The sequence below is a fragment of the Sedimentisphaera salicampi genome (assembly GCF_002117005.1).
Classification (GTDB): domain Bacteria; phylum Planctomycetota; class Phycisphaerae; order Sedimentisphaerales; family Sedimentisphaeraceae; genus Sedimentisphaera; species Sedimentisphaera salicampi.
In genome coordinates this window covers 1,326,442-1,384,112 of record NZ_CP021023.1, presented here as the reverse complement: position 1 = coordinate 1,384,112, position 57,671 = coordinate 1,326,442, and the positions used below count along the sequence as shown (strand labels likewise).

The 57,671-nt window shown below is 46.6% G+C and carries 45 protein-coding genes, 1 rRNA gene and 1 other RNA gene (2 of these 47 only partly in view); 27 read left to right on the top strand and 20 right to left on the bottom strand.

Features of this window, described 5'->3' with window-relative positions:
• The 4 genes from STSP1_RS05220 to STSP1_RS05205 form a co-directional block, all read right to left on the bottom strand.
• On the bottom strand, nucleotides 1-1,685 hold the 5' portion of the coding sequence (locus STSP1_RS05220; RefSeq protein WP_085755337.1) for a hypothetical protein. The gene continues 871 nt to the left of window position 1, outside the view; only the first 1,685 of its 2,556 coding nucleotides appear in the window; it begins with the start codon at nucleotides 1,683-1,685; the stop codon falls past the left edge of the window.
• Nucleotides 1,686-2,069: 384 nt separating this feature from the next.
• Entirely contained in the window at nucleotides 2,070-3,986 is a 1,917-nt protein-coding gene (locus tag STSP1_RS05215; RefSeq protein ID WP_085755336.1) for an NPCBM/NEW2 domain-containing protein, read from the bottom strand.
• Nucleotides 3,987-4,152: 166 nt separating this feature from the next.
• Nucleotides 4,153-5,934, bottom strand: coding sequence for an ATP-binding protein (locus tag STSP1_RS05210; protein WP_085755335.1), 1,782 nt, complete (start codon nucleotides 5,932-5,934; stop codon nucleotides 4,153-4,155).
• Between the two features lie 74 nt (nucleotides 5,935-6,008).
• Entirely contained in the window at nucleotides 6,009-6,704 is a 696-nt protein-coding gene (locus STSP1_RS05205) for a response regulator (protein WP_085755334.1), read from the bottom strand.
• Nucleotides 6,705-6,954: 250 nt separating this feature from the next.
• On the opposite strand from STSP1_RS05205, the gene trxA reads away from it, so the two are divergent.
• Both trxA and STSP1_RS05195 read left to right on the top strand, forming a co-directional pair.
• Nucleotides 6,955-7,281, top strand: a complete 327-nt coding sequence (gene trxA / locus STSP1_RS05200; protein ID WP_085755333.1) for a thioredoxin — start codon at nucleotides 6,955-6,957, stop codon at nucleotides 7,279-7,281.
• Between the two features lie 30 nt (nucleotides 7,282-7,311).
• Nucleotides 7,312-7,806 (top strand): peptidylprolyl isomerase, encoded by a 495-nt coding sequence (locus tag STSP1_RS05195; RefSeq protein WP_085755332.1) that lies wholly within the window; start codon nucleotides 7,312-7,314, stop codon nucleotides 7,804-7,806.
• 27 nt (nucleotides 7,807-7,833) lie between these two features.
• On the opposite strand, the gene STSP1_RS05190 is transcribed toward STSP1_RS05195, so the two are convergent.
• The gene (locus STSP1_RS05190; protein WP_085755331.1) at nucleotides 7,834-8,229 is read right to left on the bottom strand and encodes a hypothetical protein; all 396 of its coding nucleotides are present in this window, start codon (nucleotides 8,227-8,229) and stop codon (nucleotides 7,834-7,836) included.
• A 351-nt stretch (nucleotides 8,230-8,580) separates the two neighbouring features.
• On the opposite strand from STSP1_RS05190, the gene STSP1_RS05185 reads away from it, so the two are divergent.
• The 10 genes from STSP1_RS05185 (at nucleotide 8,581) to STSP1_RS05140 (ending at nucleotide 17,860) form a co-directional block, all read left to right on the top strand.
• A complete protein-coding gene (locus STSP1_RS05185; RefSeq protein ID WP_085755330.1) occupies nucleotides 8,581-9,666 on the top strand; it encodes a peptidyl-prolyl cis-trans isomerase in 1,086 nt (361 codons plus the stop codon).
• Entirely contained in the window at nucleotides 9,663-10,049 is a 387-nt protein-coding gene (gene acpS, locus STSP1_RS05180; protein ID WP_085755329.1) for a holo-ACP synthase, read from the top strand. The genes STSP1_RS05185 and acpS overlap by 4 nt, the downstream gene beginning before the upstream one ends.
• 308 nt (nucleotides 10,050-10,357) lie before the next feature.
• Nucleotides 10,358-11,895 (top strand): 16S ribosomal RNA (locus tag STSP1_RS05175).
• A 269-nt stretch (nucleotides 11,896-12,164) separates the two neighbouring features.
• On the top strand, nucleotides 12,165-12,377 hold the full coding sequence (locus tag STSP1_RS05170) for a DUF4177 domain-containing protein (protein ID WP_085755328.1): 213 nt from the start codon (nucleotides 12,165-12,167) through the stop codon (nucleotides 12,375-12,377).
• A 17-nt stretch (nucleotides 12,378-12,394) separates the two neighbouring features.
• On the top strand, nucleotides 12,395-12,793 hold the full coding sequence (locus STSP1_RS05165) for a TM2 domain-containing protein (protein WP_085755327.1): 399 nt from the start codon (nucleotides 12,395-12,397) through the stop codon (nucleotides 12,791-12,793).
• A 199-nt stretch (nucleotides 12,794-12,992) separates the two neighbouring features.
• Nucleotides 12,993-13,364 (top strand): hypothetical protein, encoded by a 372-nt coding sequence (locus STSP1_RS05160; protein ID WP_204845056.1) that lies wholly within the window; start codon nucleotides 12,993-12,995, stop codon nucleotides 13,362-13,364.
• Between the two features lie 78 nt (nucleotides 13,365-13,442).
• The gene (locus STSP1_RS05155) at nucleotides 13,443-14,564 is read left to right on the top strand and encodes a family 43 glycosylhydrolase (RefSeq protein ID WP_085755326.1); all 1,122 of its coding nucleotides are present in this window, start codon (nucleotides 13,443-13,445) and stop codon (nucleotides 14,562-14,564) included.
• 458 nt (nucleotides 14,565-15,022) lie between these two features.
• Nucleotides 15,023-16,858 carry an ASKHA domain-containing protein gene (locus tag STSP1_RS05150; RefSeq protein WP_085755325.1) on the top strand — a complete coding sequence of 612 codons (1,836 nt, stop codon included), beginning with the start codon at nucleotides 15,023-15,025 and terminating at the stop codon, nucleotides 16,856-16,858.
• 83 nt (nucleotides 16,859-16,941) lie between these two features.
• Entirely contained in the window at nucleotides 16,942-17,463 is a 522-nt protein-coding gene (locus STSP1_RS05145; RefSeq protein WP_085755324.1) for a hypothetical protein, read from the top strand.
• A 25-nt stretch (nucleotides 17,464-17,488) separates the two neighbouring features.
• Nucleotides 17,489-17,860 (top strand): DUF7670 domain-containing protein, encoded by a 372-nt coding sequence (locus STSP1_RS05140; protein WP_085755323.1) that lies wholly within the window; start codon nucleotides 17,489-17,491, stop codon nucleotides 17,858-17,860.
• On the opposite strand, the gene STSP1_RS05135 is transcribed toward STSP1_RS05140, so the two are convergent.
• From STSP1_RS05135 to thyX, 3 genes are read right to left on the bottom strand one after another with little or no spacing between them, the layout of a single operon-like run.
• Complete coding sequence (locus STSP1_RS05135; protein WP_085755322.1) at nucleotides 17,848-18,462, bottom strand: NUDIX hydrolase; 615 nt, start codon at nucleotides 18,460-18,462, stop codon at nucleotides 17,848-17,850. The two genes, STSP1_RS05140 and STSP1_RS05135, sit on opposite strands and share 13 nt — an antisense overlap.
• Complete coding sequence (locus STSP1_RS05130) at nucleotides 18,462-20,279, bottom strand: YgiQ family radical SAM protein (RefSeq protein WP_226997524.1); 1,818 nt, start codon at nucleotides 20,277-20,279, stop codon at nucleotides 18,462-18,464. The genes STSP1_RS05135 and STSP1_RS05130 overlap by 1 nt, the downstream gene beginning before the upstream one ends.
• A gap of 15 nt (nucleotides 20,280-20,294) precedes the next feature.
• A complete protein-coding gene (thyX, locus tag STSP1_RS05125; RefSeq protein WP_204845054.1) occupies nucleotides 20,295-20,891 on the bottom strand; it encodes an FAD-dependent thymidylate synthase in 597 nt (198 codons plus the stop codon).
• Nucleotides 20,892-21,294: 403 nt separating this feature from the next.
• Between thyX and STSP1_RS05120 the strand changes: the two genes are divergently transcribed.
• Nucleotides 21,295-22,230: a PEP-CTERM sorting domain-containing protein gene (locus tag STSP1_RS05120; protein WP_085755319.1), complete on the top strand. Its 936-nt coding sequence runs from the start codon at nucleotides 21,295-21,297 to the stop codon at nucleotides 22,228-22,230.
• Between the two features lie 160 nt (nucleotides 22,231-22,390).
• Nucleotides 22,391-24,025, top strand: a complete 1,635-nt coding sequence (locus tag STSP1_RS05115; protein ID WP_085755318.1) for an arylsulfatase — start codon at nucleotides 22,391-22,393, stop codon at nucleotides 24,023-24,025.
• Nucleotides 24,026-24,141: 116 nt separating this feature from the next.
• Here the strand turns inward: STSP1_RS05115 and STSP1_RS05110 are convergent, their stop codons facing one another.
• The 3 genes from STSP1_RS05110 to STSP1_RS05100 all read right to left on the bottom strand — a co-directional run bounded on the left by STSP1_RS05110 (nucleotide 24,142) and on the right by STSP1_RS05100 (nucleotide 29,077).
• Nucleotides 24,142-26,352 (bottom strand): glycoside hydrolase family 32 protein, encoded by a 2,211-nt coding sequence (locus tag STSP1_RS05110; protein ID WP_085755317.1) that lies wholly within the window; start codon nucleotides 26,350-26,352, stop codon nucleotides 24,142-24,144.
• A gap of 97 nt (nucleotides 26,353-26,449) precedes the next feature.
• Complete coding sequence (locus STSP1_RS05105) at nucleotides 26,450-28,768, bottom strand: GH32 C-terminal domain-containing protein (protein WP_085755316.1); 2,319 nt, start codon at nucleotides 28,766-28,768, stop codon at nucleotides 26,450-26,452.
• Nucleotides 28,769-28,921: 153 nt separating this feature from the next.
• The gene (locus STSP1_RS05100) at nucleotides 28,922-29,077 is read right to left on the bottom strand and encodes a type II secretion system protein (protein ID WP_085755315.1); all 156 of its coding nucleotides are present in this window, start codon (nucleotides 29,075-29,077) and stop codon (nucleotides 28,922-28,924) included.
• Between the two features lie 374 nt (nucleotides 29,078-29,451).
• Between STSP1_RS05100 and STSP1_RS05095 the strand changes: the two genes are divergently transcribed.
• The 4 genes from STSP1_RS05095 (at nucleotide 29,452) to STSP1_RS05080 (ending at nucleotide 34,236) form a co-directional block, all read left to right on the top strand.
• Complete coding sequence (locus tag STSP1_RS05095) at nucleotides 29,452-30,378, top strand: carbohydrate kinase family protein (RefSeq protein WP_085755314.1); 927 nt, start codon at nucleotides 29,452-29,454, stop codon at nucleotides 30,376-30,378.
• 61 nt (nucleotides 30,379-30,439) lie between these two features.
• Nucleotides 30,440-31,801, top strand: coding sequence for a sugar porter family MFS transporter (locus tag STSP1_RS05090; RefSeq protein WP_085755313.1), 1,362 nt, complete (start codon nucleotides 30,440-30,442; stop codon nucleotides 31,799-31,801).
• Between the two features lie 18 nt (nucleotides 31,802-31,819).
• Entirely contained in the window at nucleotides 31,820-32,938 is a 1,119-nt protein-coding gene (locus STSP1_RS05085; RefSeq protein ID WP_085755312.1) for a substrate-binding domain-containing protein, read from the top strand.
• Nucleotides 32,939-33,057: 119 nt separating this feature from the next.
• On the top strand, nucleotides 33,058-34,236 hold the full coding sequence (locus STSP1_RS05080; protein WP_085755311.1) for a hypothetical protein: 1,179 nt from the start codon (nucleotides 33,058-33,060) through the stop codon (nucleotides 34,234-34,236).
• Here the strand turns inward: STSP1_RS05080 and STSP1_RS05075 are convergent, their stop codons facing one another.
• Both STSP1_RS05075 and mnmG read right to left on the bottom strand, forming a co-directional pair.
• Nucleotides 34,237-34,989, bottom strand: coding sequence for an SIR2 family NAD-dependent protein deacylase (locus STSP1_RS05075; RefSeq protein ID WP_085755310.1), 753 nt, complete (start codon nucleotides 34,987-34,989; stop codon nucleotides 34,237-34,239).
• A 33-nt stretch (nucleotides 34,990-35,022) separates the two neighbouring features.
• A complete protein-coding gene (mnmG, locus tag STSP1_RS05070) occupies nucleotides 35,023-36,846 on the bottom strand; it encodes a tRNA uridine-5-carboxymethylaminomethyl(34) synthesis enzyme MnmG (RefSeq protein ID WP_085755309.1) in 1,824 nt (607 codons plus the stop codon).
• Nucleotides 36,847-37,252: 406 nt separating this feature from the next.
• Here mnmG and STSP1_RS05065 point away from each other — a divergent pair, with 406 nt between their 5' ends.
• From STSP1_RS05065 to STSP1_RS05055, 3 genes are all read left to right on the top strand, one after another.
• Entirely contained in the window at nucleotides 37,253-38,905 is a 1,653-nt protein-coding gene (locus tag STSP1_RS05065; protein WP_094759587.1) for a DNA topoisomerase VI subunit B, read from the top strand.
• Between the two features lie 238 nt (nucleotides 38,906-39,143).
• Complete coding sequence (locus STSP1_RS05060) at nucleotides 39,144-40,172, top strand: AI-2E family transporter (protein ID WP_085755308.1); 1,029 nt, start codon at nucleotides 39,144-39,146, stop codon at nucleotides 40,170-40,172.
• A gap of 278 nt (nucleotides 40,173-40,450) precedes the next feature.
• A complete protein-coding gene (locus STSP1_RS05055) occupies nucleotides 40,451-40,702 on the top strand; it encodes a hypothetical protein (protein ID WP_085755307.1) in 252 nt (83 codons plus the stop codon).
• Nucleotides 40,703-40,914: 212 nt separating this feature from the next.
• On the opposite strand, the gene STSP1_RS05050 is transcribed toward STSP1_RS05055, so the two are convergent.
• A complete protein-coding gene (locus tag STSP1_RS05050) occupies nucleotides 40,915-41,844 on the bottom strand; it encodes a dihydroorotate dehydrogenase (protein WP_085755306.1) in 930 nt (309 codons plus the stop codon).
• 23 nt (nucleotides 41,845-41,867) lie between these two features.
• Entirely contained in the window at nucleotides 41,868-42,785 is a 918-nt protein-coding gene (locus STSP1_RS05045) for an iron-sulfur cluster-binding protein (RefSeq protein WP_085755305.1), read from the bottom strand.
• A 234-nt stretch (nucleotides 42,786-43,019) separates the two neighbouring features.
• On the opposite strand from STSP1_RS05045, the gene STSP1_RS05040 reads away from it, so the two are divergent.
• Complete coding sequence (locus STSP1_RS05040; protein WP_085755304.1) at nucleotides 43,020-44,402, top strand: phosphomannomutase/phosphoglucomutase; 1,383 nt, start codon at nucleotides 43,020-43,022, stop codon at nucleotides 44,400-44,402.
• Nucleotides 44,403-44,531: 129 nt separating this feature from the next.
• Here STSP1_RS05040 and STSP1_RS05035 read toward each other — a convergent pair whose 3' ends face one another.
• The 5 genes from STSP1_RS05035 to pgi all read right to left on the bottom strand — a co-directional run bounded on the left by STSP1_RS05035 (nucleotide 44,532) and on the right by pgi (nucleotide 49,745).
• Nucleotides 44,532-46,199 (bottom strand): NPCBM/NEW2 domain-containing protein, encoded by a 1,668-nt coding sequence (locus STSP1_RS05035; RefSeq protein ID WP_085755303.1) that lies wholly within the window; start codon nucleotides 46,197-46,199, stop codon nucleotides 44,532-44,534.
• Nucleotides 46,196-46,717 (bottom strand): sigma-70 family RNA polymerase sigma factor, encoded by a 522-nt coding sequence (locus tag STSP1_RS05030; protein ID WP_085755302.1) that lies wholly within the window; start codon nucleotides 46,715-46,717, stop codon nucleotides 46,196-46,198. Before STSP1_RS05030 ends, STSP1_RS05035 begins: the two co-directional genes overlap by 4 nt.
• A gap of 165 nt (nucleotides 46,718-46,882) precedes the next feature.
• Nucleotides 46,883-47,782: a DNA-methyltransferase gene (locus STSP1_RS05025; RefSeq protein WP_085755301.1), complete on the bottom strand. Its 900-nt coding sequence runs from the start codon at nucleotides 47,780-47,782 to the stop codon at nucleotides 46,883-46,885.
• Nucleotide 47,783: 1 nt separating this feature from the next.
• Nucleotides 47,784-48,035 carry a ThaI family type II restriction endonuclease gene (locus STSP1_RS05020; RefSeq protein ID WP_085755300.1) on the bottom strand — a complete coding sequence of 84 codons (252 nt, stop codon included), beginning with the start codon at nucleotides 48,033-48,035 and terminating at the stop codon, nucleotides 47,784-47,786.
• A gap of 63 nt (nucleotides 48,036-48,098) precedes the next feature.
• A complete protein-coding gene (gene pgi, locus STSP1_RS05015; RefSeq protein ID WP_085755299.1) occupies nucleotides 48,099-49,745 on the bottom strand; it encodes a glucose-6-phosphate isomerase in 1,647 nt (548 codons plus the stop codon).
• Between the two features lie 447 nt (nucleotides 49,746-50,192).
• Here pgi and der point away from each other — a divergent pair, with 447 nt between their 5' ends.
• The 5 genes from der to STSP1_RS04990 all read left to right on the top strand — a co-directional run.
• Nucleotides 50,193-51,563, top strand: coding sequence for a ribosome biogenesis GTPase Der (gene der / locus STSP1_RS05010; protein WP_085755298.1), 1,371 nt, complete (start codon nucleotides 50,193-50,195; stop codon nucleotides 51,561-51,563).
• A gap of 9 nt (nucleotides 51,564-51,572) precedes the next feature.
• Nucleotides 51,573-53,195 (top strand): L-aspartate oxidase, encoded by a 1,623-nt coding sequence (nadB, locus tag STSP1_RS05005; RefSeq protein WP_085755297.1) that lies wholly within the window; start codon nucleotides 51,573-51,575, stop codon nucleotides 53,193-53,195.
• Between the two features lie 37 nt (nucleotides 53,196-53,232).
• Nucleotides 53,233-54,303, top strand: coding sequence for a hypothetical protein (locus STSP1_RS05000; RefSeq protein WP_085755296.1), 1,071 nt, complete (start codon nucleotides 53,233-53,235; stop codon nucleotides 54,301-54,303).
• Nucleotides 54,304-54,317: 14 nt separating this feature from the next.
• Nucleotides 54,318-54,683, top strand: an RNA gene (rnpB, locus tag STSP1_RS04995) — RNase P RNA component class A.
• Nucleotides 54,684-54,777: 94 nt separating this feature from the next.
• Nucleotides 54,778-57,671, top strand: the 5' portion of a protein-coding gene (locus STSP1_RS04990) for a glycoside hydrolase family 2 TIM barrel-domain containing protein (protein ID WP_085755295.1). The gene runs 145 nt beyond the window's last position; only the first 2,894 of its 3,039 coding nucleotides appear in the window; the start codon lies at nucleotides 54,778-54,780; the stop codon falls past the right edge of the window.

Below are 57,671 nucleotides of genomic sequence, written 5' to 3'. Positions count from 1 at the left end.
TCGCAGAGGAATGTTCTTTCATCTCCCAGCGGACGCGGACGCTTGTTTTCTTCTTCTCCCGGCCTTCTTGAGATATACTCAAACTCTCCCAGACTGCGGCGGTCTAAGGCCATATCCCAAAGCACCTCGGGGAGCCTGTAGTCTGAGAGGAGCTGGTTGATTGTGATTATCTCAGCGGTTCCGCCTCCGCCTAAATGATACTGAAGCATAAGATGTGTTGAATCCACTCTCGCATCAAGCTCTGCGTAATCTTTTATCTTTACGCCGCCGCGGTAGCCTGCGATGCAGTCCTGGAGCCAGTCTGCCCAGTACAGATCAAGGAATTTTCCGCAAAGATCTCTGAGCTCTTTGTCTTCGCAGTAGTCGTGAATGTCATATATGTAGTTAATTGTGTATTTGGAGTAGACAGGCGATGCGTTTGCAATGAAAAATCCTTTATCAGCCCTCTCTTTGATGTATTTCTTGAAGAATTCAGCCCACGCATTGTAATGCTCTTCGCTGTTTCCTGTGTTTCTGTCTTTCGGTTCAGCCCTTCCCTCCGGGCCGAAGGTTTTTATGTCGCCGTTCATATGGAACCAGTATCCCGCTCCGCCTCCTTTGCCGGAATCGAAATACTCTTTTGATTCGTATGCCATTCTGTTCTTGAAAATCTGCGAGGAGAGCAGAGCTGCGCTCTTGAAGCATAAATCCAGCGATTCGCTGTTCACGATATCCCAGCTGCTCCTTTCGGCGAGGTTGATATCATTGCGCCGCCTGTTGCGCTCCCAGATCAAATCCAAAAGGGCGTTCTGAGTTTCGCTTGTAAGGCGTTTATATTTGCCGTTGGTGCGGTTGAAAGTGAACCAGAATCTGAAGAGCATTGAATCGAGGTATGGATTCCACGGCTGGTTTATGCCGAACTGCTTTCGTACTGCCGAGTTTTTCGTTGTGAAGATAATATAAAGTTTCTGGTTGATAGATTCGGTTTGCCTGTCGAGATAAAGCTTTGCAAAATAGGCATTGAGTACGGAACTGGGAGATTTAGTTTGCGCTCTTCGCATGGCGGCCTCTATCCTCGCCTCCCTTGTTTGCCCTGCTTCTGCCATCCTTCGGTCGATCGATTTTTCCATAACGCCGAGGGTCTCGCCGTTTTTCTTCTTGAAGTATATATCGTCGAACCAGAGCTTCTTGCCCTGCGGCAGCCTCGCTCTTATCTGGAAAGTCTTGAGCTTTGTTTCATCAAATTTTGTATAGGAGGGCTTAAACTGCCCCGAATTGAACACAACTTCCTTCCAGCTGTTTGTGGTGATTGATTCCATCTCAGAAAGGGCTTTCCCGCCGTTTGTGTCCACGATGCTTACTGCCCATCTTGTAGGCTCGGAGTGGGTGCTTTTCATTGAGATATGCAGCTCCCATTCTGGGCCTGCATCCCAGTAGTCTGAATAAGAGGGAACCATAAAGCCGATTTCCTTTTCCTGAACGCTGTCTGATGTGTAAACAACACTTAAATCGCCGGCTTTTCTGTTCTGATAGTCTATGGAGAAACGCTGCCCTCTGCCTTCTTCTATTATGCTTCCGCTTGCAGAAGACCCGAAAATTTCTGCAGTTTCAAACCAGCAGTCCACGCGTTTATCTTCAGCCTTTACCAAAGGGCAAAAGAAGAAAGCAGCTAAAACGAATACCCAGATTCTTTTAATATATCCCATTGTTCCCGCCTATAGATATTAACCTAACTTGGAAATCCGCAGGAATTATAATATATATCACTATTTCAATAAACCCTAAAACGGCAAACGTAAAATAAAAAGCCGCCGGGGAGGCGGCTTTGGGGAAAGTTTTGGAAATTGTAGTGTTATTTTTTAAGGAGTATGTGATTGAAAATCAAATTATGATTACGAACTTATTCTAACTGCTGACGGATAATTGTCAAGTAAAATTTCTTTATTTTTACTTTTTAACAAAAATATTTTTTTAATGCTGAAGTTCAGTAGGTTTTAAATTTAATTTTGTTCGCGGGATTTCGGTAAACAAAAATGGAGAAGCAAAAGCTGCCTCTCCATTTTCAATCTTAGTTTTAGCGGCTTTCAAGGTTACTTTTCAGTAATTTTCAGCATTCTGCAGCCGTGGGAAGGCAGATTGAATGAGATAACTCCTCTGTATGTACCGAGGTTTTTCTGCCGCCAAAGGTCGCGCACTTCAATCTCGCCTGAGAGTCCTGCCTTTGCAAAATCAAATTCGCACTGCTTCTGCATATAGTCCATATTAACAATTGCAGCGGCGTAATCTCCGCCCTCAAGCTCTCTGAACCATACATCGCATTTATTCTCAGAGCTTACCACTCTTGCCTGCCTGCCGAGCGGGTCCTGATTTACCGCAAGCACCTCTCTGTTGCAGAGCAGGTTGAGCGTGAAATCATCGAGCTTAGTCATATCGCATCCGATAAGCAGTGGTGAATTGAGCATACTCCACATCGTTATATGTGTGTACTGTTCGCTCGGGCTGAGCTTTGATTTATGCAGATTCGGCCCCCAGCCGACCTCGCCGACAACGAGCATATCCGGATCGTTCCAGTGCCCCGGGCCTGAATATTTATAGAGCGGTTTCTGTTTATTGAGTATGTTTGAAACGCTGCCCCAAGTATCTCTGATATCGCCTGTAGTTCGCCAGCAGTTCCCGCCAACTTCAGCTCCCCACTTCCATACATCAGCCATTCCGTACTGGCAGAGGCTGTAAACAATATCTCTGGGCGCCTCATTCAGGCATTCCTGCATAACGATATACGGCTTCTTGTAGTCGTAGAGCTTCTTTTCCTTTGGTGCTACGCTGCCGTACCCGCACCAGTCGTATTTGAGGTAGTCAAAGCCCCATTCAGCAAACTGCATTGCATCCTGCATCTCGTGCTCCCAGCTTCCCTCAAGCTTCTGGCATGTCCAAGGTCCCGGCGAGATATATGTTCCAGCCTTGAGGCCTTTATCGTGTATGTAGTCCACGAGGCCTTTCATATCGGGGAATTTGTCGTTGCAGAGGATGTTTCCTTCCTCATCGCGGGCATTCTCGCCCGGTTCTTTCATCCAGCAGTCATCTATGTTTATATACTGCCAGCCGTATTTGATCAGCCCTGATTCAACCATACTGTCTGCGGCATCCTTGATCTTATCCGCATCTACTGCGCAGCCCCAGCAATTCCAGCTATTCCAGCCGAGCGGGGGCGTAAGGCTGATTGTATTACCAACTTCGAAACGTATTTTGCGGGAATCCCTGCCGAATTTATTCTCAGCAGCAACGGTAAATTCATAAGTCCCTTCTTTTTTGAGAGAGCCGCGAATATCGCCGGTTTTACTGTTTAGTGTTAGGCCTTTGGGGAGTTTGTATGCAGTAAACTTAATGGGCCTTTTTCCTGTTGCAGCAACATGGTACAGCACAGGCGAGCCCGGGCGAACACCGAACACCTTTGGAGAATTGATAAGAGGCCGTTTCGGCGGGGCAGGGGTAAGGATATAGGGCTCTTCTTCAGGCCTGCCGATTGTTTCGGGCTTTTTGCCTGATACCATAAAGTGAGCATCCGCCCAGTCTGCATGGTCGAAGTTCATTGAGCCAGCCGGCTCTACCACCAAAGCCATTTTATCAGCGTCTTTCAGCGATATATCGATCTCCACAGGTTTTTCATTTTCTTTAACTTTCCGGCTTGTAAAAACCTTTTCCCCGTCAACAAGCACAACAAAACGAACTTCAGCGTCGTTCCCTATAACTTCATCATTAATGCCTGCAAGAGCCTTGAATCTTTCCGCTCCGCCCACTTTTATCTCAAGTATGCTGTGGGCATGGGTGCCGAGGCCTTTTTTGTATGTCTTTCCGTTGATTTTGATTGGATTGCCGTTAACAGACTTGTCTTTCATTGGTTCGCCCCAGCCTTGTCTTGTATTCGAAATGTCCAGATCGCTGAGGAAAATCTTTCCTCCAAAACAAACTGCCGCTGAGAGAAGCAGAAACATTAGTGTTTTTTTCATGGTAATAAGCTCCTAAAAACATAAATTAGTAATAGTCATTAAAATTTTGATTCAGAAAAGATGAAGTTAAACTAAATCTCGCAAAATCCAAGCTTAAAAGCTTTAAAAAGCCGAAAACCAAAATATATTCTGCAATTACTTTAGTATATCTTCGGAAGGCTGATTTTTACGTATTTTTTGAATTTTTAGGCAGATGTATGGTGAAAGTGCTTCCCTTGTTGAGCGTGCTTTCGAGAGTAATCCTGCCCCCGTGTACGGTGGAGACGATATGCTTTACGATTGAAAGACCAAGTCCAGTTCCGCCTAATTCTCTGCTTCGCCCTTTATCCACGCGGTAAAAACGTTCGAATAAACGTTCCTGCTCGCTTTTCGGGATTCCGCAGCCGTGGTCTTGTACGGCTATTCTGGTCTCATCACTGTCCTGCACAATTGTTATATGAACCTCTGTATTCTCGCTGCTGTATTTTACTGCATTATCCACCAGATTCATTACAGCCTGCTCCAGAAGGTTTGGATTAACGGGAATATGGATGTCCCCGCTTGATGTCAGTTCTATGGAGATGTTTTTTTGTGATGCCCTTTTTTCGCACAGCTGCATTGCCGAAATCACGATATCCCTAATATCAGCAGGCTCAATATCAACCCTGAGCTGATCACCTTTTTGTTCGAGTTTGGAGATGGAAAGAAGGTCTTCTATTATAGCCTCGAGCCTCTGCGTTTGGCGAGCTATTATGCCTATGAATTTCGCCTGATCCTCGGGGCTGCTTATTCCGCCGTCTTCAAGCATCTCAGCAAAGCCCTTAATTGAGGTTACAGGGGTTTTCAGCTCGTGTGAAACGTTAGCCACAAAATCTTTTCTTATTGCCTCAAGCCTTTTGATTTCTGTTACATCGTTGAGAACGTAGAGAGAACCGATAGTTTCTCCGGAAGGGTTTTTCAGCACAGTTCCCTGAAGGTGGAGTATGAATTCATTGTTGTTTCTCATCAAAACGATTTCTCTTTTCGATGAGCCCTCTTTTGTGGTGTTTTCTATTGCCGTCTGAAAATCTGTGTTACGAATAAGATTGGCATAGTAATTGCCGATATAACCTTCCTGAAGGCCGAAAAGTTCCACAGCAGCCTTGTTGGCCATTATAATATCCTTTTTGTTGCTCAGAGCGACAACCGCCTCAACCATACTTGTAAGAATCGCCTCCTGGCTCGCCTGCTGTTCTGTGATTTGGGCGATCTTTTTGTCGAGCTCTCTTGCCATATTGTTGAGGCTCTTTGCAAGACTTCCCATCTCGTGGGTTTCCGGTATTTCGAGTTTTTTATCGAGCTTGCCCTCGGCAAAATCTATCACGCCTTTTCTCATTTTTATCAGTGGTCTTATTGTTACGTTAGCAAGAAAAGCAGATGAAATTGCTGCTATAAGAAGGGAAACGCCTGATATTTTAAGCATAGCAGAGGCGATAATTGCAGAGTACTGCGAGGAGAGGCTTTGCCTGCGGCAGCATTTTAGTATAAAACTTTCGTTATTCGAGGTCTCAACGGCAGTATAGATGCACATCGGTTCTTCATTTTCGGGTGTGTAAATTTCTTCTTTTTGCTTCCGGTTTTCAATAGCTTGAATAAAATGGGGATTATCTGAATAGTTTTTAAGGCCTGAGGGGGTAGTACTGCTGTCTGCAAGCACGTTTCCCTGACGGTTGATTATTGTAAATCTAAGATCTGTTTTATTGCCTAAGGTTATGCAAATGCTCTCCATTTTTTCATAATCAAGGTTTTCAACTGCGCTTTGGAGAACTTTTTCTGCCAGAGATGCTGCGTTTGAAAGGTTTTTCTTGCTGAATTCTGCTGAAACTTGGCTGACGGATTTTTCAAGGGAAATGAAACAAAATAATAATGATAGAAAAACTACTGCTAAAACAGTGCGGAAGAACCGCCAAAAGATGCTTTTTTTCTTCATAAGCCGCGCCGCCCTTAAGAATCAATTAAAGCTGATAAGGCAAAACTGCTTTTACAGCTCTTTAGATGTTATTTTTATTCTATAAATCTGTATCCAACGCCGCGTACGGTTTCTATATATTTCCCTGCTTCTCCAAGTTTTTTCCTGAGCCCTACTACCTGTACATCAACCGAGCGGTCTGTTACGGGATAGTCTGCCCCGTGTACGGCGTCAACAATCTGGTATCGAGTAAATACCCATCCCGGCCTTGCTGCAAGAAAGCAGAGAAGGCGGAATTCTGTAGAAGTAAGTTTGCAGGGCTTACCTGAAACCGAAACCTGATATTTCCTCGTGTCAATCTCAATCTCATGCACCTTTAAGAGGCCTGAATCCTTTTCCCCGGTTCCAGAGGTTCTCCCCGGCCTTCGAAGTACTGCATTTATCCTCGCTATAAGCACCTTAGGACTGAAGGGCTTTGTTATATAGTCATCAGCCCCGAGCTCCAGCCCGGTAACTATATCTGCCTCGTCGCCTCTTGCTGTGAGCATAATCACCCTGATGCCGGAAGTTTGAGATTCATTCTTGAGTTTGCGGCATACTGAGAAGCCGTCCAGCCCGGGGAGCATTAAATCAAGAAGTACCAAATTCGGCTTCCATTCTTCAATTTTATCCATCGCCAGCCTGCCGTCTCCGCAAGTCTCAACCTCAAATCCGTTTGCCCTGAGATTGTAACAAAGCAGCTCTCTTACATCAGCCTCATCTTCTACTACCAGAATCTTTTGTTTTTCCATATTACGTTTTGAATCCTTCTTAGCATTATCATAATATAACACAATAAAACAAATAATAAAGCGTTAATATTAGCAGTTTGTTAGCAAAAGGTTAGATTATTGCGATTCTCCCGAACATTGGGAGATATAATTTATATATGTATTCAAAGAAGCTAATGAACGTTGTTTGCGTTTGACATTGCGGTTTGTTTAGCTTAAAATTCAGAAAGATGTTTATAAAAACAATAACTCAAATGAATAGAGGTTAAATATGAGCGAAAATACTATTGCGCTTACTGACCAGGAATTTGATGAAGTAGTTAATGGTTCGGATATGCCCGTGCTGGTGGATTTCTGGGCGCCTTGGTGTGGACCCTGTAAAATGCTCGGGCCGATTATTGATGAAATCGCAGAGGAATACAAAGGCAAGGCAAAGGTATGCAAAGTGGATACCGACCAGAGCAGAGAAGCTGCGATGAAATTCAACATCTCTTCTATACCTACTGTCATCCTCTTCAAGGAGGGGCAGGTGCAGAAGCAGTGGGTTGGGCTTGTCTCGAAAGACGATGTAACCGACGTGCTCGATTCGCTCGTCTGAAACGATAAAAATTAAGCTTAGAAAAGTAGTATGAACAAAGATACCGTTTTATTGAAAACCAGTCTTGGTGATATCAAGCTGCGTTTGAACTTTGAGAGTGCACCTGTAACAGCGGGAAATTTCGCCGAGTACGTTGAAGAGGGTTTTTTCGACGGCACAATCTTTCACCGCGTTATTAAGGGCTTTATGGTGCAGGGAGGCGGATTTACGCCGGATATGAAACAGAAACGGGCCAAAGCCCCTATAAAGCTGGAATCAGACAACGGACTGAAGAACAAAAGAGGGGCGGTGTCTATGGCACGCACGTCAGACCCGGACAGCGCTTCATCACAGTTCTTCATTAACCACGCAGACAACGATTTCCTTAATTATGCCCCGGGCAATCCCGGCTATGCCTCTTTCGGCGAAGTTATAGAAGGAATGGATGTGGTTGATAAAATAGCAGAGCTGGAGACCGGCAGAAAAGGCTTCCATGATGATGTACCTTTGCAGACGGTTACTCTTGAAACTGCCTGTTTTGTTTGAAACCTGCTTTTGCAGGGAGAACGTTTTCTAAAGCTCTAAAATAGTTTCGTCTTTGCTGTATATTTCTGGTATCGGTATTGAAAAGGGCTCTTTTGCTTCTTTTGTGAATCTGGTGTCGAAATTGAGAAGCTGCTTTTCCGGAAGAAATTCTTTTTCCGGCAGGTAAGGGTTTAGCACAGTAAAGAAGCTCCTGCAGAACACCTTGTCAACGAATAAAGTCTGCTGCGCATGTTTTTTTTGTCTGAGGTTTTCTCTGCAATTTCTTTCACCCAGGATATCTTTTTCGCAGAGCACCTTGAGCTTAATAGGCTTAAGTTCCTTATCTGGAAGCTCTCTGCACTTATCCCGCGGGTCGGCTTGTTTCGATATGCATTGCACTGAAACAGCCAGCAGCACTAATAATGAAATAACACTTCTTCCCAAAACTGGAATCCCCTTTAAATAATTGTAATTTCGAGCAAGCTGAGTTTTAGTATTTAGCGTAAGAATGTTGTGCGGGATTGATTAAAAATCCATTATGAAACTCAAACCAAAAGCTGCTTAATAATCAACCCCTCCAGCTTTACTCTTGGTTATCTTATTGCAAATGCCGGCATTTTACAAGTTTTTTTCCGTCCGCCCGATGATTTGATTGCTTTGAGCATAGCTGTTTTATTATTGAGAACTGAATTCAAACTGACGTGACTTGAAAGGCGGGGAATAATTAGAATTGAAAAAACAGGCCAAAAAACTAAAATTCCCGTAAACTTTTTGAAAAAGCTAATGAGGTAAGAAATGAAAACATTTGCATTTATCCTTGCTGCCGCAATTTTCCTGAACGGATGTGGAGGAAATAAGGAAAAAGCCTATACAGACGCAGAGATTGCAAAATATCAGGAGCTCGCCAAAAGACCCGTACCAGAGCCCACAGGCGGGATGGTGCTTTCTGTAAAAGATCAGACCATTTCCTCCGAGCTTATTATTTCAAAGCTTGTTTCGCTTTCCGGCCAGATCAAAGCTTCCAGCTATCAGCAGTACAAGCAGCAGGTTTACCCGTATGTCCGCCAGTTCGTTACAGAGCAGATATCCGATATACTCATCTATGAAAAAGCAGCGGGTAAGGTGCCGGAGGAAGTGCTGGAGGAAGACGGTATGCTGGATAAGGCTGTGGACAAGGAGGTTCGAAGGATGCTTGCCGAGTCAGACTACGATTATTCAAAGATCCAGTCTCAGCTGGCTGAGTCCGGCTACCACTGGAAGACATTCAAAGAAGATAAAAGAAGAAAAATGCTCATCCAAAACTATTTCACTGCTGAATTTGAAAAGAGCGATTCGGTAACTTTCAAGGAGATTGAAAAGTTCTACGAAAATAATAAGGAAGACAAATTTAAGGTTGAGCCCGAATATAAATTTACTCTCATTCATGTGCCTGAATCTGAGGAAAACGCTGAGAAAAAGGCGTCTTTAGCCAAACTTGCAATAGAAGGGGAGATGAGCTTTGCAGATGCGGTCGAAAAATTCTCCGGAGGCATCAAAGCTTCTCAGGGAGGCAAATGGGAAACTTCAGATCCTTCATCCTTCGCGCAGCCATACAATGTTCTCGCTGAGGAGCTGAAAAAGCTCGAAGAAGGGGAAATATCTGAAGTGATTGAGAATAACGGAAACTTCTTTGTTGTTAAGCTTGATAAAAAGCAGGAAGCCGGCTACCAAAAACTTTCAGAAGTGCAGGACGAGATAGAAAAATTCATAAGAATGAAACGCCGCTCTGAAAAAATGAACAATATTCTGAAAGAGCTCTTCGAGCAGGCAAAAATAAGCGAAGCAAACGGGTTTATTGAATTCTGCATCCGTCAAGCGTATGTAAGGAGCACCGAAGGTTGATTAAGCTCTTGAACGGGATTGATCTTGTAGAAATTTCTCGAATAAAAGATATGCTTGAAAAACACGGCGAGCATTTCCGCAGGCGGGTTTTCACGGAAACAGAAATCAAACTTGCTGGAGACAACCGCAAAACTCCGGAAAAGCTTGCTGGAAGATTTGCCGCAAAGGAGGCGGTTTTCAAACTCCTCGGCACCGGGCTCCGCGGCGGTATGAGCTGGAAAGACGTGGAAACAGATGCGGACAGCTTAGGTCGGCCTGTAGTGAATCTCTACGGCCAAACTGCAGTTAGAGCAGACCAAATGCGTCTCACCAGTATATCCCTGAGCATATCTCATACCTCCCAGATAGCCGCCGCCTACGCAGTTGCGGGAATTGAAATTTGATAAATGTTTGCGATGAGACTAAAAATTTCTTATTTTTCTTAGATAAGACTTGAAAAAACAATTCTTTGCAGTATTATAGTATTTCTCGCTTAAACGCGAGGAGCTCATTAAAAACTTAACAGGGTACAGACCAGAATCGTTAGGAGTGCCCCTGATATTCGGCTCGCACTGGATATTGGGAGGCAGAAAATAATAACACAGGTGTGTTATAAATCATACTCCTTGCGAGAAACTGGAGTGTGAAGCATCCGTAAAAAATAAAATCACACAAAATCGCTTTTACAGTGAGATTGATGAGATAAGGATTTAAATTGAAGAGTTTGATCCTGGCTCAGAACGAACGCTGGCGGCGTGGTTAAGACATGCAAGTCGCACGAGCCTTTCATGGCTAGTGGCGAAAGGATGAGTAACGGATAGGTAACGTACCCGATGCACAGGTATAGCGTCGAGAGCTTGCTCTCTACCGAAAGGGGCGGTAATACCTGATAATATTGCGAGCTGCAGGGCTGGCAATCAAAGATTTATCGGCATCGGAGCGGCCTATTCCCTATCAGTTAGTTGGTGAGGTAACGGCTCACCAAGGCAACGACGGGTAGCGGGACTGAGAGGTTGGTCCGCCATATCGGGACTGAGACACTGCCCGGACCTCCACGGAGGGCTGCAGTAACGAATCTTGGGCAATGATCGAAAGATTGACCCAGCGACGCCGCGTGCAGGAAGAAGCCCCTCGGGGTGTAAACTGCTGTCAAGAGCAAGTAAGCGCAAGCAGAACTACTCTAAAGGAAGTCACGGCTAACTTCGTGCCAGCAGCCGCGGTAATACGAAGGTGGCAAGCGTTGTTCGGAATCACTGGGCTTAAAGCGTACGCAGGCGGTTTTTTAAGCGTTCTCTGAAATCCCCCGGCTCAACCGGGGAATTGGGGGGCGAACTGGAAAACTTGAGGCATACAGGGGCGGGTGGAACTCTTCGTGGAGCGGTGGAATGCGTAGATATGAAGAGGAACGCCAGAGGTGAAAACGGCCCGCTGGGTATGACCTGACGCTGAGGTACGAAAGCATGGGTAGCGAACGGGATTAGATACCCCGGTAGTCCATGCCGTAAACGATGTGCACTGGTTCGTGGTAATTCTGACATTATCACGGGCGTAGCAAAAGTGTTAAGTGCACCGCCTGGGGAGTACGGTCGCAAGGCTAAAACTCAAAGGAATTGACGGGGGCTCACACAAGCGGTGGAGCATGTGGATTAATTCGAAGCAACGCGCAGAACCTTACCTGGGTTTGACATGTTTGTATGCCTTTCTGGAAACAGAGTCTGGCTGCTCTCTTCGGAGAGTGAAACTTACACAGGTGCTGCATGGCTGTCGTCAGCTCGTGTCGTGAGATGTTGGGTTAAGTCCTTGAACGAGCGAAACCCTTGCCGTTAGTTGCCAGCAGGTTAAGCTGGGGACTCTAACGGGACTGCCGGTGTTAAACCGGAGGAAGGCGGGGATGACGTCAAGTCCTCATGGCCTTTATGCCCAGGGCTTCACACGTGCTACAATGGCAGATACAGATCGACGCAAAGCCGTGAGGTTGAGCAAATCGCACAAAGTCTGCCTCAGTTCGGATTGTTCTCTGGCAACTCGAGAACATGAAGTTGGAATCGCTAGTAATCGCGTATCAGCAATGACGCGGTGAATATGTTCCTGAGCCTTGTACACACCGCCCGTCAAGTCATGGAAATCGGGAGCACCCGAAGTCGGCTTGTCAACTCTTCGGAGAGACGGCTGCCTACGGTGAACTCGGTAACTGGGACTAAGTCGTAACAAGGTAGCCGTAGGGGAACCTGCGGCTGGATCACCTCCTTTCTAAGGGATGAAAAACTAAGCAGTATGGCAATTATGCCGAAATTTTAGCTGCTTAGCCTTTTACGTCAGACTCCTTAACGATTCAGTGCCCTGATAAGAATTTTAAAGCTCGGTGCTTAACTGCATCGGGCTTTTTTTGATTTCTGAAGAAATATGATATAATTGCCGGTAAGACGTATAAGACACAAATGCAAAGGAATGCTTTGGGAAGTTATTTGTCTTATTAGTTTTATTACTTATAGGTCGTATAAATGATTAAGGAACAGAAAATGGCTTACAATGAGTATAAGGTTATTACAGTTGTTGAGAGCGGTGTAGGTACTATCTTTTTAGGGGCATCAGGAATCCCTACAGACAAGATGGAAGCAAGGCTGAATATGGAGGCGGCAGAAGGCTGGCAGGTGGTGTTTCAGATTGTTGAAGCGAAGCGATTCCTGCTCTTCTGGACGCGTGAGGCGATAATTATCACGCTCGGAAGGTGAATGCGGGGCTGAGATTTATGTGGATTCTCAAACAGGAAGAAGTGCTCCAGAGGGATAAGACGCTGCGGAAAAGGGTTGGCGAGCTTAGCAGCGATAAGCGGTTTGAATTCTACAAAAGGGCAAACAGCAAGATAAAAGACCCCGATACCTACGCTGTTTTGAATTATATCATAATTGCCGGCCTGCACCACTTCTACCTCGGTAAATGGATGCTTGGCCTGCTTAATATAGCGATATCTACAGCGGGAATAATTATGTTTGTTTTGGGTGAGCAGATTCTTGGTACTCTCTTCGTTGCTGGGATACTAACCTTCGAGCTGCATCAGCTTTTTAGATCGCAGATAATCGTTAAACACTACAATAATAAGATCAAAGAGCAGATTTACTCCTCAATAACCGGCAGAGAGCCTTATTAACAATTCTAATCAGGGATATTCCCCTCCAAGAAACAATCGAACTTTAGAAGAACTGTCAGGATAATTTGAAATCCTCTGGTTGAGCTTGCAATAAGCTTATAATCCCTTACAATCGCTCCTTCTGATTCTAAGCAAATTCCCAATTATTATATAAGGAAAGCGGGATTATTTGTCCGCTTGAAAAGGAAAGGAGCAATTGATGAAAATTGAAGTAAATTTTAAACGTTATTTTCTGTATCTATTGCGCTGGCAGCTATCCTCGCCTCTTCTGGCCGGCTGCCTTTATTTTCTTGCTTCGACAGGAACTGTTGTTGCAACGATAATATCGAATTTAATCGGCGGGCTGATTTTTTTCTGGGTGGATAAATTTATTTTCCAGTCACGCAAGCTTGCCGCATCGTGGCAGGTGGAGGAAAATATTAAATGTGCAGACTGCGGAAAAATTTCCCGAGGCTATCGGCTGGTTAAGGCTAAAAATTACAACAAATCTGAGGCAGCCCCGGAATTCCGCTGCGAAAACTGCTCAATAAAGAAATCCAAAGAGCTCAAGGACAGAGGCGTCGAAATATAATGTTGGAAGAAAAGTTGTAAAAAGTCGGGTCTTAGGATATCTACTTTGGAAAATTAGTTTTTTTAAGAAGGATATTTTATGAGACTCAAAGAAGCTTTTTGCGTTCTTTTGCTTTTTGCGGGCATATTATCAGCAGCCAAAATACCAGCGCCGCTGTACGTTGATACGAGAAATTTCGGCAGTGCAGACCCTGAAATCGTATGGAATGAGCAGAAACAGCAATGGTGGATATTCTACAACAGCCGGCGGGTATTGAAGGATAACGTGAACGGGGGAACTCCCCTTGGTGTGGCCTTTTCTGATGATTTAATCCACTGGAAGTTTCTCGGGTACTGCAAGCTCGACGGCAAAGGCGGGACAAAAAATGCCCCCTACACCTGCTGGGCTCCTGCGATAATTAAAGACGGCGATAAGTATCATATGTTCGTTACCTATAAAGAAGGGACGGAAGGATTTTGGGGCAGCGGTAAATCAGGCATAAAGCATTACATAGCTCCCGCGGATGATCTGTTAAACGGCTGGAAGTCTGCTTCTGTTGACTGGGTTTTGCAGGATGATGGTGCAATTGATGCAGGTCTTCTCAAGAAGGGCGACAAATGGATTATGTATTATCGCAATATGTATAAGCCCGAGAGCGGGAAAAAGCGTTCCGGCATATTCCGCGCCGAATCAGAGGACCTTCTGAACTGGGAGAAAAAAGGCCTTGCAGGAGGCGATATAAACAACCGCAAGAAGAAATTCTTGATGCACAAGGACAGCCTCCTGCCTGTTGGCAAAGGCCACCCCAAAGCAGCTGAGAAAAGAATCGGCTATCAGGAAGCGCCGTATCCCTTCTATTGGAAAGGCAGGTACTGGCTCAGTACAGATCCTTACCTATGGAGCTCAAAGGACTGCTCAAACTGGAAGTATGCAGGGAGCTTTATGTTTGCACCGAGCAGTAAACTGTTCGATGATACAAAGGGAAGGCATGCAAGCTTCATAGTAAGCCGCGGAAGGTGTCTCGCTTTTTATCATACCGAGCCGTACCGAGATTACAGCATAAGCTATCAGGCCAATCCGCCTGAAAACAGGATAATGTTTTTGCAGTGCACAGAGCTTAAATTCAGCGAGAACCAGCTCAGCTACGAAAGGTCTGCACTGCCTGAGGCGCCGAAAGAAATCGAACCTGAAGGGGAATACTGGGGTCAGGCTGCGCCTTAAAGCAGATATTGGGGCGAATCTCAAGTAATTTCCAAAACAGGCCAGCTGCGCTTGCAGGCAGCCACTATGGCCAACCGCAAGCGTCAGCAAATCTGCTTTTCACAGAGCCCTATATCTTACACTACAACACTGTGAAATTTAATTTACCATATTGTTGCAAGAAACGTACAGCAAAAATTCTTCAAGCGGAAAAAAACAGTTAAATCAAGTGTTTACACTTGACAGTGTTTCCGGAATAGTTCTCCAAAATGGCGAGTGGATTTAGGGATTTGGGAAATTTTATTTTTTTCTGTTAACGTTATCGAAATAGCCGTAGAATAGGGCCGCTAAAACAGGCCTGAAGATTTAATCGACTTTTACCTGAGGCTTGTTAATTGTGGTTGACTCCTAAGTTGAATTGGTTAATATGCGGAATGTCGTTTATTAAAACAGGGCGAATAAATCGAGGTTAATCAAAAATGGAAGATTCCTTAATTCAGGTTAAATTTTTAAATCACAAACACAGCGTGCATATAAACAGGGGGGAAACAGTCCTTGATGCTGCCAAGAAGGCCGGCGTGTACATCAATTCACCTTGCGGCGGTATGGGCTTATGCGGAAAATGCAGAGTTCTTATCAAATCAGGCCAAACCCGGATCACTGCGGAAGAGAGAAAATTCCTTTCACCTGAAGAGCTTGAAAAAGGCTTCAGGCTGGCTTGCAAGGCTGTTCCGGAAGGTGATTTGGCAGTTCAAGCCGAAGAAAAAAAGACCGAATCAAAGATATTATCAACTGGGGTACTAAATGGGGAATTGAAGTTTCAGCCAGCTCTTGGCGTTAAAGATGTTAAGATTCCAAAGCTCGAGCTCGGCTGCGAGAAGAGCTATTCCGGCCTCCTTGAGGAAAAGCTCCCCGGAGCGAGTTATGATTTATCAATTTTGAGAGAATTAGCAGATATAACAGCGAGCGGGGAAGATTCTTTCAGGGCGGTAATGGTGGGCAGCCAAATTCTAACACTCAAAAGAGGGCAAGCCTCGCAGTCCTTATTTGCGGTATGTTTCGATATTGGAACCACAACAATAGCGGGAGAGCTTGTGAATCTAAGTACGGGTGAATCTGTTGATTCTGTCTCTGCGGGTAATGAACAGGGCGGATACGGGGCAGATGTTCTTTCCAGAATAAACTACAGCTCACAGAGCAGCGAGAATCTCAAGGATATTTCTGATGTGATTGTTTCGCAGATAGATGAACTTATCAGCCGGCTTTGCGTGAGATCAGGGATTGAGCCGGAAACGGTGTATTCTCTTTTCGTTGCGGGGAATACAACAATGCTCCAGCTTTTTGCGGGTATAAACTGTTCAAATTTGGGAAAGATTCCGTTTATAAATGTCCTTGGAAGAGGCACTCTGCTAAAGGCAAAGGAGGTTGGCCTGAAAAACTTGTTCCCTGAAGGAGATGTTTATCTTATGCCTGTTATAGGGGGATTTCTCGGAGGAGATACCACTGCCTGCATAGCAGCTGCAAACTTAAACAGCGAAAAGCAGAAGCTTCAGCTTCTCGTTGATATTGGAACAAACGGGGAGATTGTGCTGAACAATTACGGCGAAATAACCGCCGCCTCGACTGCTGCCGGTCCTGCGCTGGAGGGTGCTAAGATCTCCTGCGGGATGCGTGCAGACACCGGAGCTGTTGATGAATGCAGCCTTGACGGAGGCGATATAAACTGCGGCTGCATCGGAAGCGGGGAGCCGGAAGGTATTTGCGGCAGCGGGCTTATAGATGCAATAGCCTGCATGCTTGAAGCGGGGGTAATCAATATGATGGGGCATTTCACCGATAAGCCTGAAAGCTTTCCGGACGGAATTCAGTCAAGGATTCAGAAGAAAAACGGGGAAATGGAATTTGTTTTGAGCGATTCGGGCTCTAAACACGTATCAATAACACAAAGGGATATAAGGGAATTTCAGCTTGCGGCAGGGGCTATAAGAGCCGGTATAAACATTCTTCTTAAAAGGAGAGGTCTGAAATTTTCTCAATTAGACGAGGTTCTCCTTGCAGGGGGGTTTGGGGCCTTTCTGAATGTTGAAAATGCGTGCAGAGCGGGTTTGCTTCCGTGCGAATCTACTGGCTGCGTTTCAAGAATCAGCAGCATCGGGAATGCGGCTCTTGCAGGCGTTAAAAGGGTTCTGCTGGACAGCTCCGCAAAAGAAAAGCTCGAAATAGACTGCAGGGAGATTAAACACGTTGAGCTTTCTGTTGATACCGATTTCCAGATGGAATTCTCTGAGGCGATGCTGTTTCCGCAAATAAGCTAAAATTAATTTATGTTTAATATAAGTAACTTGAAATATAAATATTCACCCTTATAATAGCGTCCTGATTTTCGAAGGTACTAATTATGACAAGAGCGTTAATACTAATCACAGCATTCCTGGTTCTCCTCGGCTGCGAGAATCATTATACAGTTGTAACAGAGCAGGGAACTATAGACCTTCCCCTCAGCAAAGCGATCGCTAATGCTGAAACCGAACAGGAGCTTTGGAATCTGCACAGCAGGGCTGTAGATGAAGGCGACAAAAAAAGGATAGAAGAATATATCCAGAAGCAATACAACCACAATCCCGAACAGCTTGAAAAACGCGAACTTAATGCTTCCTCGGAGTACCTTAAGAAGCAGAATAAGCGAAGAATGGATTATGTAAAATCACATTTTCTGAGCAAAGATATGAAAGAACTGATCCTCCAGGGCAGTTATAAAAAGGGAATGACAAAGGAGCAGTTCAAAGCGAGCAGAGGCGAACCTACAAACATCAACGAATTTGAAAACGACCAGGGCGAAATGTTTGAGGTTTGGACGGAGGGCTTGTTCAACGAGAGGAAATTTTACTTCAAGAACGGGAAACTTGAATTTTGGGATTAGCAGTGTTATTTAAATCTAGGTAGTTATGGCCACGAATGCTGAAAAATTTCGCAATTTTCTTGAAATAGCCGCAAGACTCTCAAGTGTTGCTGTTATTATCTTGATTACAGCCCTCACTGCTGACAGAGGGCTTCGTTTTGAAGGTATGTCAGCAATGGCTATTGTAATGTTTATCTTTTTTCCAGTTGGAATCGTTGTGGGGATGGTTCTCGGCTGGACTAGACCTATCTTAGGCGGAAGTATTACGATAATCTGCGCTTTGATATACTACACGCTCTATATAATTCAAAACGGCGTAATACCTCTTGGTGAAACATTTTACGTTTTCCCCGCTCCGGGCGGAGCGTTCCTTCTGAAGGGTATTGCAGATGTAATGATATCGAATCAGTCGAAATAGGTTCCGAGTTCTTGGCTTCCTGCCATATCAAAGAAAAGCTTCAGTTGTTTTTCTGTAGTCCTCTGGGAAGAGAGGGGCGGGATTTGGTCTTTGCTGAACCATGCTACATCTGAGGTTTCCTCGCTGGCTTCGGGCTTTCCGCCGACTATTCTGCAACGGAAAAACAATTTGTAGATATTGAACGGATAAGGAGGAAAATGGCCTTGGCTGTCTCTATCGAAAACTGCGAGAAGCTGCTCAGCTCTGGTTTGATAACCTGATTCCTCCCAGACCTCCCGAACAACATTCTCAGAAGGCTTCATACCATTTTCGCACCAGCCGCCCGGGAGAGTCCAGCCGCCGTCTTCAATTTCCTTAACAAGGAGCACCTTGTCGTCTTCAATTATAACGCCTCTGCTGTCAACTTTCGGGGTGGGGTAGCCTGTATCGCTCTGAAACATATCAAGAATATGCTCTGTTGTATTACCTGTAAATTCAGAGCCGATCTGGGCAGCTATCCTCTCTATGTCCTTGTGTCTTTGGAGTTCGTAATTATCCTTAGCAAATTTCTTGCCTGCCTGAGATATCGTTTTAAGCTCTTTTACTATCTCTAACCAGTTCATTATCGTTTCCTTTTCTTTTGATAATTCACTTTTTTTCTAATTTGCTCTAAAAGCCTGAATTTCTGCTTCTTGGAAAGGTGTTTTGAAAGGAGGCTGAAATTTTTCGGTTCATAGTATCTCAGAAGGGCAAACTGAATCTTCTTGGCAGAGATTCCTCTGGCTGTGTATATTTGGTTGAAATTTTTATCCACTCCAGAAACATACATGGCAGTAGAAAGCGAAAGCGGGGAGGGGGTGAAATCCTGCACCTGCCTCGGCATAATATTCTTTGAAACGAGGTATTCAGTGAGCTCCTCAGCGTCCTGATTGGTGCAGCCCGGATGAGAGCTGATAAAATACGGCACAAGATACTGTTCTCTGCCTGCTTTTCTGCTCTCTTCATTGAATTTATTCTCAAACTTTTCAAACAGGCCGAATTTAGGCTTGCCCATATATTTCAGGGTGTTGTTTGAAAAATGCTCCGGAGCCACCTTGAGATGCCCGCCTACAAATTCCCTGCACAGAAGGCGTATGTACTCATCTGATTTTACTGCCAGATCGTACCGCACACCGGAGGCGACAAAGGCGTTTCTCCCCTTTACGGCTTTCTTCCATTTTACGATAGACTTCATCAGCGAGATGAGTTTGTCATGGCTGTGATCGAGATGTTTGCAGATATTTGGATATATGCAGCTCTGCCTGCTGCAAGGGGTTTTCTTGAGGCATTTCATAGCATACATATTTGCTGTTGGCCCGCCGATATCCTGAACAGTGCCTTTGAAGTCTTTGCGTTTTGATAGCTCTTCAAGCTCTTTGATGATGCTGTTTTGAGATCTAGATGAAATCTGCTTGCCCTGATGAAAGTAAATCGAGCAGAATGAACAGCCCCCAAAGCAGCCTCTGTGGGTTGTAAGCGAAAATTTCACCGGCTCCAGCGCGGGTACCTCACCTTCTTTTCTGAAATCAGGGTGGGTTTGCCTAGTAAAGGGAAGCGAGTAGAGCCTGTCCATCTCAGCCTCGCTGAGCGGTCTCGAAGGCGGCATAATTGCTATCTTCCCAGCTCCCTGATCCTGAACAACAGCATCCCCATCCGGGCAGCAGCGTTTCTGGTATTCCAGATGAGCCTGCATAAAAAGACTGCTGTCCGATAGAATCTGTTCATAAGATGGTAGCTCAAAAAACTTTTCGGGGTAAGGAACGTTTTTTTTCAGATTGTATGCTGTGCCTTGAATGCCTGCGAGCTCTTCTTTCGAGCAGCCTGCATTGATTTTTTCTGCAATCTCGCCCACGGCAAGCTCTCCCATGCCGTGCACAAGTATATCCGCCTTGGCATCGGTGAGGATGCTTTTTTTGATTTTGTCTTCCACATAATCGTAATGAACCATCCGCCTGAGCGAGGCCTCGAGCCCGCCAATCACAATTGCAGCATCTTTATAGGCCTCTCTGGCTCGTGCGCAATAGGTGAGGACGGGTTTGTCAGGCCGCCGGCCGGTCTTACCTGCAGGGGAATAAACATCGTTCTTTCGTTTGTGCCCGAAAGAGGTGTAATTATTGAGTCTGCTGTCTATAGAGCCAGAAGTAATTGCCCAGAAAAGGCGGGGCCTGCCTATAGCCTTGAAGTCTTCTGCGCTTTTCCATCCGGGCTGCGATAAGACAGCAACCTTAAAACCAAGGCTCTCGAGCCATCTGCCTATTACGGCTGCTCCGAAGGATGGATGATCTACGTATGCATCGCCTGTAACGACGATTATATCCGGCTGATCCCAGCCTCTTTCTATCAAATCCTTCCTGCTTACCGGAAGAAAATTTTTTCTTTTGTAAACTGATTGTGTTTTGATTTTTTTACTGCGGATTCAATTATTTTTCAGTTCTGCCTGCAGGTCGCAAAAGCATGCGGGGGCTTCTTTGCTGAGCGTATTTAGTATATGCGAAGCGGCCTGTCTGATCTCCCATTGAGCCTTCGGGCTTATTCGGAGCTGGATAACATGCCTCCACTGCCTGAAATTGCCGGAAACCACAATCTCAGAGCAGCACGCATTCGGCAATACGAACCTGGCATCCTCTTTCCTGAGGCCCCGCTCTCGCCATTTGGCGTACATCGCGTTTATGGTTTCCATATCGCTGCGGAAATCTTCGATATACTCCTCCGGCAGGCTTTCAGGGACAACGTAATCAAAGGCATCTTCATCTACATATCTCTGAGACTGCTGCGAGAAAGACATAATCCTGTGCCTTACGAGCTGGTGGGTCATCGCCCGCGAACAGCCCTTTATGCGGAATGTGGCCGAGGCGTGTTCCAAAACGCTCTCATGTCCGGCACGGACAATCTTTCTAATAAAATCTTCCGATGAATCCGCTCCCATCTTGTCAAAGCTGAGATAGCAGGTTCTGCCCGCCTCTTCTATAATCTTCTGGGAGTTTGGAGTTATTGCAAGCAATGATATTTCCAAAACGTATTCTCCTGTTTTAACAGTATTCAGCCTGAGATATATTACAATCTTTGAGGCTTTAATCAAGCAGATTCGGATGGCGGATAGAAGTTAACAAGGTTTCAGCTCGTTAAAAATGTTAATGTATTTGCGGCTCTTTATTTAAAAATTTTCGTAAAATTCATAATTTCTTCTTTGACTCTTTACAAATAGGTTTATAATGGGTTTCGTTATTGAGATGTAAGTTTTCTGTTAGCGGCAAATAAAGGCTGGCATCTTTGTTGTTCAAAGGTTGAGAATTCTTTGAGTTTCGTTCATCGGCTTTCCTTAACCTCCTTCAGCAAAACGCGCTGCAAAGCAGGGACATAAGCGTTCGTGCGTTGCGGATGCTTTTAAGTGTTACTTTTTGTTGAAAGGTGTAAGTATGAAGAAAGCACTATTTTCACTAATCTTGTTCACTTTAGCTGGGGCGGTGGCGGCGGCACCTTCGTTTCTGATCACCAAGCCCCCTGTTGAGCCGGACCCGAGCTATACCGGCCCAACAGATGACCCTCACGCCCAGGAGGGTCAATGGTTCAAGGACAATACAACGCAGGACGAAGAGGCGCGTACGCATGAGTTTTACGATAACGTTGAGGGCTCAGGCGGCGGAACTGAAAGTTTTCTTGCAATCAAAGGCTACGCTGAAAATCTCCAGTATGACGGGGATAACATCACAAGCTTTGATATCGTGGCTACCATCAAAAACGATACGCCCGGGACAGGCGGCTGGCGGGACGGAAGCAACACCCACGGCGAATCTCTAACTGCAGCCCAGCAGTATTCAGGCAAGCTCTACGACACCAAGCTCACAGCAGAATTTGCAGTTGATCTAACTGCATACAATGCCTGGCTGGACGGCGGGTCTGCAAGCGGGGTTTATGAGGATAAATCGCCGCATATCATTGCAGAAAACCACGACCAGCTCGCATGGTTCTGCTGGACGCCGGACAATCCCGATCAAGATAAGCAACCTTGGGGAGATTACCTTGTCCCAACGTTTGATTTTGGCGATATCGCCCAGGGGGCGTCTGTAACTAAGGTGCTCAGTTTCACTGTTGACGGTGGAGGCCTTCTTCCAAGCGACGCAAGGGCCATAGCTCTTGAAACATCAAGCGATCTTCTTCTCAATCGAACCACTTCGCTGAAAATAAGCAACTGGATGGATAATATTGGAGAAGACGACGGCACCGCTTATCCGAGCGATAACGACGGAATTGCCCTTGCCGACAGCGATGTCTCAGTGTTCCATAATGTGCCCGAGCCGGCAACAATAGCTCTAATCGGCTTAGGTGCAATCGGTCTGAGAAGAAAGTTCTGATAATCACTGCAAATCTTCACAATAAGAGCCTTTCGGATTTATTTCCGGAGGGCTCATTTTTTTTGTAAAATATCAGATTTGAATGATATTGTATATACGAGCCGACGAGCTGGTTTTCCATTGATTTTAAGATTAACATCAATTTTAATTTGAGGTTTTGATGAAAAGAAGGACATTTTTAGCGGGCTGCGCATTATCTTCAATCAGTTTGGGCGCAGGGCTGCCATTAACTAATGCAAAGAGCAAAAGACCCAACATCCTTCTGATTATGGCGGATGACATGGGCTACAGCGATATAGGCTGCTATGGGGGCGAGATAGAAACACCCAATCTCGACAGGCTCGCTGATAACGGGCTGAGATTTACGCAGTTTTACAATGCCGCCCGGTGCTGCCCCACGCGGGCGAGCCTTCTTACAGGCCTCTATCCGCATCAGGCCGATGTAGGACATATGGTGTACAGAGACGAGGGCAAAGGCTACCACGGCAAGCTCAACGAGCAATGCGTAACTCTGGGCGAGGCGATGAAGAATTCCGGCTATCAAACCTTGATGGCAGGCAAATGGCACGTTGGCCATTCCGAGGATGTGTGGCCGTCGAACAGGGGGTTTGATAAATTCTACGGCATTCACCTGCATGTGGACAGCTACTTCAAGGTGCTCAAGGGCTGCGACGTGTATGAAAACGGCAGAAAGGTTATCAAAGCAACTGACAACCCGCCCAACAGGCTTCATCCCGATCAGGAATGGTACACAACGAACGTGTTCACCGACCACGCCCTGAAATTCCTTGATGAGGCGAAACAAGACAAACCTTTCTTTATGTATGCAGCCTATAACTCCCCGCACTGGCCGCTGGAAGCGCCGGATAAGACTATTGAAAAATACCGCGGAAAATATATGCAGGGCTGGGAAAAGCTTCGCAGGCAGAAGATCGAGAGGATGAAGAGGCTGGGGATAATAAAAGAAGATTGGCAGCTCTCCGAAAGCGATGCGCCCAAATGGGAGAACCTCTCAGAGAACGACCGTAAGAACCTCGATTTCAGGCGTGCGATATATGCCGCTCAGATTGACAATATGGATCAGAATATTGGAAGGCTGATAAAAAAGCTTGAAGACAAGGGCGAGCTTGATAATACGCTCGTGCTTTTCCTCTCCGATAACGGCTGCAGCGCAGAGCCGGAAAGACAGATGTTCGGGTACCGCTTCAAAGAGAACCGCATTGAAAATTTCAGGCAGTGGAGGAAGGATTCCGGGAGGTCTTCAAGCCAGGGGATGGCTTGGGCGAATGTTTCGAATACTCCGTTCAGGAAATACAAGAAATGGACTCACGAAGGCGGCATAGCGACGCCGCTTATAGCCCACTGGCCTGAAAAAATCAAAAACGGCGGCAGGCTAAATCATGCGCCCGGGCACGTCGTGGATATAATGGCAACGGCGATTGATGTTGGCCGAGGCTTTTATCCCAAAAAATTCGGCGGCAACAAAATAAAGCCTATGGAAGGGGTGAGCCTGAAGCCGGTATTTGAAGGCAGAGAGATAAAACGTGATAATCCCCTCTTCTGGGAGCACGAAGGCAACTGGGCGATCCGTGAGGGCAAATGGAAGCTCGTTTGCGACGGGCCGAAAGGCCCCGCTGAGCTCTATGATTTAGAGAAAGACAGAACAGAGCTGAATAACCTTATAGACAAGTACCCTGATAAGGCAAAAGAGCTTGCGGAAAAATGGCACAAGTGGGCAAAGAGGGCAAGCGTTCTGCCTTGGCCTTATAAGCCGCAGTGGCAGGCAGATATTTAATTGAGTATTTCCCGTGAGCTTGATAATAGTGTGCAATTAAAAAGCCGGTCTTGAGAAATTCCCCAAGGCCGGCTTTGGTTGTTTCGCTAAATGCTTTGAAAGTTTTTACACGAGTGTTATTCTGAGAGCCAGATTGAATTCAGGCTGTACACATCCAATGATTCAATAAATGCGTTTCCGCCTTCGCTGCTGAAGCCCAACGATTTCGGGCCTCCAGTTAAATCAACGCCCATCGGCATATATATCCTGCCGTTCTGAGCGAAGATCTCAATGCTCATCCGGTCAACGAGCAGCTCCAATGTGAGTTTGCCGTTCTCAAGGTCTGCCGGAGCAGATTTCCCATTGCAGCTAAGCTGCTGAGCAGATGAGTCGTAGCTTACTGCAGTATCACGAATGATAAACTCAATCTTGTCCGCCCCGCGAGGCTCTATCACTGCCTTAATGTGAAACAGCTCGCCGCTTATATCTGAAAGAGGATTTTCTCCCGGCCGCACAAGCTTTTCAGAGCTTCTCCAATGCTGGTTGTGCAGGTTTGCAATTTCTCTAACCGGATTTGCAAACATACGCACGCCGTCATCAGTGGAGTGAAGCGTTAATCTTACAGGGAAAAGAATCATCTGATTGAACGGCATATCAGTCATTTTTATTCCTCTGCCCCAGCCCATCTGTATCCGTCTGCCGTCGGATTTGGGCACATTATTGAACGTCTGAGAGGCGTAGAAGCAGTTGCCGTATTCGTACTTGATCTTTTCTGTTTCCGCTGCAAACTCAGTGCCGTTGAAATCGCCGAGCTTGTAATCGCCTGATGCGCCGTAAACCACCCATTTGCTGCGAGCGGGGTCTCCGTCAACGGGCAGTTCAAACATCTCAGGACACTCAAAAAAGCCGGGAATATCGCTGCGTCTCTGCCAGTTTTTCAAATCATCAGATGTGAATAGAGAAAATATATCCTCCTTTATCCAAAGCACCATAACCCATTTATTGGTTGGATCGTGCCAAAAAACCTTCGGGTCGCGCGTGCCGCCTGCGATTTCACCAATTATCGGATTGCCTTCATACTTGGTGAATGAGCGGCCGCCGTCGTAGCTGTAGGCGGCAGACTGGGTAAACGGCTCGCCCCGAGACCATTGGCCATTATTGCCTGCAGAGGTGTAGAAAGCAACGAGAGGCTCCCCGCTGCCTGTTTGGAATCCGGAGGTGTTGTTGTGATCTACAACAGCAGAGCCGGAAAAGATTGTACCCATCTGGTCTGGATGGATCGCATCGCCCCATTCATCCCAGTGGAGGAGGTCGGTGCTCACGGCGTGTCCCCATGTCATATTGCCCCATTTCCAGCCGTAGGGATTGTGCTGGTAGAAAAGGTGGTATTTTCCGTCGTGATATACCATCCCGTTTGTGTCATTCATCCAGCCCCTGCGGGAGGTGAAGTGAAACTGCGGGCGGCGTTTTTCCTGATAGAGATTATCCTGCCCGGGGAAGCTGTCGGCCTGATAAACCGCATCAAAACCCATTTCCCATTCAGTTGAGCAGCGGTCTATCTGGAGTGAGCCTGTTTTGCCCGCAAACTCGCTGACATCCAGATAAACCCAGAAATCAGGGTCTTCGGGTGCAATTTCGATGTCGAATTCCCGCACCTTTTCGCCATCAATAAAAAGGCTAATCCATCGTTTTGCAGCGCCGTTTTTCACGGGGAAATTCAAATACTTGCTGCTGAACTCAAACTCACGCTGTTTATCATGAACCACTCTTCTGGCTTTCGTGCTTTGGATAATATGGTCTATATTTATATGCCCCCAGCCGCCGGTACGGCTGTCAACAATTTGGATCTGAACCATTTTTCCATGCAGTTTCTTTACGTTCCATGAGTCCCACATAAGCTGCTCTGAGCCGCCGGATTGAGTGTTTGTGCCTTCGGCTGTTCTCACAACCTCGCCGCCGGAGAGCAGGTTGATGCAAGTTTCGCCTTCATATCCGCCTCCGCCAATCAGGAAGCTGATATACGGGCGTTTCACTTCAAATTTTGCCGATGTCAAAGTTCCTTTAGAATCGTCTCCGCCGTGGTAACTATTGGCAAGGCGATCGCCTCTGAAGCCGCCAACTTCCATCTGCCCGGGCAGAGCTCCCTGTGCAGGACCGGAGCCGAAGGCCTCCCCTTCAACCTGCCATTCCCCGTAATCTTCGCTTTCGAAATCTTCAATGAGAATGTCTTGATTAGAATTCAGATTGAACGACTCATAAGCAAGCACATTCCCTCTTACTGAAAAAACGGCTAAAAGGAAAGCCAAGGCTATGCACGGAAATAATTTGAGCGTTGAGCATTTGAACATAATTGTTCCTTTCTCTTAGGATTTGAATAAAAAAACTTTGCGTTATTTCTCATAATGGTATCTTTCATTGTTTAAACGTTCATTAAACCCTTAATTTTCAATATGGATTAGAAGGCATCATTTCCCAAGCCTTCACACTTTCAATTTTTGCCTTACCGCCTTTACTAAACAGTTCTACTCCAAGACTGTCGCTGCGGCCGGGATATACCCTCCGACAGATGGCCTGACGGTCATTTGCATATATTTCAATTACCGATTTATCAACGAACACACGCAGTTTCAACTTCTCATCCCGTTTTAACTCCAGAGGTGCTCGTTCAATGTTAAGCCAACCATCAATACCGCTTTCTGTTGGGTCAAATACGAGTTCTTTTTTATTGCGATCATAATATAACAACGTTTCTTCTTCACCATTAGGGGACTTTCGCACTTTTACTCCAATTTGATCAGAAGTTATATTATTAAAGACTATTTCCAATTCACATGAATCACCCACTACGCCTTTGAGTTTTTTAGTTTTACCACTGCTAAGCGAGATGTTACTCCATTTTTTCTCGTTATAACGAAGCTTTTGGAGTTCTTTTACGGGGCGCATTCGCAATGTACCATCATCACTCACCCATAAAGAACGCGGCAAGCCGTAAACACCAGACCAGCCCTTTCTTTTATATTCATCCTCAGGGTTGTCCTTCAACCATGCCCACATAATTTGCCTTCCTTGATCGTCTATCAATGCTTCAGGGGCAAAGTAATCATTATCAACCCAGGTCATGCGGCCATGATTAGTCGGGATAAATTGATCGTTCTTTTTATCATAATCTCCTATGTAATACTGACACCCTTTGTTATGGCTTATGAATAACAATAGATATTTACCACTGGGTTTTCCACCCACTGGACTGGATGGTAGAGGTAAAAAACTGGGACACATATTATCTTCATCATCACAGGTCCACTCAGGATTACGTTCGTAGAAAATACCTTTATACTTCCAATCCTTAAGATCTTCTGATTCAAACAGATAAACACGGTCACCTTTCATGTCCTCCGGAGAATCAGGCTTAAGACCATATTTTTTCAGCACCAGTAAATTACCTGTAACCATATAGTACTTACCGTCCTTTTTCCAGATATTAGACGGATCGGCAGAACCATAAATTATCTTATCACCGCTATTTTTAGTTTTTTCAGTAATTCCCCACTCCGTGGATTGAATAACCGGGTTCGATTTAAGTTTTTCCCAATTGCTGTAATGACGGTCATCGCTTTTTGCGATACCGATTCCTTTTGCCCCCCACAACATCCAGTAAGAAAGGTAAGCAACCCCATTGTCATCAACGAAACCACCACCACTGAAACATCCAAGATCTCCATTACCAGGTCCGATTGAATCGGGATGATGTCTCCAGTGCACGAGATCAAGGCTGGAGATATGTCCCCATGAGAATCCCACACCTGCGCGTTCATACAAATACATTAAATGATATCGTCCATTAGCAAAAAAACAGCCATTTGCATCCCCTGGCATACCATTGCCTTCAGGGGGGCAGAAGTGGTACCCTGGGCGATATGGATCACTCAGCAATTTTTCTCTCAACAATCTGCTTGATCTAACTACAGGCTCCGGAACCATCGGATCCTCTTTTGACCAATTAGATGGAATGGGTACAAAAGAATCATTTTCTATCGTAGCGAACATCTTGGCGCCGTCATCTAAAAGTACTAATGCCCCATCTTTGACTTTTGCTCCACCCAGCAATTGAACTGAATTGAATCGCCCTGTTTTTTCATAAGTACCAGTATTTGAAAAATCCCACCAAGCCCAAGGCTTGATATCAGTTGACTTACCCGGTTTCATTGAGGCGATTGTGGCCTTATTAAGGGGTTTATCATAAATTCGCGCATCCTTTATACGTCCCTTGAAATAATCATCTATTCCAATATGTCTTGGACCCATTAAAATTGCGGTATTATTGTCAGTGAAGGTATAAGGTTCGCCTGACATGGTATAGCTGGCATAATGTTCACTGTTTCGGTAAACAGTAACTTCTTTACCTTCGTAAACAATTGCTATTTGAACAAATTCATTAGGATCGGCAGTTTCTTTTTTCCACCCTTGCTGCTCCTGATGAGTTCTTGAGTGATTATTACTGCCAGGCATCCAAACTTTGGGGTTTAGTTCGGCAAAGACGATCCCGTCAAATCTATCAATAGTGATATCATTAATTGTGAGAGCAGAACCACCCCGTTGAGAGAGAGTTGACGGAGAAGACCAAACCACAAGTGTTTTGTCAGTTATCTTACCTTCGCTCTCAGAAGATTCATAAGCAAGCACCTTCCCTCTTACTGAAAATACGGCTAAAAGGAAAGCCAAAGCTATGCACGGAAATAATTTGAGCGTTGAGCATTTGAGCATAATTATTCCTTTCTTTTAGGATTACTGATTATAAAACTGCATAACACAACCCCCGGCTTAAAACATGCCGGAGGCTATATAATTAATACCGATTATTAAACATTTTCAGATTTATTCTTCACTTATGCATGTTGGTACTAAGCCGCATTCAAGTCAGCTCATTGCTATTTGGCTGAAATCTTCAATATTCACGCGGCAGACTCCTGTTAGGTCGTAAGCAGGCGGAATAAGCACTGACATAAGAAATGCTATGATTGCGATAACAACCAGTAATTCAATTAATGTGAAGCCGTTTTTTAGACTCTTCATTATTGAAGCTTCATCATAAAAAATAAAATCCTGCGAATTCAATAATCATAAAATAACATACAAAAAAACATTCATCAAGAAAAAAATGTTTTTTTTCTTTGCCATTATTGAACTTTCATTTTGCATACTCAAGTGCTAAGGCTGAGTAAGGTGCTGTTTTACGAAATTTGTAGCTTAATCTCAGTGCTGAGTACACTAAGCGAATGCTTTATAACTTTTTTGAAATATAAGGTTTAGTCAATAAAATGTTAATTTTATATTGACATACACCGACGGAGCGGTTACTTTAAGTTAAGTTCACTTTTGTTTCTTGATGCGGTTGTGAAATTAAACAATCAAGACGGCAGACTGAGTTAAGTATAGGAATCGAAAAAATGGAAAACAGCTTCAAAACCCCTTTCAGTATAGTTGGTATCGGGGAAATATTGTTTGACAACCTCCCGAGCGGCAGGCGGCTCGGGGGAGCGCCAGCGAATTTCGCAATACACTGCTCGCTTCTTGGGGCTGAGAGCAAAGTTGTAAGCTCTGTAGGGAAAGACGCTTGCGGCAGGGAAATAATAGAGCAGCTTAAAGCCAAAGGGCTCAATACAAGCTGCATATCGGTAAATGAACACCCCACCGGCAGCGTTGAGGTGAAGCTCTCTCCAGAAGGGCACCCTGAATACATAATAAATGAAAACGCAGCATGGGATTATATCTCACTCAACCGGCAAACATTAGAGGTAGCGGAAAACTGCGATGCAGTATGTTTCGGCAGCCTTGCCCAGAGAAACGAGACTTCGAGAAAGTCTATTCTTCAATTCTTGGATGCGGCCGGCAAAAATTGCTTTAAGGTGTTTGATGTGAATGTGCGCCAGCATTACTACAGCAAAGAAATCATAGAAAATTCGCTCAAACTTGCCAATATACTCAAGCTCAACGACGAAGAGCTCAATTTATTCCAGCAGATGTTCGCCCTTAAGGATAAAAAACTGAAGGCCATAGATTATCTGCTTGATACATTCGATCTCGAACTAGTCGCTTTGACTTTAGGTGATAAAGGAAGCGTTATGGTCAGTAAGGATGATATATCTCTGATTAAAGCTGAGCCGGCAGAAGTTAAGGATACCGTTGGGGCGGGGGACTGCTTCACTGCTGTTATGGTGTACAGCCTGCTTTGCAGGCTAAGCATTGAAGAGGCAAATGAGTTTGCCTCGAGGGCAGCGAGTTTTGTATGTTCGCAGGACGGAGCAACACCCCGTCTTCCGGAAAATATTTTGGCTGAAATGAAAAATCGCCAAAAAAATACTCTACAAAAATAATTACACATATATATAATCAAAATCTAAATGTACTGAGATATTCGCTGATAAGGAGCATTTTATGCAACACAAACGTTTGTTTCTATGGTCTGTAACGGCATCTTTGGCCGGTTTTTTATTCGGTTTCGATACGATTGTTATCTCCGGCGCCGAGCAGAAAATCGAAGAGGTATGGAATTTGGGCTCCGGGATGCACGGTATTTGCATGAGTGCTGCTTTATGGGGCACTGTGCTCGGGGCTCTTGTAGGCGGTATGCCCGCCGAGAAATTCGGGCGCAGGAAGACACTGATATGGATTGGTGTGCTGTATCTTCTTTCTGCAATCGGTTCGGGAATGGCCCCGGATAAATACTTCTTCATAATCTCGCGGTTTATCGGCGGAATAGGTGTAGGCATAGCTACGATAGCCTCACCTATGTATATCTCTGAAATTGCCCCTGCCGGGCTTCGAGGCCGGCTTGCTGGTATGTTCCAGTTCAACATTGTATTCGGGATATTGGTGGCCTTCCTCTCGAATTACCTTATCGGCAAATATATGGATGAATCAATCGCCTGGAGGTGGATGCTGGGGATTGAAGCGCTGCCCGCTCTTATTTACAGTCTGATGTGTCTTATGATTTGTGAGAGCCCCCGGTGGCTTATCGTTCACGGAGGCAAACGACAAGAGGGCATCAGGGTGTTCAGCGAGATTAACCCCGATATGTCTGAGCAGGAGCTCAATTCGCTCGCTGATTCAGTGGAAGAAAGCTCCGAGATTGAAACAAAGCCTTCCCTGCTCGGTCAGAAACAGCAAAAGGCTAAGTTTTTCACCTCAAAGCTAAAGATCCCGATTATGCTCGCTTTTCTCGTTGCGTTTTTCAACCAGCTCTCTGGAATCAACGCAATACTCTACTTTGCCCCGAGGATTTTCGAATGGACAGGCCTTGGCGAAAGCGCAGCTCTGCTGAAGTCCGTAGGCATTGGAATAACAAATCTCATATTTACGTATGTAGGGCTGTATCTGATAGACAAATTCGGCAGAAGAACGCTTCTGTATATCGGCTCATTCGGATATATCGCATCTCTCGGTTTGTGCTCGTGGGCGTTTTCCGTTGAGAATTATGCAATCGTTCCGGCATGCATATTTGCGTTTATCGCTGCTCACGCAGTAGGGCAGGGTGCAGTAATCTGGGTTCTGATAAGCGAGATCTTCCCGAACCGCTTCAGGTCTGCGGGGCAGTCTCTGGGCAGCTTTACCCACTGGTTCTTCGCCGCCTCGCTTACGCTTGTGTTCCCGAAGATGGCCGAGGCCCTCGAGCCGGCAGCAATATTCGGATTCTTCTGCTTTATGATGATTCTCCAGCTTGTCTGGGTTAAAACTATGGTGCCGGAAACAAAAGGCGTTTCGCTTGAGGAAATGCAGAAAAAATTGGGAATTCAGTAAATCAAAACGGACCGATGGATGGAAATTGATAAAGAAGCGGATCTTCATGTAAGCTCAAGGCAGAAGTTCTACAGGGTTTACAAGTCCTTAAAGGAGAAGATTGAAAACAACTCTTTCGGCAAGACAAACAAGCTGCCCACTGAGGTTGAGCTTGCCGAGATTTATGATGTTTCGAGGCCTACTGTTGCGAAGGCTCTTGATCTTCTCCGGTCTTCGGGGTATATAGAGCGCGTAAGCGGTACGGGCACCTTTGTGCGGTACAACGCAAAGAAGGACACCAAAAACTTCGCACTTTTGATACCCGGGCTTGGTGAAACAGAGATATTCGAATCGATATGCGGGCATATGTCTCATCTTGCAGAGGTGGAGAATTTCAATTTGATATGGACAGGCTCAATGCAGGAAGATGCCCGTATGCGGCGGGAGCATATCAAATCTCTCGCTCAGAGATATATCACTCAGCAGCATATTGACGGGGTGTTTTTCTGTCCGCTTGAGCTTATAAGCGAGAAAGATCTGGTTAATCAGGAGATCGCAGATCTTTTCGAGAATGCGAATATCCCCATCGTACTTATGGACAGAGATATTTCGGCCTTTCCGGAAAGAAGCAGCTACGACCTTGTGAGCGTGGATAATTTCCGGCTCGCTTTTGTGCTTGCCAAGCATATGCTCAATCAGGGCTGCAGAACGCTTCGATTCCTCGCACGGCCGTACTCTGCTCCCTCGGTGAAGATGCGAATCTACGGCTTCAGGCAGGCTTTGCTGGAGGAAGGCATAAGCGCAGGCGATGAAAACATCATAATTGAAAATATAAGCAGCGAAGGCTTTGCCGAACGGCTTCTGGGAGGAACTGAGAAGCCTGGGATTCTATGTGCAAACGATACAACTGCCTCGGAATTGATGCATGTTTTAGAAAGAGGCGGCTGGAAAATCCCTCAGGATGTAAAGGTTGCGGGGGTGGATGATGTTCGGTATGCCAAGTTTTTGAGAGTGCCCCTTACAACATACCGACAGCCTGTAAAGGAGATTGCAAAGGAGGCAGTGGAGCTGATGCTCAGCCGAGTTCAGAAGCCCAACCAGTCTGCGAGAAAGGTGGTTTTGAGCGGGGAGCTTGTAGTGCGGGAATCAACTTACTGAAATACTTGAATACTTGAAACCAAATGATTGAAAAGCAGGGAGCAGATAACACTTGAATTTCAGATAAATCCTGATACACTGATTGCTGATTCGTGCTTGTTTCAGCTAAAGGAGTTTATATGAAATACGTTGTGTTGATTGTATGTGCCGCAGGATTGGCTTTCGGTTTTCAGTCCGGCAGCGGTACATCGGAAGATCCTTATATCATCTCTAATGCAGAGGAACTGCTTGAAGTAAACAGCGACCTCTCCGCCTGTTATAAGCTTAGTACAGATTTATCTCTATCAGAAGCCTCCCCTGCAATACTCGCCCCAGATACTGCCCCGGAAGATTCGAGTTTTACAGGCGAAGCGTTCACAGGGATAATTTTCGGCTCAGGCCATACCATAAGCGGAGCGGATATTTCAGCAGACAGCCAATACTACTGCGGACTTTTCGGCTTTATTGAAGAAGGCGGGCAGGTGCTTAATCTCAGAGTGAGAGGAAGCTTAACCGCTTCCGGAACAGTCGGCTATGCAGCGCTCATCGCAGGGAGAAACAAAGGCGTTATATCAGGCTGCTCTGTAAACGCAGATTTAAGCCTTTCAACTCAGACAAGCTATACGGGTTTTATAACAGGCTCTAACGAAGGCAGTATAATGCGATGCAGAAGCGAGGGGAGCTGCCTCGGCGGGATGCAGAATATCGGGGGAATAGCCGGCTACTCCACTTCGGACGCAGCATTCGCAGACTGCCTGAGCAGGGCGGTATTTGATCTTTCAGGCAACCCCAATTATGTTGGCGGAATTTCCGGATACTGCTTTTCAGACATTTCAAATTCATTCTACAACGGGAGCTTTCAGAATTCAGCTCACGCAGATAAATTCGGCAGCATCACCGGAAAGGCAAATGATGCGTCTATAACAGGCTGCCGCTGGAGCGAGTCGGCCGGCTGCCAAAGCTACACGGGCGAATCGCATAGCACAAACCCGCAGAATACCTTTATGCTTGAAGAGTCTGAGCTTGGTATTAGGGCGAGCTATGCCGGCTGGGATATCCTCAGAGAGAGCGTGAATGGTGTAAGCGAGATTTGGCGAATCACCCCGCAGGGAGCGAAGCTATACCACTCGGGGATATTCGAGGATTTCAACAAAGACGGGGCAGTGGATATCAAAGACTTTGCAATACTTGCCCAATACTTCCCGATAAATCACCAGAGCCAAACTGGGCTTGCAGTTCCCTGCGACGGAAATTTTGACGGCCTGCTGAACTTATCCGATCTCATTGATTTCGCCGAAAGCTGGCTGACAGGCGAATAATCAGCTCGATTGGCCGAGAAAATCTAAAACCGCTTCGGAAAATTCCGTTATATCCACAGTGAAATTGTATTTGGTCATATGATCAGGATACACCTGCTCGCGGTTTATGACAAACACGTCCGCTCCGCCCTGCATTGCAATAAGCGGCAGGTTGGATGCCGGCATAACGCAAAGCGAGGAGCCGATCGCAGCAAATGCCCCGCACTCAGAGGCAAGGCGGTATGAATAGGTGAGGGCTTCTTCGGGGATTGGGTCTCCGAAAAACACCACACCCGGGCGTATCATCCTGCCGCATTCGGTGCATTCAGGCAGCTTGCCGGCAGCCGCAGATTCCTCCACCGCCTCACGAGTGTACTGCTTCCCGCAGCCGGTGCAGAAGAAGCTGTTTATATTCCCGTGGAACTCAATAACATTTTTCGAGCCGGCCTTCTGATGGAGGTTGTCTATGTTTTGGGTTATCACCGCCTCGATAAGGCCTCTGCTTTCAAGCTCTGCGAGCATCTTATGGGCCACATTCGGCTCTGAATCCGCAAGCGGGTGGATGTATTCAAGGGCGGTTTTGTAATATTCCATCGGGTTTGTGAGGAAGTTGTCGAGATTGAAGGTGTCTTCAGAGATCTTGGAATAGAGCCCGTTTTTAGAGCGGAAATCGGGGATCCCTGAACTCGTTGAAACTCCCGCACCTGTAAGGACAACTGCGTTATCTGCCTTTTTAAGCTTATCAATAAATATTTCTGCCTTCTCTTCAAGCATTTCTACCTTCTCCTTTCGGCTGTTAACTTAGAGTCAAGCAGTTTTGCCTGCTGCTTTCATATACACCTGCAGAACGGTTATGTCTGCCGGAGTTATTCCGCCAATTCTGCTTGCCTGTCCGAGGTTGTGCGGCTTTATTTCCGTTAGCCTTTCCTTCGCTTCGCTTCGCAGGTGCGGAACGCTGAAATAATCAATATCTGCAGGCAGAAGAACCTTCTCAAGGCTGCTTAGCCCCTTCACGAGCCTTTCCTGCCTGCTGAGATAGCCTTCGTATTTGGCATCAATCATCACTGCCTCCAAAACCTCCTCAGGCGGGTTCATAGCCGCTATCACCTCATCGCTTTTGAGGTTTTGCCTGAGCGGGTTATCCGGCTGCTGAAGCTGCTGCCAGAGAGAACGCCCTGCGGTTCTTGTGGTTTTGAGATATTTCTCAACGGCCTGAATATCAGCAATCTTCTTCTGATACCTCTGCCATCTCTGCTCGCTGATGAGGCCGGCCTCGCGTGCTAAAGGTGTTAGCCGGCGGTCTGCATTGTCTGCGCGGAGGGTGAGCCGGTATTCGGCTCGGGAGGTGAACATCCTGTAAGGCTCGGTAATGTGTTTTGTGAGCAGATCATCCACCATCACCCCGATATAGGCCTGATCCCGCCTTATTATGAAAGGCTCCTCGCCCCGCATCTGCCTTACGGCATTCACGCCGGCATAAAGCCCCTGCGCCGCTGCCTCTTCGTAGCCGGAGGTTCCGCATACCTGACCTGCAAGATAAAGGCCGGATACGTTTTTGGTTTCGAAGGTGATTTTCAGCTGAGTGGCGGGGCAGTAGTCGTATTCAATCGCATATCCGTAATGAACTACCCTTGCATTCTCAAAGCCCGGAATCTGCCTGAGCATACTTTCCTGCACATCTCGCGGCACAGATGTGCTGATTCCGTTTGGATACATCGTAAGCTCTTCGGCCGTTTCCGGCTCAATGAAAATCTGATGATTTTGCTTGTCCGGAAAACGCATAATCTTGGTTTCAATGCTCGGGCAGTATCGAGGACCGGTGGAATTAATCTGGCCTGAATAGAGCGGCGCGCGTTCCATATTTTCCCGAAGCAGCTCGTGAACTGCCGGGTTTGTGTATGTTATCCAGCAGCAGACCTGCTTTTGCTCTATCCGCTCGTTCATAAACGAAAACGGTCTCGGATTTTCATCGCCGTCCTGCCGCTCTGTTTTGCTGTAGTCTATTGTTGAGGAGTCGAGACGAACTGGAGTGCCGGTTTTGAGCCGCTCGATTGAGAGCCCGAGGCCACGGAGGCTTTCGCTGAGCTCGTTGGCAGGTTCTTCGCCCCGCCGGCCGCCCGGGATGCGTTCCTCGCCGATGTGCATAAGGCCGCGGAGGAATGTCCCCGCAGTAACTATTACCGCCTTGCCGCTGTAAACACGTCCGTCTGTGGTGCGTATGCCGGCAGCTTTCCCGTCTTCAGTTAGAATCTCTGCGGCATTGCCTTCTGCTATCTCAAGATTATCCAGCGAGGCGAGATAATCCTGCGTAAACCTTTTGTATGCGGTTTTGTCTGCTTGGGCTCTGGGAGACTGCACAGCAGGCCCTTTCGAGCGGTTCAAAAGGCGGAACTGAATACCCGCGTGGTCTATCGCCAGAGCCATCACCCCGCCGAGGGCGTCTATCTCACGGGTGAGCTGCCCCTTGCCGATACCGCCAATCGAAGGATTGCAGCTCATCTCGCCGATTGAATCGAAGCGGATCGTTACTAGAAGGGTATCTGCTCCCATATTTGCGCAGACACCCGCCGCCTCAATGCCGGCATGCCCGCCGCCGATTATTATGCAGTCGTATTTTTTGTGTTTTGCCATAGAATGCTTTTTTCCAGATTTTTAATGATTAAGCATTAATTTTAACACAGAAGCAAAATTATTTCTATACGTTTTGAAGAACCGCTAAGCATTCGCTTCGAGAAGATTTCCCACTTCTTGCGGAATTATCCGCCCTTAAAAGATTCCCCCATTTCCCCCGCTTTGAACGGTTTGGGGGAATTGGGGGAAAGTTTTTAGGTTCAGGTTCACTGCATAAAGTATTATAACTCTCTTCTTATCTTCAATAGTATCATTAAAACTTTTTATTTTACTTCTGCAGGAAAATATTGTTGCATACTCAGGGCAGATTCAAGCAAAATGGTCTGTAAAAGCAGGCGAAAATGAGTATAATCCCGCTTTCAGAATTTAGCATTAAGCAGGAATTGTTTTTCTTAGGAATTCAGGGATGAGTGATAAAACATCTAATACACTTTTAGATCAGCCGAAAAACAGGAATACAGCGTCTGGGAAGAAGAAAACCGGTGCAACAGCCGAAACGATGGCCGGCAAGCAGCGGGACATAAGCATAAGTGAATTTTTTGCCAAAAACCGCCACCTCCTCGGTTTTGACAATCCGAAAAAGGCGCTGCTAACTACAATAAAAGAGGCCGTTGACAACGCCTTGGATGCGTGCGAGGAGGCGCATATCCTGCCTGAGATTTATATATCAATCAAGCAGATTACCGAAAACAAATATCAGGTTGTAATACGGGATAACGGACCTGGGATCGTGAAAAGGCAGGTGCCGAATATCTTTGCCCGCCTCCTGTACGGCAGTAAATTCCACTCGCTCAAAATGAGCCGCGGGCAGCAGGGCATTGGTATAAGCGCTGCTGGTATGTACGGCCTTATCACTACCGGCGAGCCTGTGGAGGTGGTATCGAGGACGAGCTCAAAACACCACGGCTACTACTGCAAGCTGAAGATCGATACAGCCAAGAACAGACCCGTGATAGTGGAAGAGGGTCAGGAGGAAGATTTTCCCCATTCCACGGGGACAGCCGTTAAGATAATCCTTGAGGGCAGGTACAACAAAGGCAGGCAGTCTGTGGATGAGTATATCGTGCAGACAGCTATGGCAAACCCGCATGCAATAATCACTTACGATTCCCCCGACGGCGAACACTACGAATACCAGCGGCAGAGCAGTGAGATGCCGTTTATCCCAATCGAGATAAAGCCCCATCCCTACGGCGTGGAGGTTGGGATGCTCTATCAGATGGCTCAGGACAGCAAAACAAAAAAACTGCCCGAATTTCTCAACAAGGAGTTTTCAAGGGTTAGCGTTAATCTTGCAAAAAAGATTACAAAAGATGCAGGTCTGAGCCTTTCGCTCAAGCCCTCGAAGGCGAGCCTGCCCGAGATAGATCAGCTCCATAAAGTTGTAAACGAAACAAAGATTATGGCACCCTCCACAAGCTGCATCGGACCAATCGGGGAAGAGCGGCTCGAAGAGGGGATAAGGCGGGTTGTGGAAGCAGATTTCTATGCAACCTGCACGCGAAAGCCCAGTGTTTACAGGGGAAATCCTTTCCTTGTGGAAGCAGCTCTTGCATACGGGTTCCAGAACGGAAGTGATAAAGACAGCAGCGACGAGGATACTAAGCAGCTTATGCAGCTAAAACGCATTGCAAACCGTGTGCCCCTGCTTTATCAGCAGTCTGCCGGTGCGATACACAAGGCAGTGCTGGATATTAACTGGCGCAACTACGCTCTGAGCCAGAGCAAAGGGGCCTTGCCCGCAGGCCCGCTTATTCTGATGGTGCATGTGGCCTCGGTGTGGGTGCCGTTTACCAGCGAAAGCAAGGAAGCGATCGCCCATTACCCCGAGATAATCAAGGAGATTAAGCTCGCTGTTCAGGAGTGCGGCAGAAAACTCGGGGTGTATCTCAGGCGGCAGAAAAAAATCAAACAGGAACTGGCAAAACGAAGCTACATCAAAACCTACCTCCCCCATATCGGCGACGCGCTGAAGGACATACTGGAACTCTCAGACCCAGAGACAGAGGATGTTGTGGCTAAATTAGCCGATACGCTTGAGCGTTCGAGGAAGTTTTAGCGGGTAGGCAGAATTCCGAAGGCAAGTTTCTCCTGACTTAGGCATCTTAATTGCGAAAAAATCAAAGAAAGGAGTTTTGAGAGGTTACGGGTAATTTTTTGCGGCGGAAGACTATTGCCGCCAGCGGATTGGGAGGTATAAGCTTACAGGAGTATTAGGCTTTCAAACACCGGAGATATGAAAATGAAAATTTCCTGAAGGTTGACTTTCCGCCCCAAATAACTATAAGCATATCCATATGGAGGAATTAAACAAAGAGCAGAGTTACTTAGTTACTGCCTCGCTTCTGATACTCGCTTCAGTTGCGATAGGTTTTGTGCTGCAATATTCCAGCTCCATTATGATACCCTTCACGTTTGCGGTTTTCATAGTGCAGCTTGTCTCGCCGATACTGGACTATCAGGTAATCAAGCTCAACGTATCACGCAAAATCGCCATCGCCACCTCAATGCTCTTGGTGATTGTTATACTGGCGGTTATATGCATTCTGCTTGTCAATACAATCAGCATACTCCTTCGAACAGCCAACAGCTATACAGACACTTACGTGGGGTTTATTGAAAAATACCTTTGGAAGAGCGATCTTTTCGGCATCGAACTGGACCGTGCCCAGCTCACCTCTCAGATACGAAGCTATATCCCGAGAATCGTTTCGGGAACTTTCGGGACGATTATGAGCTTTCTCTCCAAATTTACACTCGTATCAATCTTTGTTATGTTCCTGCTGGTTGGTCGTAATCCCTACGTTATCCAGAAGGGTATATATGCCGAAATCGACCATCAGGTGCGTAAATACCTCATAATCAAGACAATAATGTCCGTTCTGACCGGCCTTCTTGTATGGGCAATCCTCAGCGCTTTCAATCTAAAGCTTGCTGTGGTATTCGGCACCCTCGCATTCCTGCTCAACTATATCCCCTCTCTTGGTTCAATTATAGCGAGTCTCCTGCCAGTGCCGGTGGTTTTAGCTCAATTCGGGAATCCCTGGATGGCAGCGGCTGTTATCGCATCCCCAGCGGTTGTGGAATTTACGATTGGGAACGTAATAGAGCCTAGAATACTCGGAAAAGGCCTGAATCTGCACCCTGTAACCGTACTGTTCAGTCTTACATTCTGGGGGCTGCTCTGGGGGATACCCGGGATGTTCCTTGCTGCACCGATCACCGCAATTATAAGAATAATTCTGATGCAGTTTGAAACGCTCCGCCCGGCTGGTATGCTCCTGGCAGGACATTTGCCCGAAAAAATAAACAATTCAGAAAACTGAAACTAACAGGAACGTATTTTTTCGAACCGGGGAGGCAAAAAAATTAAATTTTTTTTATTTTTTCGTTGCATTTTCATAATAGTAAAATAAAATGCTTCCCAGTGGGAGAAATCAGCGATTAATAAGTTTGTCTTCTCCCATTTTGTTTGCTCTTTATGAATTGAATATTAAACAGTTTTCATTTTTTCAAAAATTTAAGCCCTTTTCTTCGAACAAGCCTTGAAGGCGAAAGTAAAATCTTCTTGAAAGAAATTAAACTTTACTGAAAGGGGCTCAAAATGAAAACTAAATACTTAACAGCGATGGCAGTAGCGGCCTTACTGGCTGCATCAGCTCTCACGCTCCCCGCTCTTGCAGGCTCAGAATCAATGCCGGCAAGCTCAGTCTCACAAGAGGCTTCTTTATCTTGCGGCGGATGCGGTTGCTCAGAAGACGGATGCAATAAAAACAAGCAGAAATGCGAAAAAGTCGAACAATCCTGCGGCGATGAGAGTAAAGGTAAATGTGGAAGTAAATGTGAAAAAGATTAAAAAATCTTAACTTTGCTCGAACAAATTGAAAAGTAAAAAGTATTAAGTAATAAGTTAATAACCAATAAACGCTACAACCAACGCAACCAGACAGTACACTAACAACAACTCCAACCAATAACTTACAACACACAGAGCGGCGCTTCCCTCCTGGCGCCGCTCGCTCTTTTTAAACAGTTTTATTTTCAAAGCGTATATATTTGTAGAAGATCTCAATTAAGTGAGCCGGTAAGCTCGCTTATTTTTTTTATACCCTCAGATTCGCAAAAACGCCTCAAACCATCTGCAACTCTCAAAGAAGCATCAGGACTTGCGAATGTTGAAGTGCCCACGCTCACAGCAGACGCTCCTGCAATCATAAACTCAGCAGCGTCTGAGCCGTTTCTTATGCCTCCAAGCCCCATAATCGGAATCTCTGCGTATTTTGCCACGTCCTGATAAACCCTGCTTACAAGGTAAACTGCCATCGGTTTTATTGCCGGGCCGGAGAGCCCCCCAGTCCGGTTTGCCAGTACGGGAGTTCTGGAACGAACATCTATCACCATTGCTGTGAATGTGTTTACGAGGCTCAGAGCGTCTGCCCCGCCTATAACTGCAGCTTCTGCGGTTTTACTTATATCTGTTACAGAAGGAGTAAGCTTTACCATAAGGGGCTTATCCCCGCAAGCCGGCTTAACTTCGCTTGTAATCTCTTTTATCTGGGCTGGGTCTGTGCCGAAGGATATGCCGCCTTCTTTGACATTCGGGCAGCTTATATTCAGCTCTAATCCTGATATTCCGTCTTTATCAGAAAGTTTTGAGGCCAGCTCAACATACTCATCAATCTTCTGGCCGGCAACATTCACAAAAACAGCAGTATCCTTCTGCCTTATTAGCGGAAGCTTCTCAGCGATAAATTTCTCTACTCCAATATTCGCAAGACCTATCGCATTGAGCATACCTCCGTTCGTTTCGACAACACGAGGTGCGGGATTGCCCTTGCGGGGTTTGAGCGTAATGCTCTTTGTTATCCAGCCGCCAAGCTGTTCAATATCCATATAGTCATCAAGTTCGTCTATATAGCCGCAGGTGCCAGAAGCTGTAAACACTGGATTTTTCAGATTCAGCCCTGCAAATTTAATTATTTCATTCACTTTTGACATACATTTATCCGTTTCTATGTTGTTTATTCAGGAAACACCTCGCGGCTGTCAAAGACTGGCCCGTCTTTGCAGCAGAGTTTATTTTCCTCGCTGCCATCACCTTTTTTTACCGGCACAACGCAGCTCTGGCATACGCCGATTCCGCAGGCCATCATTTTCTCAAGACTTACCTGAGTCCTGATTCCGAGCTTATGGGCAGTTTTTGCTATTGCTTTCAGCATAGGTTCAGGCCCGCAGACCGCTATCTCGCATTCTTCGCCGGCGAGCCCAGAATCTGCAAACCAGCTTTCAAACGCCTCGGTTACAAGCCCATTTTTACCGAAAGACCCGTCGTCTGTGGCTGCGGCAAAATGCCTGCAGAAGCTGTATTCTTCTTTTGCAGGGTCTTTGCCCTGCTGAACGCTCGCTATTGGCATATCTGCCTTACACCGCGCTCCGGCAAAAGCAAAACATTCCTGCCTCGGGTTATCCCTGCAGAGCTGGCGGAGAAAATGCTCCACTGGCGGTATGCCTATTCCGCCTGCAACCCCAATAACCTTCCTGCCTTCGGCAGGCTTCTCGAAACCTCTGCCCAAGGGGCCTAGGATGCTTACCTTATCGCCGGTGTTTAGTGCGCTTAGCCGGGCAGTGCCCGTGCCGATAATATCGCACATTATCTCAACTATCATATCCTCACCGTCTCGATAAACATCCAGAAAGCTGAAAGGTCTTCTGAGAATCGGCTGGCGGACTGCCTTATCCTCAAGCCCTTCCGGAAGCTCGGAAGGCAGAGCCAGCCCTTCCACCTGAAACTGAGCAAACTGACCGGGCGAGGCGAGCTCGAATGCCTTTGCACCCTCGCCGCTGAGGGTGAATGCAAGCCTGCATATCTTTTCTCCGTAATGAGTGATTCGGGCAGCAGAAGCCTCGAAAACCCCAGAGCGATTATTATTTTGGCTCATAGCGAAATATCTCCAAAGTAGGCTAATTTATAAAGCTGTATTTTACTAAAACTTATTAAAGCTGTACAGAAAACACTAAAGTGTCTTAAAAAATGTTTCTCTTGCAAATTTGCCCTGAATATTCTGTATAAATCTTCATTCTTCAATAATTTCACTGTTATTTCACTGGAAATAAGCTGAGTAAAAAATACAATACGCCAAACTTGACTTCAAAATGAAACAGGAGATATTTTTATGATCGACGAAAAGATATTCAAAGCATACGATATTCGCGGCATTTACAAAGAGCAGTTTGATGAAGAAGCGGCTTGGAAAATAGGCTACGCCTCGGCGCAGTTCCTCCGCTCTCACCTTCGCGGCTACGACCGCGGGCAGGAAAACGCTCAGGCGGTTTGTGTGGGCAGGGATATGCGAAAGCACAGCCCCTCGCTCTCAAAGGCTCTAATCGAGGGAATGAGATGTGCCGGCACTAACGTTATTGATATCGGCGTTATTGATACTCCGCAGATGTACTTCGCAATCAATCACTTCGGCACTTGCGGAGGCGTGCAGGTTACAGCGAGCCACAATCCCGCAGCATACAACGGGTTCAAAATCAGCGGTCTTGAGGCCAAGCCCGTTGGGCAGGCTACCGGCCTTGCTGATATCAAACATATCGCCACATCTCTTCTGCATACCAAAGGCAACCCCACAGGAGAGGTTACTGAGGTGGACCTTACAGAGGAATATAAAAAGCACATACTCAAATTTCTCGACAGCAGCATAAAGCCTCTGAAGGTGGCAGTGGATGCTTCCAACGGTATGGCGGGGAAGATGGTGCCGCTTATCTTTGGCGATTTGCCGATAGAGCTGGAAATCCTCAACGAAACCACTGACGGAACATTCAAGCACGAACCGAATCCGCTTGTAGAAGAGAACCTTGCTGAGCTCAAGGAGCTTATCAAAGCTGAAAAAGCCGATGTAGGTGTATGTTTCGACGGCGACGCTGACCGGCTGCTTATGATAGATGAGACGGGCAGAAGCATCGGATGCGATATTCTGACAGCTCTGATGGTGCCCTATTTCCTCGAACAGGAGAATAACAGCGGGACAGTGGTTTACGATCTCCGCAGCAGCTGGGTAGTGCAGGAAGAGATAATTAAGGCCGGCGGAACGCCCAGACGCGAGCGGGTTGGTCATTCATTTATGAAAAAGACGCTCAGAGACAGCCATGCCGTATTCGGCGGCGAGCTCTCCGGACACTTCTACTATCGAGACAGTTTCAATACCGATTCGGGAATGATCACATTCGTTCATATGCTCAATATCCTCAGCCGCTCTGAGAAAACTGTATCAGAATTGATTGCCCCGCTGAGAAGATATTTCGCTTCAGGCGAGCTGAATTTCGAAGTGGAAGACAAAGAGGCGATGCTAAAAGAGCTCAAACATAAATTTGGCGACGGCAAGATAGACGACCTTGACGGAATTACAATCCAGTTCAAGGACTGGTGGGTGAATGTTAGGCCTAGCAACACCGAGCCCTTCCTCAGGCTAAATATGGAAGCTAAGAGCGAGGAGGTGCTCAATGAGAAGCTCTCGGAGCTCAAAACCATTCTCGGCGAACCGGCTGGACATTAAACCCATAAGCTTATAATCAGATTCTGAAAGCGGCATACGTCTTAGGCGGATGCCGCTTGGCTGTAGTATTAAGCATTTTTTGCAGCGGATAAAAGGGCGAACAGAAAGGTTCGCGCCTGCAAATTCTTGTCAATCCTGTTCTATAACCAGCTCAGGCCTTGCGAAAACGCCCCAATCCTGATGAGGCGAGCCGTTTGCATCTGTGCATGCGAGGGTAAGGAATTCTGCATCTTCGGGTATTTGTTTGCGGAAATCGAAGGCCTGGCCGTATTTCACCTGCTCTTTTTTCAGGATCTCAGCCCCGTCTATAAGCACAGTGAAATCTGCATTTGTGCTCTTATGGCTATCTGCGCCTCCGCGTTTTTCATATCGAGGTACGCCGTACATGGTTCTGAATTCCGCTATTCTCTGGCCGGGAAGCATTGCCCGCACGGCTCTGAGGTCGAATGTAACGGCGGAGTTAGAATGCATATACAAAGCAGGATTTTCTTTAGTTCCGTATAACTGGCCATTTATAACGACTCTTTGATTGTAATAATTATGAGTACCATTTAGATCAGGACCGTTTGAGATCGGAGCCCAGCAGGTACCGCTTGTATCCTCAAAACCGTCGTAGATATGATTTTTAGAAGTAACCTGCGAGGCATCCTCGCCGTCCGGAATAAAAACCCCGTCAACAATCTCGCTTGAAGGAACAAGTCTGTAACCTGCCTTGCGGGACTGAAGCCTTGTAATCCTTTCTACATACCTGCCGGAAGCGATGTCCACGGCTTTGCCTATTACACCTGTCCCCGTTCCTGAGCCCCCGCCGAGGATATCGGCGAGGCTGATGTTTTCCCCGTGCCAGTAGAAGTTTTTGGAGGAGTCCATTAGCCTCAGGAAACCGGTGGAGCTTTGAGGTATCTCGCCGGTTTCGCCTTTTTCGGAGATCTTCACAGCATCACCCTCCTCAAACAGTTTTGCGCTCTTTGTTCTGTTTTCGATGCGGGGCGCCATAGAACACCTGCCCCTGAACATATGAAGCTCTGAAGAGCCTCCTGAGAGAACAGAAACCCCAAATTCTGTGCCTAAATCTATAATTCTGGAGGTTGGAGTGTCAGCGATAAAGCCGATGCATGTGGAGGGAACCTTAAAATAGGCACTCCCTTCAAGGACATTTACCCTTTCGGCGTTCTCAATCTCAAACTTGGCTTCTTCTTCAAGCAGAAACTCCACACCGTTAGAGAGAAGGATCTTTGCAACCCCCCCCTTAAGCTGATATTCCTTTGAACTGCGAAGATAAACTCCGTTTTCATTCTCTACAGGCTTGCTTCCCTGCCAGAGAGCTTCTGAAGAATCAGCTATCTGAGCCACCTGATGAGGCCTGCTCGGGACATACACATTAACATAATAAAGCTGATACAGCAGGAAAATTACGCAGAGCACTGCAGCAGCCAGTGCAGACCTCTCAATCCATCTTACGGCAGTAAACCGTGCTTTCCAGCCTTGGCTTTTATTTTCAGCAGAGGGAATAGGATTATCCTCCTGCTGCTTCGGCCTGCATGCGCAGGGCGCAGTAAGCTCCATTTGTTCAATCTGACGGCATATCTTATCGAAGTCTTTGCCTTGAAAGCTCACAGCCTCCCCGCCGACTTTCCCAAGAGCCGTATTTATTGCGATCAGGTCCAAGTAGAAGCTTCGGGCATCCTCCGAGCTTTCAAGCATACTTTCCAGCTCTGCCTTTTCTTTAGGCGAAAGCCCCGTTTCCACAGAGCCCACCGTAAGCATTCTTAACCTTATTTTATCTTTTTCCGTCATTTATTTGTCTCCCCCATCACGAATCTCACGCATCGCTGGAGCAGTTCATGAATTTTATATATCCGCCTGTAAACTTTTGGAGCCGGAAGGCCTGTATGCCCCGAAATTTCATTGGCAGTGCACTGCTGATTGTATTTCATATCAACCAGCTCTCTGTCGAAATTCGGGAGCTTGCCCACGCACTCCTGAAGGGCATCAATCCAGTCGTCCAGATTTTCTGATCTCTTCCTGCTCTGCTCGGAAAGAAGACGGATGAGCTTTTCGTTAAGCACAGCCCTGTCGCCTTTTTTCTTCAGGTATTTGAGTACCTGAAATTTGGCAATCGTAAATGCCCAAGGCAGAAACTCATCACTGCTTTTGAGCTCTTCAAACTTCTCCATCATCACAATCGAGGCCTCCTGCATAATATCATCGGCCTCAGTACGATTTGGAACCATCGAGAGGATAAAATTGTATATCCTGTGATAGTTTGAAGTAAGCAGGTTTACAAACTCTATATTTCTTACTTTATCAAGCATAATCTCTCAGCCTTTTATACCCTGAGAAAGCTTATTTTACGGGAAAAAATAAAAAATTTCACTAATAATGCAATGTAATTTGAAATCTTCTTTAACTGAAAAACCAAAAAAGAAAGGGCAGGAAATTCATACCGGCCCTTTTAATGGCTTCAGAAAACTCAGCTTTCAAAACAAACAAGAATCTTCCTGCTTCTTCTGCTGAATGTATTTATCGATCCTCTTTCTGCACACATCCAAATAGCCATGATCTATCTCGTATCCCACATATTTGCGATCCGTTTTCATCGCTGCTAATGCGGTTGTCCCGCTGCCCATAAAGGGATCCAATATCACATCATCCTTATAAGAATACAGCTCTATAAGCCTTCTTGGAAGCTCTTCAGGGAATGGAGCGGGATGTCCAACCCGTTTTGCAGACTCGGTGTTCATATTCCACACAGACTTAGTCCATTCCATAAAATTTTCCTTGCTTATGGTGTTTTCTTTGTCTTTCCTCGGCCTCTTGAAATCACCCTTTGAAAAAATCAATATATACTCATGAACATCCCTCAAAACAGGATTAGAAGCTGATTTCCAGCTCCCCCAAGCCATCGAGACGCCTGCACCAGAGCCTTTATTCCAAATAACCTCACCCCGCATTTTGAAGCCAATATCAAGCATTATCCGAGATATGAAATCTGAGAGCGGGATGTAGGGTTTCCGGCCAATATTTGCAATATTAACGCACACCCTCCCGCCGTTTACCAAAACTCTGTAGGTTTCAGAGTAAACGTTTTTCAGCAAATCAAGATACTCATCAAGATCAAGATTGTCATCGTAATCTTTAGAAACATTGTAAGGAGGAGAAGTTATCATCAGATGAAGCGAATTATCAGGAATCTCCTTCATATTTTGAGCATCAGCCTTTATTACTGTGTCCAAAAGCTCTTCGGGGAGCTCATTATCGGGTTTGGATTCAGAGCCTCCGCCCAAATTAGAATAAATCTTGGAATTATAAAATCCGCTAGAATCGTGATTTATTCTCTTGCTCGTTCCGAAAGACGATGTTTTTGTACCTGAGCCCATCTTACTGCTCCTCCCACATATCAAGCCAGCATTTATATGCATCAAATTCTAAATCGCTTTTATCCCATTGTACCTGAATTTGAAAAGTATCTTTATGCTCTAATATTTCACTAAAGGCCATAGCAGATATTTGAACTCCTCTTGGGTTTGTTCCTCTTTTAGGGAGCTTCAGATATTCAGAATGGCCTAATAAAGCAAAAACACTTTTTTGAACTTCCTTAGGCACATAATAGAAAGATCCTGTCCCGCCCAATTATTCTATCACAAATGAATCGCTTAACAAAGAGTCAAATTCACGAAGACCAAAAGCGGCATATCATCTCATTGATTTATATGCGTTTATCAGGCCGTTTGTCGAGGCGTCGTGGGAATCAACGCTGCCTGTATCTTTGAGTTCCGGGAGGATGGATTTAGCAAGCTGCTTACCCAGCTCCACGCCCCACTGATCGAAGCTGAATATATTCCAGATAACTCCCTGAGCGAAGATCTTGTGTTCATACATTGCAATCAGGCTGCCGAGGGTTCTGGGGGTTATTTTCTTAACGAGAATCGAATTTGTGGGTTTATTGCCTTCAAACACCTTGAACGGAAGGAGGATTTCGATCTGCTCTTCTGTTTTGCCGGCGTCTTTCAGCTCTGCTCTAACCTGCTGTTCTGTCTTGCCCATCATCAGCGCTTCGGTTTGGGCGAAGAAGTTTGAGAGCAGTTTGCTGTGGTGGTCTGATTCAGGGTTGTGTGTTTGAGCCGGGGCAATAAAGTCGCAGGGAATAAGCTTTGTTCCCTGATGAATAAGCTGATAGAATGCGTGCTGGCCGTTAGTTCCGGGCTCGCCCCACACAATCGGGCCAGTCTGATAATCCACAGGCTCGCCTGAGCGGTCAACTGATTTGCCGTTGCTCTCCATATTACCCTGCTGGAAATATGCGCTGAATCTGTGCATATACTGATCGTATGGCAGGATTGCCTCAGTTTCCGCTTGGAAGAAATTGTTGTACCAGATGCCGATTAGGGCGAGGATAACGGGCATATTCTTCTCGAAAGGCTCATTTCTGAAATGGATGTCCATAGCTTCCGCACCTTCAAGCAGCGATGAAAAATTCTCGTAACCGATGGTGCAGGCGATTGAAAGCCCGATTGCGGACCACAACGAATACCTTCCGCCAACCCAGTCCCAGAATACGAACATATTTTCAGGGTCTATGCCGAATTTTTCCACTTCATTCTGATTGGTTGAAACAGCGACAAAATGTTTTGCTACTGCCTCTTCACTGCCAGCTTTCTCTATAAACCACCGGCGGGCAGTATGGGCGTTTGTCATTGTTTCCTGAGTGGTGAAGGTTTTGGAGGCAACGATAAAGAGCGTTGTTTCCGGATCGATTTTCTTGAGCGTCTCGCATATATGCGAGCCGTCAACGTTGGAAACAAAATGAGGTGTAATACCCTTCCAGTACGGCTTCAGGGCTTCAGTAACCATCACGGGGCCTAAATCAGAGCCGCCTATGCCGATATTCACAACATCGGTAATCTTCCGGCCGGTGCAGCCTTTCCACTGACCGCTGAGGAGCTTATCGCAGAACTCTTTCATCTGCGAGCGAACCGCCTTCACCTTCGGCATTACGTCCTCGCCGTCAACGTAAACCGGCCCATCAGAGCTTTTTCTAAGGGCAGTATGCAAAACAGCCCTGCCTTCAGTTTCGTTTATTTTCTCGCCGGCAAACTCCTTCTCGGCTGACTCTTTGAGCTTTGTCTCTTCTGCGAGGTTAAAAAGGAGAAAGAGGGTTTTTTCGGCGATTCTGTTTTTCGAAAAATCCAGAAGGATATCTTCAAATTTCAGAGAAAACTTTTCAAATCTCTCGGAGTCTTCGCTGAATAAATCTCTCATATGAGCGTTTCCCATCTCAGCAAAATGTTCGCTGAGTTTCTCCCAAGCTGTAGTCTGTGCAGGGTTAATCTTTTCAAGCATAAAATAAATTCCTGTAATAATGTTAGCATTTTTGAAACTTGCCGGAAGATGGATTATACCTATCAGGCAAAATTTTAAAAGTCCATCCCCCCAAAACTTTCACAAAGTGTGAGATAATATTTTTTGGCAGAGGTCTTTGCTCAACGCTGATTAACCGAAATTTCAGCTGATTCTCTTAAGATCAACCGCGTCCGCACTGATTCGCCAATACGTCCCGGCACAAAGCCAAAGCTTCGCCAAAAAAATATCTCAAAATCCTCCTTGCTCATCGTAGTTGAGAAGAGTATCGAATCTTATGATTGTCGGGTTTTTAGAAATGCCCAAAAAAACTCGAGCAAACTCACGCAGTTATTCCAGTTGGAATTGTTTTTATGTATATAGGCTGTATAATTAGTGTTTGGTAAACATATAGAATTTTTGTTAATAACTCTATTTTAAGGTTAATTAATGCCGCTTCCCAAAATAGCAATAGTAGGCAGGCCGAATGTGGGCAAGAGCTCTCTTTTGAATTCTCTGGCAGGCTCTATGATAAGCATCGTAGAGGCGACCCCGGGAGTAACCAGAGACAGAATCAGCATTCTGCTTGAATACGAGGACATATACTTTGAGCTTGTTGATACCGGCGGGTACGGTATATTCGACAGCCGCGAGCTCAGCAGCGATATCAATTCCCAGATCGAGCGCGCCGTTAAAGAGGCGGACCTTGTGGTGTTTCTCGTAGACATCAGAGAGGGGCTCACACCTTCAGATGAGCAGATAGCGAGGCTGCTCAGGAAAAATGGGTCGAATGTTCTGCTTGCAGCGAATAAAGCTGATGATGCCGGAATGTTCTCAAGGGCTGTAGAATTTATGAGGCTCGGTTTCGGTGAGGCCGTATGTGTATCTGCGGCTAACAATCTCAATAAATCGTATCTGCTTGAGAAGATCAGCGAGAAGGTGGCAGATATACCCTCCGAGAAGCCCGAAGAGGCTTTTATGAAAATTGCTGTTGTGGGCAAGCGGAATGCAGGCAAATCAAGCTTTGTTAATTCTGTTCTCGGCGAAGAGCGGATGATTGTAAGCGAGGTTGAAGGTACAACCCGCGATGCGGTTGATGTTCGTTTCCTCAAGGACGGCCAACCCATGACGCTTATCGATACAGCAGGCGTTCGCAAGAAGGGCAAGATGGCCGACAGCATCGAATATTACAGCTACACGCGTGCGGAGAAATCTATCAGGCGGGCGGATGTGGTGCTGTTTCTGATCGATGCGGTTTTGCCGTCCTCGCAGGTGGATAAGAAGCTCGCAAGGATGGTAACAGACTATATGAAGCCCTGCATCTTCGTGATAAACAAGTGGGACAAGATCCTTGAAGAGGGCTACGACGCCGAGCCGGAAGACTTTTCCGATTACCTCACTGAAACCTTCCCGGGTCTCAGGTATGCACCGATAGCCTTTACCACAGCCACAGAAGGCAGGAACATCTCCAGCACCCTCGATCTTGCGAAAGAGCTGTTCAAGCAGAGCACTATGGAACTGCCCACAAGCAAGGTGAATGAGGCTATGGAGATTATCAAGGCCCAAAGAACCGGCAAAAGCGATAAGGGCGTTTTCCCGAAGATATACTACGCAACGCAGGTGGCGGTGCAGCCGATTTCGCTGCTCGTATTCGTAAACCGCCCAGACCTCTTCGATGAAAACTACCAGCGGTTTATGCTGAATCGCCTAAGAGACCTTCTTCCTGTAAGCGAGGTGCCGATAAAGCTGATGTTCCGTCAGCACCATTCAGAGAGAAGGCAAATGGGAAGGGAAAAGAAAATCAAAAACAGAAGAGAGTAAGGCTTAAAAATGAAGATTCCCTTTTTTAGAAGATACCTTACAAATATAAGCACCCGCACGGCCAAGCATCTGTTTACAGATGTGATTGTTGTGGGAAGCGGTATTTCCGGGCTCAGGGCGGCTCTGGAGGCTGCAAAGAGCTGCAATGTAACGGTGGTGTCCAAACGCTCGCTCACCAAAAGCAACACTTGGGCAGCGCAGGGCGGAATAGCTGCTGTTATGAAGGAGGGCGACAGTCCTGAAAAGCACACCAAAGACACCCTTGATGCAGGCTGCGGGCTGTGCAGGGAGGCTTCTGTGCAGAAGGTTGTAGCAGAAACCCCCGAGCTGATTGACGAGCTCCATAAATGGGGCACAGAATTCGACCTGAACGATTCGGGCGAAATCGCTGCCACCCTCGAAGCAGGACACAGCGCTAGCAGAGTTGCGCACGCCTTCGGAGACTCCACAGGAAAAGCCATTTCCCAAACGCTTCTGAAGAAGGCCTCCGAGCATCCGCGGATAACACTCATGGAGGATTTCTTCACTATCGATATTGTTACCGGAGAAAACGGCAAATGTTCCGGTATATACGGGCTCAACAGCAGGAACGATTTGGAGCTTATTTGGGCTAATTCGGTAATCCTCGCAACGGGAGGGGCAGGCCGGCTCTACCGCGAAACGACCAATCCATCCGTAGCCACGGGCGATGGGATTGCGATGGCGTTCCGCGCGGGAGCGGAGCTTGCGGATATGGAATTCATACAGTTTCACCCTACCACGCTTTACGTTGCAGGGGCTACCAGAGCCCTTGTATCTGAGGCTCTTCGTGGCGAGGGCGGAGTGCTGGTGGATTCGAACAACTCCCGCTTTATGTTCGATTACGATGAACGTGCGGAGCTTGCCCCGAGGGACATCGTGAGCAGGTCTATAATAAAGCAGATCAGAAAGACAAACACTACACACGTTTTCCTTGATGTAAGGCATTTTGAGAAGGGCTTCTTCCAGCGGCGATTTCCGTATATCTTCAGCTTTCTGAAAGAATTCGATATAGACCCCGAGAAGGATCTGATTCCCGTTCGCCCAAGTGCGCATTATATGATTGGCGGTATCCAGACAGACCAGAACGCTGCTGCAAGCATCCCAGGGCTCTTTGCCTGCGGGGAGTGCGCAGCTACAGGCCTGCACGGGGCCAACAGGCTCGCAAGCAACTCGCTAGCCGAAGGGCTTGTGTTTGGCAGAGAGGCGGGCAGAAACGCCGCCGGCGGCCTGCAGGAAAACGGCTCTGAAAATGAATTCAGCAAAATCAAGTACGATATTGAAGTTTCAGACCGCAGTATGCTTGATACTGCCGATATCCGCAATTCTCTTCGTGCTCTTATGTGGAGGAATGTAGGTATTTCAAGGAAAGAGCAGACTCTCCGCGAAACGATCGAAATAATCCAGTTCTGGCAGAGATACGTTATGGATAAGGTGTTTGATGCCGCAGAGGGCTGGGAATGCCAGAATATGCTTACAACCGCTCTTCTGATGGCAAATTCAGCTCTCGAGAGAAAAGAGAGCAGGGGGGTGCATTTCAGGGAGGATTTTCCCGAGCCGGCCGAAAATTTTGAAAAACATATTTCGGTTTCCTCCGATGATTTGTTAGAATAGTGTCTGTTAATAACTGATATTTTTAAAGGAGTTGATTATGAAAATTAAAGTATTTGTCATTGCAGTTTTAGGGCTCTTTGCCTCTGCCTTCCTCTCCGGTTGTGGAGTCGTTTCGATTAACAGTATGGCCGATGCCACCTCTCAGGTAACAGATGAGAATATTGAAGGGCGGTGGGTTAGTGAAGACGGCAAATTTTATGCTGAGATCAAACGCTCCAATGACCTGGATGCGAAAGTTGATGACAGCAATATAGGTGCCCATTTCATCAATCCCGGCAAGAAAGATTATGAACTTACTATCGAAAATCAGGATGAAGGAGAAGGCCCCGACTCAAAAATTGGGGTATTCAATTTAAAGCTCCTGAAGGCCGATGGTCTGCTTTTTGCTGAGATTATCCCGAAAACAAAAGACCTGAAATTTGGCGGTAAGGATATCAGCGTTTTCTATTACAACCAGCTTCTGCCGTTTTATAATACCCTGCTGGTGAAAGATGTAAGTTCTCAAAAGATCAAACTCGCTTTCATTGAATATCAGAAGGCGAAAGAGTATATTCCGGATTCCGGAACGCCTTACGTTATGAAAGAAAAATCACCTGAATATCTCTTCCTTACCGGCAGCTCTGAAGAGCTGAGGGATTTCTATGTCAAGGCAGCTGAGAAAAGCGACTTATGGAACACCGAAACTTTTAAAAAAGAAAGTATCGAAATAGCCTGTTACGATCCGAGGGCAGTTGCAATAGCCTACGCAAATTCCGAGATGTTTAATAGTTTTCTCAAGGATAAGCGATCGGAACATGAAAAAGCTGATGCCGCCGGAAAAACAAAAGTCGCTGATGCGATAGAAGAGCAGATGAACGAGCTTCAGAAAAAGTTCCACACAATGGCTTTCAGCGGCGAACCAGCGGATATGATTCTCGAGAAGGTTAGCGGCAGGGTGGATAAGATCCTTGCGAAATCAGGGGCGGATAGGCTTGTCAGCAAATGGGATTCTAATCTTGAAACCGCTGAAATGAAGGATCTTACAGGCCAGCTCGCTTCAATCTTCAATCCTTCCGATAAAACCCTCAAGTCGATTCAGCAGGGAACAAAGAACCCTCCGATAGAGTAAAAGCAAATCTGAACTGAGCAGACCGGCCGATCGCCGGCTGAGATATGCCGGAGGAAAGTCCGGGCAGGAAAGGGCACGGAGGTGGCTAACGGCCACCCGGAGCGATCCGAGGGAAAGTGCAGCAGAAAACATACAGCCGATGGGCATTATGCCGCAGGTAATGGTGAAATGGTGCGGTAAGAGCGCACCGCGGAAGCGGCGACGTTTCCGGCACGGCAAACCCCTCCGCCTGCAAGACCAAGTATGCCGGTGCCGGCCCGGCAAATACCGGCGGGTAGGTTGCTTGCATAAGTGCAGAGCTGAATGGCAACATTCAGTCCAGTTAAATGATCGGCTCCGCACCAGCGGAACAGAACCCGGCTTACAGGCCTGCTCAGTTTTTTTTATTTTTTGCGTAAATTCTCTCCCTCTCACGCAATATATCTGTTAAAGACGAATTAATAAAGACTGAAGGGTTAAATAAAGGATTCTCCAATGAAAAGATTAACGTTTTTGCTGTTTGTTCTGTGCATCTCTGTTTTTGCAAGGGAAAGGGTAAGCTTTGATTTCGACTGGAAATTCTCACGCGGCGATTTCTCCGGTGCAGAGAAGACTGGCTTTGATGATGATGGCTGGAGCGTTATAGATGTACCTCACGACTGGAGCATTGAAGGCGATTATGATAAATCCAACCCTTCAGGCCCGAGATGCGGCTATTTGCCCACGGGCATAGGCTGGTACAGAAAAGAGCTGGAAATCCCTGCACGCTGGGAAGGCAAAGATGTCCGTATAGATTTCGACGGTGTATTCCGAAAGTCAACAGTATTCGTTGACGGGAAAAAGCTCGGCCACCGACCCTACGGCTGGATCTCGTTTTCATACGACCTAACGCCCCATATTCAGGGCAGGGATAAGGTGCTGATAGCTGTGCGTGTGGACAACACAAAACAGCCTGCCGCCAGATGGTACACAGGCTCTGGAATCTACGCCCATACTTGGATTACCGCTGCTGAAAAGGTTAGAGTGGCCAAGTGGGGAGCTCAGATTATCTCGGAGCTCAAAGGCGATTCTGCACGCGTTGATGCAGGCATAAAAATCCGAAATACTTCTGATTCTGCCCGGAAGATTGTATGCAGGACAGCAGTAGCCGCCCCTTCAGGCAAAAAAGCAGCGGAAGAGGTGTCTGATGAGTTTGTTGTGCCCGCTTGCGGGGAATTCAAATATTCTCCGGCTTTCAATATTAAATCCCCTAAGCTCTGGTCTCCTGATTCTCCCTCGCTCTACAGACTCAATATAGAGCTTTTGGAGGGCGGCAATACAATAGATACATATACCGAGAATTTCGGCATAAGAACTACCCGCTGGGACGCAGATAAAGGCTTCTTTCTCAACGGAAATAATATCAAGATCCGCGGGATGTGTATGCACATTGATGCAGGACCGCTGGGGGCGGCTGTTCCGGATAAGATTCTTGAGCAGAGGCTGGAGATGGTTAAGGATATGGGCTGCAATTCGGTTCGAACATCGCATTACCCAAGGCCGCCGGTATTCTATGATATATGCGACAGGATAGGCCTTATGGTGATGGATGAAATATTCGACGGGTGGAAGCGGAAAGCCGCTCAGGACTACGGAGCCCTTGATTTCGACCGTTGGTGGAAAACAGACCTTACCGACTGGCTTCGGCGAGACAGAAACCATCCCAGCGTCATTATTTGGAGTCTCGGGAACGAAACCCACGGCAATGAGATTGCAGAGAAGATGGTGCGGATTTGCGGCCAGCTCGATCCAACACGCAAGGTTACAAGCGGGAGCTCAAGCTCGAAGATGATGCCGGTTTTCGGCGAAAACGGAAGAACGGAGGCCGTGAGCTACAAAAACCCTTCGGATAAGCCGTTTATAGGCACAGAATGTGTTCATACATGGCACGTACGTGGAAGTTACAGAACTCAAACTTGGTATCGCGACGGCTTCAAAAAGGGCAGGACTCTTGATATCCCCGACTTAACCGAACGGGAAATCTTTCATTACGACTGGACAGACTCCCACTCATACAAACGCTGCTTCAATTCTTCTTACGATAACAGCACCGTGCGGGATAATGTGCGTCATTTTGAGTTGAAAACGCAGAATAACGACTGGCTCAGCGGTTCGTACCGCTGGACGGCCTTCGATTATATAGGCGAGGCGGGGTATATCTCCGGCGGCTGGCCGTTCAAGCTCTTCAACAGCGGCGTGATAGATATGGCCAACTTCCCAAAAGATGCCTACTACCTCTACAAGAGCCTCTGGAAAGACGGTGCGAAGGAGCCTATGGTGCATATCCTCCCGCACTGGACACACCCGAAAATGCCCGAAGGTACAGAAATACCCGTTCACGTTTATTCCAACTGTCAGGAGGTAAAGCTGTACTGCAATGGCGAAAATCTCGGCTTGCAGGAGCTTGATGTGAGCCGCTGGGATAAGATGAACGGCGAATGGCTCGTTCCCTGGGAGCCGGGCGAAATTAAGGCTGAAGGGTATATTGACGGCAAGCTTGTTTGCAGCGAAACTGTTCGAACAGCTTCATCCCCTGCGGGAATCAAACTTGAAACCGACAATTCCTCACTGAAGGCAGGGGGCAGAGATTACGCGCAGGTTGCTGCAAGTATTACCGATGAAAGCGGCAATTTCTACCCCTACGGTGAAAACCGCGTTTACTTCAGGCTCTTCGGGGCAGGTGAGATCAAGGCCACAGGCAGCGGCAGTCCAATTGATGTGGAAACGCACAACAAGCCGGACAGGAAGGCCTTTATGGGGCTGGCAAAGGCATACGTTCGAAGCGGACAGGAAACCGGAGACGCTCTTCTTTTAGCCGCATCAATCCTCGGCGAGAAAAGGCAGATTACTTCAAATAAAGCCGCTATTGATGTTGCACAGATTGCTCTTGCAGGCTCGCCTGAAAGGCTGGAAACAAAGGTGAAATATGCAGTTGGCGAGCAGGCGGGGATCAGCGATGCCAAGCAGTATTATGCACCTTTCAGTATTCCGGAAAAATGCGTTGTAAAGGCTTGGATTTACGCTGATGACGAGCTTGTGCTTGAATGTGAGGAAAGCTTCGGCGATGAAGGCCTTGTATGGCAGCAGGCAAAGCTCGAGGAAAAAGGCGTTTACTACGAGGCCGAATCGGCAGATTTTGATGGAGCAAATTTCGCAAAAGCCGGCAGGGGATACACAGGAACCGGGTATCTCGATTTCAAGGGCAGTGAAGGCGGGATTGAATGGTCTGTAACCACAGACGGCGGCGGGGAGTCAGTGTGGCTTATATTCCATTATGCCGGCAGCGACCCCGACGGCGGCCGAGATATGGAGCTGATTTTCAACGATCATAGCCCTGAAAAGCTGCGATT

Bases quoted from the DNA above. Each gene is read 5' to 3' on its own strand.
- STSP1_RS05215 (WP_085755336.1), bottom strand. From the start codon at position 3,986: ATGAAAAAAACACTAATGTTTCTGCTTCTCTCAGCGGCAGTTTGTTTT.
- STSP1_RS05210 (WP_085755335.1), bottom strand. From the start codon at position 5,934: ATGAAGAAAAAAAGCATCTTTTGGCGGTTCTTCCGCACTGTTTTAGCA.
- STSP1_RS05205 (WP_085755334.1), bottom strand. From the start codon at position 6,704: ATGGAAAAACAAAAGATTCTGGTAGTAGAAGATGAGGCTGATGTAAGA.
- trxA (WP_085755333.1), top strand. From the start codon at position 6,955: ATGAGCGAAAATACTATTGCGCTTACTGACCAGGAATTTGATGAAGTA.
- STSP1_RS05195 (WP_085755332.1), top strand. From the start codon at position 7,312: ATGAACAAAGATACCGTTTTATTGAAAACCAGTCTTGGTGATATCAAG.
- STSP1_RS05185 (WP_085755330.1), top strand. From the start codon at position 8,581: ATGAAAACATTTGCATTTATCCTTGCTGCCGCAATTTTCCTGAACGGA.
- STSP1_RS05170 (WP_085755328.1), top strand. From the start codon at position 12,165: ATGGCTTACAATGAGTATAAGGTTATTACAGTTGTTGAGAGCGGTGTA.
- STSP1_RS05165 (WP_085755327.1), top strand. From the start codon at position 12,395: ATGTGGATTCTCAAACAGGAAGAAGTGCTCCAGAGGGATAAGACGCTG.
- STSP1_RS05160 (WP_204845056.1), top strand. From the start codon at position 12,993: ATGAAAATTGAAGTAAATTTTAAACGTTATTTTCTGTATCTATTGCGC.
- STSP1_RS05155 (WP_085755326.1), top strand. From the start codon at position 13,443: ATGAGACTCAAAGAAGCTTTTTGCGTTCTTTTGCTTTTTGCGGGCATA.
- STSP1_RS05150 (WP_085755325.1), top strand. From the start codon at position 15,023: ATGGAAGATTCCTTAATTCAGGTTAAATTTTTAAATCACAAACACAGC.
- STSP1_RS05145 (WP_085755324.1), top strand. From the start codon at position 16,942: ATGACAAGAGCGTTAATACTAATCACAGCATTCCTGGTTCTCCTCGGC.
- STSP1_RS05140 (WP_085755323.1), top strand. From the start codon at position 17,489: ATGGCCACGAATGCTGAAAAATTTCGCAATTTTCTTGAAATAGCCGCA.
- STSP1_RS05135 (WP_085755322.1), bottom strand. From the start codon at position 18,462: ATGAACTGGTTAGAGATAGTAAAAGAGCTTAAAACGATATCTCAGGCA.
- STSP1_RS05120 (WP_085755319.1), top strand. From the start codon at position 21,295: ATGAAGAAAGCACTATTTTCACTAATCTTGTTCACTTTAGCTGGGGCG.
- STSP1_RS05115 (WP_085755318.1), top strand. From the start codon at position 22,391: ATGAAAAGAAGGACATTTTTAGCGGGCTGCGCATTATCTTCAATCAGT.
- STSP1_RS05110 (WP_085755317.1), bottom strand. From the start codon at position 26,352: ATGTTCAAATGCTCAACGCTCAAATTATTTCCGTGCATAGCCTTGGCT.
- STSP1_RS05105 (WP_085755316.1), bottom strand. From the start codon at position 28,768: ATGCTCAAATGCTCAACGCTCAAATTATTTCCGTGCATAGCTTTGGCT.
- STSP1_RS05100 (WP_085755315.1), bottom strand. From the start codon at position 29,077: ATGAAGAGTCTAAAAAACGGCTTCACATTAATTGAATTACTGGTTGTT.
- STSP1_RS05095 (WP_085755314.1), top strand. From the start codon at position 29,452: ATGGAAAACAGCTTCAAAACCCCTTTCAGTATAGTTGGTATCGGGGAA.
- STSP1_RS05090 (WP_085755313.1), top strand. From the start codon at position 30,440: ATGCAACACAAACGTTTGTTTCTATGGTCTGTAACGGCATCTTTGGCC.
- STSP1_RS05085 (WP_085755312.1), top strand. From the start codon at position 31,820: ATGGAAATTGATAAAGAAGCGGATCTTCATGTAAGCTCAAGGCAGAAG.
- STSP1_RS05080 (WP_085755311.1), top strand. From the start codon at position 33,058: ATGAAATACGTTGTGTTGATTGTATGTGCCGCAGGATTGGCTTTCGGT.
- STSP1_RS05075 (WP_085755310.1), bottom strand. From the start codon at position 34,989: ATGCTTGAAGAGAAGGCAGAAATATTTATTGATAAGCTTAAAAAGGCA.
- mnmG (WP_085755309.1), bottom strand. From the start codon at position 36,846: ATGGCAAAACACAAAAAATACGACTGCATAATAATCGGCGGCGGGCAT.
- STSP1_RS05065 (WP_094759587.1), top strand. From the start codon at position 37,253: ATGAGTGATAAAACATCTAATACACTTTTAGATCAGCCGAAAAACAGG.
- STSP1_RS05060 (WP_085755308.1), top strand. From the start codon at position 39,144: ATGGAGGAATTAAACAAAGAGCAGAGTTACTTAGTTACTGCCTCGCTT.
- STSP1_RS05055 (WP_085755307.1), top strand. From the start codon at position 40,451: ATGAAAACTAAATACTTAACAGCGATGGCAGTAGCGGCCTTACTGGCT.
- STSP1_RS05050 (WP_085755306.1), bottom strand. From the start codon at position 41,844: ATGTCAAAAGTGAATGAAATAATTAAATTTGCAGGGCTGAATCTGAAA.
- STSP1_RS05045 (WP_085755305.1), bottom strand. From the start codon at position 42,785: ATGAGCCAAAATAATAATCGCTCTGGGGTTTTCGAGGCTTCTGCTGCC.
- STSP1_RS05040 (WP_085755304.1), top strand. From the start codon at position 43,020: ATGATCGACGAAAAGATATTCAAAGCATACGATATTCGCGGCATTTAC.
- STSP1_RS05035 (WP_085755303.1), bottom strand. From the start codon at position 46,199: ATGACGGAAAAAGATAAAATAAGGTTAAGAATGCTTACGGTGGGCTCT.
- STSP1_RS05030 (WP_085755302.1), bottom strand. From the start codon at position 46,717: ATGCTTGATAAAGTAAGAAATATAGAGTTTGTAAACCTGCTTACTTCA.
- STSP1_RS05025 (WP_085755301.1), bottom strand. From the start codon at position 47,782: ATGGGCTCAGGTACAAAAACATCGTCTTTCGGAACGAGCAAGAGAATA.
- pgi (WP_085755299.1), bottom strand. From the start codon at position 49,745: ATGCTTGAAAAGATTAACCCTGCACAGACTACAGCTTGGGAGAAACTC.
- der (WP_085755298.1), top strand. From the start codon at position 50,193: ATGCCGCTTCCCAAAATAGCAATAGTAGGCAGGCCGAATGTGGGCAAG.
- nadB (WP_085755297.1), top strand. From the start codon at position 51,573: ATGAAGATTCCCTTTTTTAGAAGATACCTTACAAATATAAGCACCCGC.
- STSP1_RS05000 (WP_085755296.1), top strand. From the start codon at position 53,233: ATGAAAATTAAAGTATTTGTCATTGCAGTTTTAGGGCTCTTTGCCTCT.